Origin of the sequence: Chelatococcus reniformis (assembly GCF_014640075.1) — a bacterium.
Lineage (GTDB): Bacteria > Pseudomonadota > Alphaproteobacteria > Rhizobiales > Beijerinckiaceae > Camelimonas > Camelimonas reniformis.
Window position 1 is genome coordinate 445,836 of the sequence record NZ_BMGG01000006.1, and the last position, 57,141, is coordinate 502,976.

General features: G+C 69.3%; 48 protein-coding genes, 1 tRNA gene and 1 pseudogene (2 of these 50 running past the window's edge). 32 read left to right on the forward strand and 18 right to left on the reverse strand.

What is annotated here, in order from left to right:
• Window positions 1-542: the 5' end (the start) of an FAD-binding oxidoreductase gene (locus IEW34_RS18405; RefSeq protein ID WP_188610669.1), read on the reverse strand. Its footprint begins 1,192 nt before the window's first position; 542 of the gene's 1,734 nt are visible here — the first part of the coding sequence; it begins with the start codon at window positions 540-542; the stop codon falls past the left edge of the window.
• Window positions 543-934: 392 nt separating this feature from the next.
• Window positions 935-2,011 (reverse strand): selenide, water dikinase SelD, encoded by a 1,077-nt coding sequence (gene selD, locus IEW34_RS18410; protein WP_188610670.1) that lies wholly within the window; start codon window positions 2,009-2,011, stop codon window positions 935-937.
• Window positions 2,012-2,284: 273 nt separating this feature from the next.
• Between selD and fdnG the strand changes: the two genes are divergently transcribed.
• The 9 genes and pseudogenes from fdnG (at window position 2,285) to glgX (ending at window position 14,529) form a co-directional block, all read left to right on the forward strand.
• Window positions 2,285-5,374, forward strand: coding sequence for a formate dehydrogenase-N subunit alpha (gene fdnG / locus IEW34_RS18415; RefSeq protein ID WP_188610671.1), 3,090 nt, complete (start codon window positions 2,285-2,287; stop codon window positions 5,372-5,374).
• A 16-nt stretch (window positions 5,375-5,390) separates the two neighbouring features.
• Window positions 5,391-6,332: a formate dehydrogenase subunit beta gene (gene fdxH / locus IEW34_RS18420; RefSeq protein ID WP_188610672.1), complete on the forward strand. Its 942-nt coding sequence runs from the start codon at window positions 5,391-5,393 to the stop codon at window positions 6,330-6,332.
• Window positions 6,329-7,036, forward strand: a complete 708-nt coding sequence (locus IEW34_RS18425; protein WP_188610673.1) for a formate dehydrogenase subunit gamma — start codon at window positions 6,329-6,331, stop codon at window positions 7,034-7,036. Before fdxH ends, IEW34_RS18425 begins: the two co-directional genes overlap by 4 nt.
• Window positions 7,037-7,089: 53 nt before the next feature.
• Window positions 7,090-8,004, forward strand: coding sequence for a formate dehydrogenase accessory protein FdhE (gene fdhE, locus IEW34_RS18430; protein ID WP_188610674.1), 915 nt, complete (start codon window positions 7,090-7,092; stop codon window positions 8,002-8,004).
• 1 nt (window position 8,005) lies between these two features.
• A complete protein-coding gene (selA, locus tag IEW34_RS18435; protein ID WP_188610675.1) occupies window positions 8,006-9,445 on the forward strand; it encodes an L-seryl-tRNA(Sec) selenium transferase in 1,440 nt (479 codons plus the stop codon).
• Window positions 9,432-10,265 carry a tetratricopeptide repeat protein gene (locus IEW34_RS18440; protein ID WP_188610676.1) on the forward strand — a complete coding sequence of 278 codons (834 nt, stop codon included), beginning with the start codon at window positions 9,432-9,434 and terminating at the stop codon, window positions 10,263-10,265. Before selA ends, IEW34_RS18440 begins: the two co-directional genes overlap by 14 nt.
• Window positions 10,262-12,094: pseudogene (gene selB / locus IEW34_RS18445) on the forward strand (selenocysteine-specific translation elongation factor); the annotation flags it as partial. The gene IEW34_RS18440 and the pseudogene selB, both read left to right, overlap by 4 nt.
• A gap of 120 nt (window positions 12,095-12,214) precedes the next feature.
• Window positions 12,215-12,310: transfer RNA gene (locus tag IEW34_RS18450), tRNA-Sec, on the forward strand.
• Between the two features lie 134 nt (window positions 12,311-12,444).
• Window positions 12,445-14,529, forward strand: a complete 2,085-nt coding sequence (gene glgX, locus IEW34_RS18455) for a glycogen debranching protein GlgX (protein ID WP_188610677.1) — start codon at window positions 12,445-12,447, stop codon at window positions 14,527-14,529.
• Here the strand turns inward: glgX and IEW34_RS18460 are convergent.
• The 3 genes from IEW34_RS18460 to IEW34_RS18470 form a co-directional block, all read right to left on the reverse strand.
• Window positions 14,512-15,393: an SDR family NAD(P)-dependent oxidoreductase gene (locus IEW34_RS18460; protein WP_188610678.1), complete on the reverse strand. Its 882-nt coding sequence runs from the start codon at window positions 15,391-15,393 to the stop codon at window positions 14,512-14,514. The genes glgX and IEW34_RS18460 overlap by 18 nt on opposite strands.
• A 126-nt stretch (window positions 15,394-15,519) precedes the next feature.
• A complete protein-coding gene (locus IEW34_RS18465; RefSeq protein WP_188610679.1) occupies window positions 15,520-17,256 on the reverse strand; it encodes a redoxin domain-containing protein in 1,737 nt (578 codons plus the stop codon).
• Between the two features lie 143 nt (window positions 17,257-17,399).
• Window positions 17,400-17,816 (reverse strand): organic hydroperoxide resistance protein, encoded by a 417-nt coding sequence (locus IEW34_RS18470; protein ID WP_188610680.1) that lies wholly within the window; start codon window positions 17,814-17,816, stop codon window positions 17,400-17,402.
• A gap of 140 nt (window positions 17,817-17,956) precedes the next feature.
• On the opposite strand from IEW34_RS18470, the gene IEW34_RS18475 reads away from it, so the two are divergent.
• Complete coding sequence (locus IEW34_RS18475; RefSeq protein ID WP_188610681.1) at window positions 17,957-18,409, forward strand: MarR family winged helix-turn-helix transcriptional regulator; 453 nt, start codon at window positions 17,957-17,959, stop codon at window positions 18,407-18,409.
• Window positions 18,410-18,428: 19 nt separating this feature from the next.
• On the opposite strand, the gene IEW34_RS18480 is transcribed toward IEW34_RS18475, so the two are convergent.
• Both IEW34_RS18480 and IEW34_RS18485 read right to left on the reverse strand, forming a co-directional pair.
• A complete protein-coding gene (locus IEW34_RS18480; RefSeq protein WP_188610682.1) occupies window positions 18,429-19,634 on the reverse strand; it encodes an NAD(P)/FAD-dependent oxidoreductase in 1,206 nt (401 codons plus the stop codon).
• An 85-nt stretch (window positions 19,635-19,719) separates the two neighbouring features.
• On the reverse strand, window positions 19,720-20,181 hold the full coding sequence (locus IEW34_RS18485) for a carboxymuconolactone decarboxylase family protein (RefSeq protein ID WP_188610683.1): 462 nt from the start codon (window positions 20,179-20,181) through the stop codon (window positions 19,720-19,722).
• 519 nt (window positions 20,182-20,700) lie between these two features.
• Between IEW34_RS18485 and IEW34_RS18490 the strand changes: the two genes are divergently transcribed.
• From IEW34_RS18490 to IEW34_RS18530, 9 genes are all read left to right on the forward strand, one after another.
• Window positions 20,701-21,909 (forward strand): ABC transporter substrate-binding protein, encoded by a 1,209-nt coding sequence (locus IEW34_RS18490; RefSeq protein WP_188610684.1) that lies wholly within the window; start codon window positions 20,701-20,703, stop codon window positions 21,907-21,909.
• A gap of 68 nt (window positions 21,910-21,977) precedes the next feature.
• The gene (locus tag IEW34_RS18495; RefSeq protein ID WP_188610685.1) at window positions 21,978-22,439 is read left to right on the forward strand and encodes an AAC(3)-I family aminoglycoside N-acetyltransferase; all 462 of its coding nucleotides are present in this window, start codon (window positions 21,978-21,980) and stop codon (window positions 22,437-22,439) included.
• Window positions 22,440-22,752: 313 nt separating this feature from the next.
• A complete protein-coding gene (locus tag IEW34_RS18500; protein WP_188610686.1) occupies window positions 22,753-24,108 on the forward strand; it encodes an LLM class flavin-dependent oxidoreductase in 1,356 nt (451 codons plus the stop codon).
• A 50-nt stretch (window positions 24,109-24,158) separates the two neighbouring features.
• Window positions 24,159-25,373 (forward strand): acyl-CoA dehydrogenase family protein, encoded by a 1,215-nt coding sequence (locus tag IEW34_RS18505; RefSeq protein WP_244642073.1) that lies wholly within the window; start codon window positions 24,159-24,161, stop codon window positions 25,371-25,373.
• A 140-nt stretch (window positions 25,374-25,513) separates the two neighbouring features.
• Window positions 25,514-27,154 (forward strand): ABC transporter substrate-binding protein, encoded by a 1,641-nt coding sequence (locus IEW34_RS18510; protein ID WP_188610688.1) that lies wholly within the window; start codon window positions 25,514-25,516, stop codon window positions 27,152-27,154.
• Window positions 27,151-28,083: an ABC transporter permease gene (locus tag IEW34_RS18515; RefSeq protein ID WP_210324527.1), complete on the forward strand. Its 933-nt coding sequence runs from the start codon at window positions 27,151-27,153 to the stop codon at window positions 28,081-28,083. The genes IEW34_RS18510 and IEW34_RS18515 overlap by 4 nt, the downstream gene beginning before the upstream one ends.
• Window positions 28,080-28,952, forward strand: coding sequence for an ABC transporter permease (locus IEW34_RS18520; RefSeq protein ID WP_188610689.1), 873 nt, complete (start codon window positions 28,080-28,082; stop codon window positions 28,950-28,952). The genes IEW34_RS18515 and IEW34_RS18520 overlap by 4 nt, the downstream gene beginning before the upstream one ends.
• Window positions 28,949-30,649, forward strand: a complete 1,701-nt coding sequence (gene nikE, locus IEW34_RS18525; protein WP_188610690.1) for a nickel ABC transporter ATP-binding protein NikE — start codon at window positions 28,949-28,951, stop codon at window positions 30,647-30,649. The genes IEW34_RS18520 and nikE overlap by 4 nt, the downstream gene beginning before the upstream one ends.
• A complete protein-coding gene (locus tag IEW34_RS18530; RefSeq protein ID WP_188610691.1) occupies window positions 30,646-31,980 on the forward strand; it encodes an LLM class flavin-dependent oxidoreductase in 1,335 nt (444 codons plus the stop codon). Before nikE ends, IEW34_RS18530 begins: the two co-directional genes overlap by 4 nt.
• 184 nt (window positions 31,981-32,164) lie before the next feature.
• Here IEW34_RS18530 and IEW34_RS18535 read toward each other — a convergent pair whose 3' ends face one another.
• Window positions 32,165-33,973, reverse strand: coding sequence for a chloride channel protein (locus IEW34_RS18535; protein WP_244642074.1), 1,809 nt, complete (start codon window positions 33,971-33,973; stop codon window positions 32,165-32,167).
• A 135-nt stretch (window positions 33,974-34,108) separates the two neighbouring features.
• Between IEW34_RS18535 and IEW34_RS18540 the strand changes: the two genes are divergently transcribed.
• The 4 genes from IEW34_RS18540 (at window position 34,109) to IEW34_RS18555 (ending at window position 37,154) form a co-directional block, all read left to right on the forward strand.
• Window positions 34,109-34,534, forward strand: coding sequence for a MarR family winged helix-turn-helix transcriptional regulator (locus IEW34_RS18540; protein WP_188610692.1), 426 nt, complete (start codon window positions 34,109-34,111; stop codon window positions 34,532-34,534).
• Window positions 34,535-34,764: 230 nt separating this feature from the next.
• Window positions 34,765-35,214, forward strand: a complete 450-nt coding sequence (locus IEW34_RS18545; RefSeq protein ID WP_188610693.1) for a DoxX family protein — start codon at window positions 34,765-34,767, stop codon at window positions 35,212-35,214.
• Window positions 35,207-36,091 carry a VOC family protein gene (locus IEW34_RS18550; RefSeq protein ID WP_188610694.1) on the forward strand — a complete coding sequence of 295 codons (885 nt, stop codon included), beginning with the start codon at window positions 35,207-35,209 and terminating at the stop codon, window positions 36,089-36,091. The genes IEW34_RS18545 and IEW34_RS18550 overlap by 8 nt, the downstream gene beginning before the upstream one ends.
• A gap of 148 nt (window positions 36,092-36,239) precedes the next feature.
• The gene (locus IEW34_RS18555) at window positions 36,240-37,154 is read left to right on the forward strand and encodes a LysR family transcriptional regulator (protein WP_188610695.1); all 915 of its coding nucleotides are present in this window, start codon (window positions 36,240-36,242) and stop codon (window positions 37,152-37,154) included.
• A 110-nt stretch (window positions 37,155-37,264) separates the two neighbouring features.
• Here the strand turns inward: IEW34_RS18555 and IEW34_RS18560 are convergent, their stop codons facing one another.
• Both IEW34_RS18560 and IEW34_RS18565 read right to left on the reverse strand, forming a co-directional pair.
• Window positions 37,265-38,323 carry an adenylate/guanylate cyclase domain-containing protein gene (locus IEW34_RS18560; RefSeq protein WP_188610696.1) on the reverse strand — a complete coding sequence of 353 codons (1,059 nt, stop codon included), beginning with the start codon at window positions 38,321-38,323 and terminating at the stop codon, window positions 37,265-37,267.
• A 125-nt stretch (window positions 38,324-38,448) separates the two neighbouring features.
• A complete protein-coding gene (locus IEW34_RS18565; protein ID WP_188610697.1) occupies window positions 38,449-38,904 on the reverse strand; it encodes an SRPBCC family protein in 456 nt (151 codons plus the stop codon).
• A 106-nt stretch (window positions 38,905-39,010) separates the two neighbouring features.
• Here IEW34_RS18565 and IEW34_RS18570 point away from each other — a divergent pair, with 106 nt between their 5' ends.
• Both IEW34_RS18570 and IEW34_RS18575 read left to right on the forward strand, forming a co-directional pair.
• Entirely contained in the window at window positions 39,011-40,231 is a 1,221-nt protein-coding gene (locus IEW34_RS18570) for a helix-turn-helix domain-containing protein (RefSeq protein ID WP_188610698.1), read from the forward strand.
• Window positions 40,232-40,240: 9 nt separating this feature from the next.
• Window positions 40,241-40,882 (forward strand): Vgb family protein, encoded by a 642-nt coding sequence (locus IEW34_RS18575; RefSeq protein ID WP_188610699.1) that lies wholly within the window; start codon window positions 40,241-40,243, stop codon window positions 40,880-40,882.
• A gap of 78 nt (window positions 40,883-40,960) precedes the next feature.
• On the opposite strand, the gene IEW34_RS18580 is transcribed toward IEW34_RS18575, so the two are convergent.
• From IEW34_RS18580 to IEW34_RS18590, 3 genes are all read right to left on the reverse strand, one after another.
• Window positions 40,961-41,449, reverse strand: a complete 489-nt coding sequence (locus tag IEW34_RS18580; protein ID WP_188610700.1) for a carboxymuconolactone decarboxylase family protein — start codon at window positions 41,447-41,449, stop codon at window positions 40,961-40,963.
• Between the two features lie 99 nt (window positions 41,450-41,548).
• A complete protein-coding gene (locus IEW34_RS18585; RefSeq protein WP_188610701.1) occupies window positions 41,549-42,517 on the reverse strand; it encodes a quinone oxidoreductase family protein in 969 nt (322 codons plus the stop codon).
• A 60-nt stretch (window positions 42,518-42,577) separates the two neighbouring features.
• Entirely contained in the window at window positions 42,578-43,144 is a 567-nt protein-coding gene (locus IEW34_RS18590) for a TetR/AcrR family transcriptional regulator (protein WP_188610702.1), read from the reverse strand.
• 271 nt (window positions 43,145-43,415) lie between these two features.
• Here IEW34_RS18590 and IEW34_RS18595 point away from each other — a divergent pair, with 271 nt between their 5' ends.
• On the forward strand, window positions 43,416-44,270 hold the full coding sequence (locus IEW34_RS18595; protein ID WP_188610703.1) for a DUF4118 domain-containing protein: 855 nt from the start codon (window positions 43,416-43,418) through the stop codon (window positions 44,268-44,270).
• Window positions 44,271-44,321: 51 nt separating this feature from the next.
• On the opposite strand, the gene IEW34_RS18600 is transcribed toward IEW34_RS18595, so the two are convergent.
• Entirely contained in the window at window positions 44,322-45,023 is a 702-nt protein-coding gene (locus IEW34_RS18600; protein WP_188610704.1) for a class I SAM-dependent methyltransferase, read from the reverse strand.
• Between the two features lie 402 nt (window positions 45,024-45,425).
• On the opposite strand from IEW34_RS18600, the gene IEW34_RS18605 reads away from it, so the two are divergent.
• Window positions 45,426-46,193: an alpha/beta fold hydrolase gene (locus tag IEW34_RS18605; protein ID WP_188610705.1), complete on the forward strand. Its 768-nt coding sequence runs from the start codon at window positions 45,426-45,428 to the stop codon at window positions 46,191-46,193.
• 57 nt (window positions 46,194-46,250) lie between these two features.
• Here the strand turns inward: IEW34_RS18605 and IEW34_RS18610 are convergent, their stop codons facing one another.
• The gene (locus tag IEW34_RS18610; protein ID WP_188610706.1) at window positions 46,251-47,141 is read right to left on the reverse strand and encodes a LysR family transcriptional regulator; all 891 of its coding nucleotides are present in this window, start codon (window positions 47,139-47,141) and stop codon (window positions 46,251-46,253) included.
• 120 nt (window positions 47,142-47,261) lie between these two features.
• Here IEW34_RS18610 and IEW34_RS18615 point away from each other — a divergent pair, with 120 nt between their 5' ends.
• A complete protein-coding gene (locus tag IEW34_RS18615; protein ID WP_188610707.1) occupies window positions 47,262-47,987 on the forward strand; it encodes an SDR family oxidoreductase in 726 nt (241 codons plus the stop codon).
• Window positions 47,988-48,060: 73 nt separating this feature from the next.
• Here the strand turns inward: IEW34_RS18615 and IEW34_RS18620 are convergent, their stop codons facing one another.
• Complete coding sequence (locus IEW34_RS18620; protein WP_188610708.1) at window positions 48,061-48,801, reverse strand: SDR family oxidoreductase; 741 nt, start codon at window positions 48,799-48,801, stop codon at window positions 48,061-48,063.
• Between the two features lie 124 nt (window positions 48,802-48,925).
• Here IEW34_RS18620 and IEW34_RS18625 point away from each other — a divergent pair, with 124 nt between their 5' ends.
• Together IEW34_RS18625 and denD are read left to right on the forward strand one after the other, a co-directional pair.
• Window positions 48,926-49,852, forward strand: a complete 927-nt coding sequence (locus IEW34_RS18625; RefSeq protein ID WP_188610709.1) for a LysR family transcriptional regulator — start codon at window positions 48,926-48,928, stop codon at window positions 49,850-49,852.
• 73 nt (window positions 49,853-49,925) lie between these two features.
• The gene (gene denD / locus IEW34_RS18630) at window positions 49,926-50,915 is read left to right on the forward strand and encodes a D-erythronate dehydrogenase (RefSeq protein WP_188610710.1); all 990 of its coding nucleotides are present in this window, start codon (window positions 49,926-49,928) and stop codon (window positions 50,913-50,915) included.
• Between the two features lie 59 nt (window positions 50,916-50,974).
• On the opposite strand, the gene IEW34_RS18635 is transcribed toward denD, so the two are convergent.
• Both IEW34_RS18635 and IEW34_RS18640 read right to left on the reverse strand, forming a co-directional pair.
• The gene (locus IEW34_RS18635) at window positions 50,975-51,568 is read right to left on the reverse strand and encodes a YdeI/OmpD-associated family protein (RefSeq protein ID WP_188610711.1); all 594 of its coding nucleotides are present in this window, start codon (window positions 51,566-51,568) and stop codon (window positions 50,975-50,977) included.
• Window positions 51,569-51,604: 36 nt separating this feature from the next.
• The gene (locus IEW34_RS18640) at window positions 51,605-52,219 is read right to left on the reverse strand and encodes a LysE family translocator (protein ID WP_188610712.1); all 615 of its coding nucleotides are present in this window, start codon (window positions 52,217-52,219) and stop codon (window positions 51,605-51,607) included.
• Window positions 52,220-52,778: 559 nt separating this feature from the next.
• Here IEW34_RS18640 and IEW34_RS18645 point away from each other — a divergent pair.
• Window positions 52,779-56,633, forward strand: coding sequence for a hypothetical protein (locus IEW34_RS18645; protein ID WP_188610713.1), 3,855 nt, complete (start codon window positions 52,779-52,781; stop codon window positions 56,631-56,633).
• A gap of 38 nt (window positions 56,634-56,671) precedes the next feature.
• Window positions 56,672-57,141, forward strand: partial view of a hypothetical protein gene (locus tag IEW34_RS18650; RefSeq protein ID WP_188610714.1) — the 5' end (the start) only. 988 nt of this gene lie beyond the right edge of the window; 470 of the gene's 1,458 nt are visible here — the first part of the coding sequence; the start codon lies at window positions 56,672-56,674; the stop codon falls past the right edge of the window.

Genomic DNA, 57,141 nt, shown 5'->3' on the forward strand with positions numbered 1-57,141 from the left:
GCGCCGGCGCCGACCGAGACCGCGGGCCGCGCCGTGGCGGGCGGCGCGCCCTCGGCCACGAAGGCCTCATGAGGCTCGATGGCGTTCATCGCCCGCGTCCACACCAGCAGCGCCCCTTCGGCATTGGAGTTGCCGAAATAGCTGTGGCCGCCACCCTTCACCACCAGGCGCACCCCGGCCCTCCGGGCGAAGAGGACGGCCGCGGCGACATCGGCCGTCGAACGCGCCGCGACGGCGTAGGGGCTCGCCCGCGAGGTCCAGGCGCCGGTCCACCCCAGCGTCTGGGTGAGCGCCGGCTCGTCACCCAGGTAGAACGGGTTCTTCAGCCGCGCAAACAGGGCGTCCGCCCCGGCCCCACCGGCGGCGGCGCAGCGTGCCAGGGGCGAGTCGACCCGGATCAGCCGCTCGCCCACCGCCGCCCGCAGCAGCTCCCAGTCCGGCTCGCCCGCGGGCGCCGCGCCGGCCACCGCCAACGGCGCAGCCGCCGCGAACGCCGCGCCGGTTGCCGAGTGAAGGAAGCCGCGCCGGTCGACCTCGGTCATGTCGCCTCCCTCGGGCTCACGTCGTCGTGGCCGTTGCGCAATCATCGCCGGAGTGGATGGCGCCGACAACCGCGCCAGGAGGGGTTGTCACCTCGGATCGGCGCGAGCGGTCCTGAGCGGGAGGCGCGCGCGGCAACCTCACCTTGCTGCTCCGCGTGGCTACCCCGGTGCGCACCGTGTCATTCTCGCGTCGGCACGGTGCGGTAGAGCCGGCGCGCGGCGGCGGCCGGCAGCACGAGGACGATGGAAAGGAGACTGCACCCCGTGAGGATCCGAGCACTCTCCTTCGTCGACGATGTCTGACGCCGTGGACCTGGATCGGCCGCTCATCGCGAGATGCCGTGCGCCCCGTGAGCCAAACCCGCTCGCCACCGAGCCAGGATCGGCCCGTCTCAGCTTTCGATGCGGACCCGGGCGGCTCCGGCCTCGACGACACCGACGCGGCGGGCAGCCGGGTAGCCGGCGGCGACGATGCGGGCGAGCAGCGCGTCGCCCTCTGCGGCGGCGCAGGCGATGAGCAGGCCCCCCGAGGTCTGCGGATCGGTCAGGACGTGACGGCGCCACACCGGCAACTCGGGCGGCAGAACGACGTCCGCGCCGTAGCTGTCCCAGTTGCGATGGGACGCACCGGTCACGAAGCCTTCCCGCGCCAGCCGCTCCGCCTCGGCGAAGAGGGCCGGCGCCCCGTCGCGAATGACGAGCGTGACGCCCGAGCCCCGCGCCATCTCGAGCGCATGGCCGAGCAGGCCGAAGCCGGTCACATCGGTGACCGCATGCACCGCCTCCTCCCGGCCGAGCTCGGCGCCGATGCGATTGAGCAAGGTGGTGCTGGCGATCAGCTCGGCGTAGGCCGCGGGCGCGAGCTCCTCCTTCTTGAAGGCGGCGGAATAGATGCCGACACCGAGCGCCTTGGTCAGGATCAGAGCATCGCCGGACTGCGCGCCGGCGTTGCGACGCACCTCGCCGGGCCGACAGGTACCGATGACGGCGAGGCCGTAGATCGGCTCGGGCGCATCGATCGAGTGGCCGCCGGCCACCGGGATGCCCGCCTCGGCGCAGGCGGCCGCGCCGCCGGCGAGGATGTCGCGGACCGCGTCCGTCGACAATCGGCCTAGCGGCATGCCGAGAATGGCCAGCGCGAAGATCGGGCGCCCGCCCATGGCGTAGACGTCCGAAATCGCGTTGGTGGCGGCGATGCGCCCGAAGTCACGCGCGTCGTCGACCACCGGCATGAAGAAATCCGTGGTCGCGATAACGCAATGCTCGTCGTCGAGCTGCCAGACGGCCGCATCGTCGCCCGTCTCGGTGCCGACCAGCAACTGGCGGAACGGCGCCGCCGCAGGCTGCCCGGCAAGCAGCTGCTGCAGCACGGCGGGCGCCAGCTTGCAGCCGCAGCCGCCCCCGTGGGCAAGGCTCGTCAGGCGGATTGCAGGTGTGTCGACGTCGCCCGTGGGGGATGACTGAGCCATGGCGCAGAATCTCCTCATGCGGCGATCGCGCAGTCGTGCGCCCAGGATCACGCGCGCTCCCAATGTGAAGTCCACGACGGCCGGCGACAAGGGCGCCGGGAGCCCCCCGCGGCGGCGTCGACTTTCGGGTAAGTCATTTTTAAAACACACGTATTTGCAGTTTGCGCGACGCTTTCAGTTTGACATTAGAGGATTTCCAAAATAGCATATCGGTTGTTATAGCTGCGCTTTGCAGCGCTGCGTTGCGGAGTATGGATTTCTGGGAGACGCCAGATGAACATGGAACTCTCGCGCCGCGCGTTCTTGCTTACCGCTGGCGCGGGTGTCGCCGGCACGGCTCTTGGAGCGTTCGGCTTCGGCGACGTCGAGGCCGCCTATGCAGCGGCGATCAGGCCCTTCAAGCTCGTCAACACGACGGAAACCCGCAACACCTGCACCTATTGCTCGGTGGCGTGCGGCATCATCCTGTACTCGAAGGGTGATCTGAGGAAGGGCGAGACGGCCGAGATCACCTATATCGAGGGCGATTCCGACCATCCGACCAACCGCGGCACGCTTTGTCCCAAGGGCGCCGCCCTGCTCTCCATCGTGAAGTCAAAGACGCGCCTGACATATCCGATGGTGCGCCGGCCGGGTTCGGACCGCTTCGAACGCATCTCGTGGGACGAAGCGCTCGACAAGATCGTCCGGGTGCTGAAGGACGACCGCGACAAGAACTTCATCGCCCTGAACGAGGCCGGCGTCACCGTCAACCGATGGGTCACGAGCGGCATCCTCGCCGCCTCGGCGACCACCAACGAGACCGCCTTCGCCACCTACAAAGTGATGCGAAGTACCGGGATGCTGGCCTTCGACAACCAGGCGAGGGTCTGACACGGCCCAACGGTGGCGAGTCTCGCCCCAACATTCGGCCGTGGCGCAATGACCAATTCGTGGACCGACATTCGGAACACGGATCTCGTCGTCATCATGGGCGGCAACGCCGCCGAAGCCCATCCGTGCGGCTTCAAGTGGGTCACGGAGGCCAAGGCCAACCGCGGCGCCAAGCTCATCGTCGTCGATCCGCGTTTCAACCGCTCGGCGTCGGTCGCGGACTTCTATGCGCCGATCCGGCAGGGCACCGACATCGCCTTCCTGCTCGGCCTCATCAACTACTGCATGCTCAACGACAAGGTGCAGTGGGACTATGTGAAGACCTTCACCAACGCGAGCTTCCTCGTGAAGGAGGGCTTCACGTACCGGGATGGGCTGTTCACCGGCTACGACGAGCAGAAGCGCGACTACGACCGCGCGACCTGGGAGTACGAGATCGGGCCTGACGGCTATGCGGCGGTCGACGAAACGCTCCAGCACCCGCGCAGCGTCTGGACCCTGCTGAAGCAGCATGTGGCGATGTACACGCCCGAACTGGTCGAGCGCATCTGCGGCACGCCGAGGGACAAGTTCCTGGCGGTGGCGCAGATGGTGAGCGAGTGCTCGTCGCCCACCAAGACGATGACCTCCATGTATGCGCTCGGCTGGACCCAGCATTCCAAGGGCTCGCAGAACATTCGCACCATGGCGATGCTGCAGCTCATCCTGGGCAACATCGGCGTGCGCGGCGGCGGCATGAACGCGCTGCGCGGCCACTCCAACATCCAGGGGCTGACCGATGTCGGCCTGCTGTCCAACTCGCTGCCCGGCTATATGAACCTGGCGACCGACCGCGAGCCGGACCTGGCGGCCTACATGTCGACGCGGGGCTTCAGACCGCTGCGGCCGAACCAGACCAGCTACTGGCAGAACTACCGCAAGTTCCTTGTCAGCTTCCTCAAATCCATGTGGGGGCCGGCGGCGACGGCGCAGAACGACTTCGGCTTCGACTGGCTGCCGAAGCTGGACGTGCCGAACTACGACATCCTGCGGGCCTTCGAGCTCATGAAGCAGGGCAAGATGACGGCCTATCTCTGCCAGGGCTTCAACCCGCTGCAGGCCTTCCCCAACAAGGCAAAGCTGGTCGAAGGACTGTCCAAGCTCAAGCTGCTCGTCGTCATGGACCCGCTCGAGACGGAGACGGCGCGCTTCTGGGAGAACCATGGCATCTACAACGACGTCGACACCGCCGCGATCCAGACCGAGGTGATCCAGCTTCCCACCACCTGCTTTGCGGAGGACGAAGGGGCGCTGGTGAATTCGGGGCGCTGGCTCCAATGGCACTGGCCGGGCGGCACGCCGCCGGGCGAAGCCCAGCCCGACACCTGGATCATGGCGCAGATCCATCTGCGCCTGAAGGCGCTGTACCGCACGGAAGGGGGCGCCTTTCCCGATCCGATCCTGAACCTGCACTGGCCCTACAAGGATCCGGGCCTGCCGACGCCAGAAGAGCTGACCAAGGAGATGAACGGCTACATCGTGGCGGATGTGCCTGATCCCGCAGATCCGGCCAAGAAGCTGCTCGAAGCGGGCAAGCAGGTCGCCAACTTCGGCCAGCTGCGGGACGACGGCTCGACCGCCTGCGGCTGCTGGATCTTCGCCGGTTCCTTCACCGAGGCGGGCAATATGATGGCGCGGCGGGACAACGCCGATCCCGACGACACCGGTGCCTACCCCAACTGGTCGTTCTCCTGGCCGGCGAACCGCCGCATCCTCTACAACCGGGCCTCCGCCGACATCAACGGCAAGCCGTGGGACCCCTCGCGCAAGCTGCTGGAGTGGGACGGGCAGAGGTGGACGGGATATGACGTGCCCGACATCGCCCCCAACGCCAAGCCGCGGGACGTCGGCCCCTTCATCATGAACGCCGAAGGGGTGGGCCGCCTCTTCGCCCGCGGCATGATGCGGGACGGGCCCTTCCCGGTGCATTACGAGCCCTTCGAGAGCCCGGTCGCCAACGTGATCGCGCCCAAGGTCCGCGGCAATCCGGTGGCGCGCGTCTTCGCCGACGATTTCGCGCAGTTCGCCGACGTCGCCTCGCCGGAGTTCCCCTACGCTGCGACCAGCTACCGGCTGACCGAGCACTTCCACTACTGGACCAAGAACAACCACGTGAACGCGGTGCTGCAGCCCGAATTCTTCGTCGAGATCTCCGAGGAGCTGGCGAAGGAGAAAGGCGTCGCCAAGGGAGGCTGGGTGCGCGTGTGGTCGAAGCGCGGCTCGGTGTTTGCCAAGGCGGTGGTGACCAAGCGCATCAAGCCGATGATCTGCGACGGCAAGACCATCCACATCGTCGGCATCCCGATCCACTGGGGCTTCGTGGGCGCGGCCAAGAAGGGCTTCCCCGCCAACGTGCTCACCCCGTTCGTCGGCGATGCCAACATCGAGACACCCGAGTTCAAGGCGTTCCTCGTCAATCTGGAAGCCTCGACCGGGCCGGCGTCGGTGTGAGGGAGGACAAGGCCCGATGTTTCCCCCGATCCCGAACCCGCCCGTCGCGCCCACCTCGCCCGGGTTCAGCGACAAGGATCTGATCCGACGCTCGGCGTCGAGCGTGCCAGCGCCGGCCACACGGCAGACGGAGGTCGCCAAGCTCATCGACGTCTCCAAGTGCATCGGCTGCAAGGCGTGCCAGGCGGCGTGCATCGAATGGAACGACACGCACCAGGCCATCGGCGTGAACGTCGGCGTCTACGACAACCCGGCGGATCTCACGCCGGAGATGTTCACGCTGATGCGCTTCAGCGAATGGGAGAACCCACAGACCAACAACCTCGAATGGCTGATCCGCAAGGACGGCTGCATGCATTGCGAGGACCCGGGCTGCCTCAAGGCCTGCCCGGCGCCCGGCGCCATCGTGCAATACGCGAACGGCATCGTCGATTTCGTGCACGACAACTGCATCGGCTGCGGCTATTGCGTGAAGGGCTGCCCCTTCGACATCCCGCGCATCTCCAAGGTCGACCACAAGGCCTACAAATGCACGCTGTGCTCCGACCGCGTCGCCGTCGGCCAGGGCCCTGCCTGCCAGAAGGCCTGCCCCACCCAGGCCATCGTGTTCGGCACCAAGGACGAGATGAAGGAGTGGGCCGACTTTCGCATCAAGGACCTGAAGTCTCGCGGCTTCGAGAACGCCGGCCTCTATGATCCGCCGGGCGTCGGCGGCACCCACGTCATGTACGTGCTGCACCACGCGGACAAGCCCGAGATCTACGCCAACCTGCCCCGCAATCCGACGATCAGCCCTCTGGTCGAACTCTGGAAGGGCGTGGGCAAATACGTGGGCCTCGGGGTGATGGGGCTGGCGGCCGCCGCCGCCGTCGTCCATCACCTCGTCGCCGGCGCCAACCGCGTCTCGCCGGAGGATGAGGCGAACGCCGAGAAGCTGACGGAGGGCCGGCACTCATGACCTCCGATGACGGGGACAGGCCCTACGACGTCCAGCCCGGCGACGACGTCCATCCCGGCAAGCCGGTGACGGTCGACCGCTACACCGTGGGTGCGCGCATCAACCACTGGATCACCGCCGTCTCGCTGGTGTTGCTCGCGCTGTCGGGGCTGTCAATGTTCCATCCGAGCCTGTTCTTCCTGACGGTGCTGTTCGGCGGCGGCCAGTGGACGCGCGCCATCCACCCGTGGATCGGCGTCGTCCTGTTCTTTTCCTTCGCCGGCCTGTTCATCCGCTTCTGGAAGGCGAATCTCTGGAGGAGCGAAGACAACACGTGGCTGCGCCGCATCCGCGATGTGCTGGCGGGAGACGAGGAGAAGCTGCCCGAGCTCGGCAAGTACAACGCCGGCCAGAAGTTCGTCTTCTGGGGCATGTCGGCGCTGATCATCATCCTGATCGGCAGCGGCATCGTGGTCTGGGACGAGTATTTCTATCCCTTCACCAGCATCGAGCAGAAGCGCATCGCCATCCTCGTTCACGCGGCGGCGGCGGTGGTGATCATCTGCGTCTGGATCGTGCACGTCTATGCAGCGATCTGGGTGCGCGGCACCATCGGCGCCATGACCAAGGGCCGGGTGACGGGCGGCTGGGCCTGGCGCCACCACCGCAAATGGCTGCGCGAGCTGGTCGGCAAGCGGGTGGTCGGCAAGACCTCCGCTTCCTAGGTTATGCAGAGGCGTGTGCATCACGTGGCCCGGCGGGTTCGTGAAAGGTCGAGATGAGCGAAGATGAGGTCCGCCCCGACTCGACGGTGATCGGCGACGTCGCATCCCCGCCGTTCGTGCGCCTCCCCGATCCGGCCCGGCTGTTCATCGACCGCACTCAGCGTCTGCGCGTCCTTGCCGCGCGCAGCGCGATCGCCCCTTATCTCCTCTTCCTCGCCGGGCTCACCGAATACCAGTACCGCATCCAGGATGGCCTGCCCGAGCCGGAGATGCCGGACGAGACGGTGCAGGCGCGCGCGCGCGCCCATGCCATGCCGCCGCTCGCCCGCGCCGGCTTCCGGCCGGACGCCGCCTTCCGGGCAACGCTCGCCGCGCTCGTCGACACAGCCGGCGACATCCCACAGATGCCGGCCGCGCGCGCGGCGCTGGAGCGAGTCCGCGCTGCCGATGGGCGGACGCACGAGGCGATGGTCGGCGCCGTGCTCGCCACCGCGATCCCGGCCGAGACGCTGGCCGAGCACGTCTATGTCGCCGCCGCCTTGCAGGTCCACTTCGCGCGCTGCGCCGCGCGCCTCGACGGCGAGGCACTGGTGCCGGTCGGCGACGGCGCCTGCCCCAGCTGCGGCGGGCCGCCGGCGAGCTCGCTCGTGGTCGGCTGGCGCGGGGCTCACGGCACCCGCTTCTGCGCCTGCGCGCTCTGCGGCACGTTCTGGCACACGGTGCGGATCAAATGCACGCTCTGCGGCTCCACCAAGGGTGTCGGCTACCAGGAGGTCGAGGGCGAAGGCGGTACCATCAAGGCCGAGACCTGCGACGCCTGCCGGTCCTACGTGAAGGTGCTCTATCAGGTGAAGGACGCGGATCTGGAGCCTGTCGCCGACGACGCGGCGAGCCTCGGCCTCGACCTGCTGATGCAGGGAGGCCCATACCGACGGGGCGGCTTCAACCCCTTCCTGCTGGGCTACTGACATGACCGGCGATGCCGCCCGACCCGCTGCGCCGACCGATCGCCTGCGCGAGCTGCCCTCCGTCGACCGCGTGCTCGGCACGGCGGCCGCCGCGGCCGCCCTCGCCGTGCACGGCCACCCACGCACCGCCGCCGCCGTGCGCGCGGCGCTCCATGGGGCACGCGAGAGCGTCCGCACCGGGGGCGCGCTGCCCGGACCGGACGCCGTCGCCACGCTCGCCGCCGCCCGGCTGGCGGACGAGGCGCGCTCTACCCTGAGGCCGGTGTTCAACCTCACGGGCACGGTGCTGCACACCAACCTCGGCCGGGCCCTGCTCGCCGAGGCGGCCATCGAAGCGGCGGTCGAGGCCATGCGCCACGCCGTGTCGCTCGAGTTCGACCTCGCCACCGGCAAACGCGGCGAGCGCGACGACCACCTGCGCGCGCTGCTGTGCGAGCTCACCGGGGCCGAAGACGCCACCGTCGTCAACAACAACGCCGCCGCCGTGCTGCTGGTGCTCAACAGCCTGGGCCAGGGCCGCCGCTCCATCGTGTCGCGCGGCGAACTGATCGAGATCGGCGGCGCCTTCCGCCTGCCCGACATCATGGCCCGGGCGGGGACGGTGCTCGACGAGGTCGGCACCACCAACCGCACACACCTGAAGGACTACGGAGCGGCCCTCGCGCCCGAGACCGGGCTGATCCTCAAGGTACACACCTCCAACTACCGCATCAGCGGCTTCACGGCCGCGGTCGCCGCGCGCGACCTCGCGCCGCTGGCGCGCGAGCACCGGGTGCCGCTGGTGCACGACCTCGGCTCGGGTACGCTGGCCGATCTGGCCGGCATCGGCCTCGCGCACGAGCCCACCGTGCGCGAGGCCGTGGCGGACGGCGCCGGCCTCGTCACCTTCTCCGGCGACAAGCTGCTCGGCGGCCCGCAGGCCGGCTTCATCGTCGGGCGCCGCGACCTCCTCGCCGCGATCAACCGCAACCCGATGAAGCGCGCGCTCCGCGTCGACAAGATCCGGCTCGCGGCGCTCACCGCGACGCTGCGCCTTTACCGCGATCCGGCGCGGCTGGCGGAGCGCCTGCCGACCCTGCGCCTGCTGGCGCGCAGGCCTGACGACATCGAGGCGCAAGCGCGGCGCCTCGAGCCCGCGGTGGCCGCCGCCTGCGGCGGCGCCGTCACCGTCGAGGTCAGGCCATGCTCCAGCGAGATCGGTTCCGGCGCCCTGCCGCTCGAGACCTTGCCGAGCGCCGCGCTGGCGCTGCGGCCCCTCGCCGGCGGGGGTGGCGGAGCGCTGGCGAGCCTCGCCGCCGCTCTGCGGCGCCTGGCCGTGCCGGTGATCGGGCGTATCGGCGATGGCGCGTTGCTGCTCGACCTGCGCTGCTTGGAAGACGAGGCCGGGTTCCTGGGCGTGCTCGGCGCGCTCGATCCGGGAGCAGGCGATGCGATGGCTTGACCGCCTGATACGCTCGGTCCGCCCGGGAGTGGAGCATCCGTCGGCGCCGACGCCGGCGCCAGAGCCGAGCCCCTCGATCGCAGAGCAGATGGCGGCGGCCTTGGCCGCGGCGCAGGCGGGGGACCATGCGGCCGCCCTTGCAATCTGGGGACCGCTGGCGCAGGCGGGGGTGGCACGTGCGCAAAGCAACGTCGGCGCCTGCTTCGCCGAAGGTCTGGGCGTCGACCGCGACCCGGCGCTCGCCGCGCGCTGGCTCGGTCTTGCCGCCGATGCCTGTGACCCCGTCGGCCAGCGCAACCTCGCCGCGCTCTACTTCCGTGGCGACGGTGTGGAACGCGACGACCGCCGGGCGGCCGCCCTCTACCGCGCCGCAGCCGAACAAGGCGACGCCGCCGCCCAGGACATGCTGAGCTGGATGCTCGTCGAGGACGGCGGCATCACCTTCGATCCCGTCGAGGCATTGCGCTGGGCACATCTGGCGGCAGACCAGGGCGTCGCCCAAGCGATGACGCGGCTCGGCATGCTCTATCACGACGCGCTCGGGGCGGACCGCGACCCCGTGGAAGCGGCCCGGTGGTGGCACAGGGCGGCCGACCGCGGCGAGCCCGACGCACAATCCATGCTCGGCGCGGCCTATCACCTGGGCGCCGGCGTCGCGCGCGATCCCGTCGTTGCGCTGGCGTGGCTGCTGCGCGGCTCGGCGGGCGGCAGCGCGCTCGCCGGCCGCTTCCTCGGGCCGGCCCGGGCCGCGCTCGACCCGACCGGCATCGCCGAAGCCGAGCGGCTCGCGCGCGTCCCCTTGCCGGAGGCCCCGCCATGATCATCGGCACGGCCGGGCATATCGACCACGGCAAGACCGCGCTGGTCAGGGCGCTCACCGGCGTCAATACCGACCGGCTGAAGGAGGAGAAGGCCCGCGGTATCTCCATCGACCTCGGCTTCGCCTACCAGCCGACGCCGGACGGCGATGTACTGGGCTTCGTCGACGTGCCCGGTCACGAGCGCTTCGTGCGCACCATGCTCGCCGGCGCCGCCGGCATCGACTACGTGCTCCTCGTCGTGGCCGCCGACGACGGCGTCATGCCGCAGACCCGCGAACATCTCGCCATCCTCGAGCTGCTCGGCGTCACGCGCGGGGTGGTGGCGCTGACCAAGGCCGACCTCGCCGCCCCGCGGCAGCGCGAGACGGTGACCGCCGAGGTCCGCGCTGCTCTCGTCGGCGGCGCGCTGGCAACCGCCGACATCGTACCGGTCTCGACCGTCACCGGCGAGGGCATCGCGGCGCTCGGCGATCGGCTGGCCCGGGAGGCGGCCGCCTTCACCGCACGGGACACGGCCGGGCGCTTCCGACTGGCCATCGACCGCTCCTTCACCCTGCGCGGCGCCGGCACCGTCGTCACCGGCACCGTGCTCTCGGGCTCCGTCACGGTCGGCGACCACCTGATCGTCAGCCCGTCCGGCCTGCCCGTGCGCGTGCGCTCCATCCATGCGCAGAACCGCCCGGCTGAGCGCGGTCGCGCTGGCGAGCGCTGCGCCCTCAATCTCGCCGGCGAGCGCGTCACGCGTGAGGCCTTCGCCCGCGGCGACGTGGTGCTCGACCCGCTCCTGCACGCGCCCGCGGCACGCATCGATGCGACGCTCGCCGTACTGGCGAGCGAGCCGAGGCCGATCGGTCAGTGGTCGCCGGTCCGCCTGCACACGGCCGCCGTCGAGGTCGGCGCGCGCGTCGTGCTGCTGGGCGATGGGGCGATCCTGCCGGGCGAGGAGGCCTTCGTGCAGCTGGTGCTGGAGCGGCCCGTGGCCGCCGCCGTCGGCGACCGCTACGTCCTGCGCGACACCTCGGCGCGGCGGACAATCGGCGGCGGCCGGCTGGTCGACCTGCGGGCCCCGGCCCGCAGGCGCCGCACGCCGCAGCGCTTCGCCCAGCTCGCGGCCCAGGCCACCGGCGCGCCGGACGCCGCCCTCGCCGCTTTGCTGGCGGTGGCGCCCCGCGTGGTCGAGCTCGACGGCTTCGGGCGCGACCGGGCGCTGAGCGACGCCCAGCTCGAGGCTGCGCTCGCCCGTCCCGGGATCATCCGTATCGCCACCGGCGGCGTGCGCTTCGCCCTCGCCGGCGCCGACTGGGAAGCGCTGACCAGCGGGCTGCGCGGCACGCTCGCTGCCTTCCATCGCGACAATCCCGATCTCCCCGGCATCGGGCTGGAGCGGCTGCGCCTGCAATCGGAGCCGCGGCTGCCCGCGCCGGCCTTCGCCGCCGTGCTGCGCGGCCTGGCCCGGACGGGCGACGTCGCGCTCGACGGCGCCTGGGTGCGCCTCGCCGGCCACGAAGTGCACCTGACGCCGGCGGACGAGGCGGTGTGGCGCGAGATCCGCCCTCGGCTCGGCGGCACCGCCCGCTTCCGGCCGCCCCGCGTGCGCGACATCGCCGGGCTCATCGGCGCGAGCGAGGCCGAGGTGCGCCGGCTGCTGAAGCGAGTGGGGCGGATGGGTGAGGCGGACGAGGTGGCGCACGACCACTTCTTCCTGCGCGCGACTGTCGCCGAGTTGATCGACATCCTCGGCCGGCTCGCCGCTGCTGCCGGGCGCAGCGGCTTCACTGCTGCCCAGTTTCGCGACCAGGTGGACAGCGGTCGCAAGGTGGCAATCCAGATCCTGGAATTTTTCGATCGCCACGGGGTGACCCTGCGGCGCGGCGATCTGCGCCACATCGACGTGCACCGGCTGGACCTCTTCCGCCCGGCGGGCGAGACCGAGGCGCCCGCCATTGCTGGAGGAGAAGCGTCCCCGGTGGGGCGTCCGGACTTCAAATCCGGGAGGGGCCGCGCGCCGGTCTCTGGTGGGTTCGACTCCCATTCTCCTCCGCCAGCTCTTTCGGATAGGGCAAGATAGAACGTCACCGGCGCCCGCGGCCGAACATCCCTGCCATAAAATTCGTGCGCTGCCGGCAACCTAAGTCGGGTCTGCAAGTTCATGTTGGCGCAGCGCAGCAGGGATACGCCATGACTCACGAGAGCCGTAGCAAGGGCCGGATCGAGAACGGAGATGCGACCGTCCTGGGCGCAAACTTCAATGGAGAGGGGACGAACTTTGCCCTCTTCTCCGCCTATGCCGAGCGTGTCGAGCTTTGCCTGTTCGATCCGGCCACCGGCGCGGAAATGGAACGCCTGGCGTTACCCGAATACACCAATGAAGTCTGGCATGGTTTCGTGCCCGGAGCGGGACCGGGTACGCTCTACGGCTACAGGGTCCATGGTCCCTATGCGCCCGAGGCCGGGCACCGCTTCAATCCCAACAAGCTGCTGATCGATCCCTATGCCCGGGCGTTGCACGGCGAGGTGGAATGGTCGCCCGCGCACTTCGGTTACGTGATCGGGGCCGAGGACAAGGACCTCTCCTTCAACGAGCAGGACAGCGCTCAGGGAACGCCCAAGTGCGTCGTCATCGATCCCAAGGAGTCCGATTGGTCCGGCGACGCCGGCCCACGCATTCCATGGGCTGAGACCATCTTCTACGAAACACATGTCCGGGGTTTCACGCAGCGGCATCACGCCATCCCCGAACACCTGCGTGGAACCTTCGAGGGCCTCGGCCATCACGCGATCGTCGACTACGTCAAGTCGCTCGGCATCACCGCGATCGAGCTGCTACCCGTCCACGCCTTCCCTGATGACGAGCATCTCAAATCGAAGGGACTGAGCAACTTCTGGGGCTACAATACGCTGGCCTTCTTCGCGCCCGAACAACGCTATCTGGGGCCCGCCGGGCTCGCCGGTTTCCGTGCGATGGTGCGCGCCTTCCATGACGCGGGCATCGAGGTCATCCTCGATGTGGTCTACAATCACACGGCGGAAGGCAACGAACTCGGCCCGACCCTTTCGTTCAAAGGGATCGACAACTTCAGTTACTATCGAACACTGCCCGATCAGCCGCGCTACTACATCAACGACACGGGCACCGGCAATACGGTCAATACGTCCCATCCGCGCGTGCTGCAGCTGGTGCTGGATTCGCTGCGCTATTGGGCCGGTGAGATGCATGTCGACGGGTTCCGCTTCGACCTGGGGACGATCCTCGGGCGCGAGCCGAACGGGTTCGATCAACGCGGCGGCTTCTTCGACGCGATCGGGCAGGATCCGCAGCTGTCCAAAGTGAAGCTGATCGGCGAACCTTGGGACATCGGCCCCGGCGGCTACCAGGTGGGCGGATTTCCGCCGGGCTGGGCGGAATGGAACGACAAATATCGGGACACCGTTCGCGACTATTGGAAGGGGACACCGGGCGTCCTGAGGGATTTCGCGGCGCGTGTGACAGGATCGGGAGACATCTACGACCTGCGCGGCCGCAGGCCGTGGGCCGGCGTGAACTTCATTACGGCGCACGACGGTTTTACATTGAACGACTTGGTCTCATACAACGATAAGCACAACGATGCCAACGGCGAGGACAACAACGACGGGCATTCCGACAACCGAAGCTTCAATTACGGAGCGGAAGGGCCGACGGACGACGCCGGCATCAGGGCCGTGCGCGAGCGGCAGAAGCGCAACTTTCTCGCGACACTCATGGTCTCGAGCGGCACGCCGATGCTGCTTGCCGGTGACGAGTTCGGTCGCACGCAAGGCGGCAACAACAACGGCTATTGCCAGGATAGTGAGATCTCATGGGTCGATTGGGACGGCGCCGATGAGGATGGACAGCGTCTCACCGCCTTCGTCCAGCGGCTCACCGCCTTGCGGCGAGCTCAGCCGCTCCTGCGCCGTGCCAGCTTCCGCGACGGGCTGCAGGTGACATGGCTGAACCCCGGCGGAGGCGAGCAGACGCAGGAGCAATGGGACGACGCCGGTGCCAACTCGGTCGCCTTGCGCCTTCAGCGCGACGGTCTCGACGCGGAGGGCGAATGGAGCGACATCATCATCGCCTTCAATCCCCATGACGGCGTTGTGCCGTTCAAATTGCCGGCTCGCGAGGAGCGCCGCTGGACCTTGGTGCTCGACACCAACGATCCCGACCGCCCCGAACAGGAATGCCCGGAGGGCGAGCCGAGCTTGAACGTCGAGGCGCGCTCGCTAGCCGTGTTCGTCTGAAGGCACGGGCTGCGCCTGTCCAGCCAGCCCCAATCGTCGCGCGAAGAAGGTATCGGCCAAGCGCCGGGGCAGTGCGCTGACCAGCCAGTGTTGCAACGGCGTCGGACTCAGCGCGTAGCGCGTGCGGGGCTTGGCAGCGGTGAGCGCGGTCTTGACCGCCTCGCCGATCCGCTCCGGGGGCAGGCCGTTCCGGCCTTGCGCGATCATGTAGCCGCGCATCTTGGCGATGGCCGCGGCATAGGGCGTGCCGTCGAAGGTCCCCACGTCGGCCGCCGTGTCGGCCTTGTCCCAGATCGGCGTCGCCACGGCGCCCGGGCCGATGATCACCACGTCGATGCCAAACAGCATCAGTTCGCGGCGCAGCGCTTCCGACAGGCCTTCGATCGCGAACTTGGAGGCGCTGTAGGCGCCGACGAAGGGCGCGGCGCTCTTACCGCTCACCGACGAGATCATCACGATCCGCCCAGGCGCTCCCCGCCGCGCCCGATCGCTGCCGAGCAGCGGCACGAAGTGCTGCGTCACGATCAACTGGCCAGTGACGTTGACGGCGAGCTGCTGCTTGAAGTCGTCGATGGCAAGATAGATGAGCGGTCCCGGCACGGCGATGCCGGCGTTGTTGACGAGCCCGGCCAGCGTCTCGCCGCCAAGGGCTGCGTCCACCAGCGCCGCGCCGGCGGCCACCGCCGTCTCGTCGGTCACGTCGAAGACGAGCGGCGTGAAGCTCGCACCGAACTCCCGGGACAGCCTGTCGGCATCCTCGGCCTTGCGCACGCTGCCGAACACGCGAAAGCCTGAAGCGGTCAGCACCTCCACGCAGGCCCAGCCGATGCCGCTGGAGGCGCCGGTGACGACGACGGACTGCATGGGTCGCTCCCTCGCGGCGGCGCGGCCATCGGCTGCCAAGCGTGCACGGGAGCACTCCTGGTGCCTGGCGGCAAGTGCCCGCAGCGCGTCTCCCCGATCGCGTTATCCGTCCGATTGGGACGGGCTTTAGCCGAACGTGAAGGCGTAGGCGCGGACCCCGGCATCGAGGAATTCGATCTCGAAGGTACGGTCCGCCACCCGTTCCGCCTGCCGCACGAGCTGGTAGAGACGGGGGCTGTCGACGCGCCCCCAGCCGTCGGCGTCGACGTCGGTGCCGTGATCAGCGCCGGGCGCGGCCCCGTCGAGCCTGACGCGGAAGCGGACCGGACGGCCGGGCGCGGACGGCGCCAGCACCAGGTGCAGGTCGCGAGCGTGGAAGCGGTAGGCGATGCGGCCGGACGGATCATCCAGCGTCGCGAACTCGCGGCCGACGGTCCACGTGCCGGTCAGGCTCCACCGGTCGAGCGGCAGCGCCGCCAGCGGCCGATAGCGGTTGGGCGCGTCCTCCCAGATGCCGCCGGGCGAGGCGAAGTTGCTGGCCTGGGCGTAGCCGACGTAGGTCTCGCCCGAGTGCAGATCGCGCGCGTCCGCCGCCGCCTGCGTGCCCTCCCCCACCACAGGGCCGGCGGCGGCCGCGGGCGGCGCGGCACCGGCATCGGCCAGCAACTGGCGGAGGACCTCGTCGGAGCGCTCATAGCCACCCTCGCCGAGCACGCGGTGGCGGAGACGGCCGTCGGCGCCGAAGATGTAGATGGCCGGCCACGCTTGGTTACCAAAGCCCCGCCAGACCGCGAAATCGTTGTCGATGGCGACGGGATAGCCCACCCCGAGCGTCGCTGCGGCGCGGCTGACGTTGCCCACGTCCTTCTCGAAGGCGAACTCCGGCGTGTGCACGCCGACGACGACGAGGCCCTGGTGGCGGTACCGCTCGGCCCAGGTGCGCACGTGGGGCAGAACCCGCAGGCAATTGATGCACGAATAGGTCCAGAAGTTCACGAGCACGACCTTGCCGCGCAGATCTTCGGCCCGGAGCGGCTGCGCATTCAGCCAGGGGCCGGCGCCCAGGAGCGCGCCGAACGGGCCGGCCTCCATCGGGTCCGCGGCAGCCTGTGCCGGGCTGCCCGGGCCGGCGAGGTCGCGCCCACTGCCGAGGCCATCGACGAGCCCCTGTTCGATCCGGATCGTTCCGGCCGCGGACCAGCGGGTCAGGAGGCTGGCATCCAGACCCAGCCAGATGGTCGCCACCGCCGCCAGCACGGCGCCGCCGAGGGCCGGCCGCAGCCGCTCGCCCCACCGGACCCAGCCGCCGACCGCCGCGAGCAGGCGCCGGCCCAGCAGCAGGCCCGCGGCCAGCGAGGTCGCCGCCCCCAGCCCGTAGGTCAGCAGCAGCAGCGAGGTCTCGATGCGCGGGCCACCAAGCGCCGCGCCGGTCAGGATCAAGCCCAGCACCGGCCCGGCGCACGGCGCCCAGAGCAAGCCGGTGGCAACGCCCAAGGCCAGCGAAGCCGGCGTGCCAGACGGCCACCGGGTGCCGGACCAGTCCGCCAGGCGTGAGCCGGCCGCCACGACCGGCGCCGTCAGGCGCGCCGCCAGGCCGGGCCACAGGAGCGACAGCCCGACCAGCGTCATCAGCAGCAGTGCGCCGGCCCGGCCGTAGCGGCTGGCCTCGACCGCCCAGCCGCCGGCGATCGCCGCCAGGCTGGCGGCGGCGCCGAAGGCCAGGGCGAGGCCGAGCAGCATGGGCAGCGCCGTGCGCCGGAACGGCCCGTCGGCGCGCGCCAGCGCGAAGGGCAGGATCGGCCAGATGCAAGGCGACGCGATCGTCAGCACGCCGGCGAGGTAGGCAAGGACGAAAAGCGCCATCGACGCCACCATTCGATTGCGGAGCAATGTCGGACGCGAAGGTCACTGCGCCCATCACGGCCGGGCGGGCGACGGCGCCCAGCCGCGTCAGCGAGGTGTCGGCCGGCCGGCCCTGCCGCCGGGGCGGCAGGGCCGGCCGGGTCTCACACCACGTTGACCACGACGGCGATGTTGCCGCGCGTCGCCCTGGAATACGGGCAGGTCTCGTGGGCCGCATCGACGACGGCCTGGGCAGTGGTGCGATCCAGGCCCGGCAGGCTGACGTTGAGCCGTGCCTGAAGGGCGTAGGCGGCGCCGGCCGTGCCCAGGTCCACCTCGGCGTCGACCGCAAGGTCGGCCGGTAGCGTCACCTTCAGGCGCCCGGCCGCATGGCGCATGGCGCCGATGAAGCAGGCCGACCACCCGGCGGCGAACAATTGCTCGGGATTGGTGCCGGCGCCGGGCGCGCCGGGCGGGGTCAGCTTGACCTCCAGGCGGCCGTCCGAGCTGCGGGACGCGCCGTCGCGGCCACCGGTGGTGTGGGTCTGGGCGGTGTACAGCACCTTGTCGATCTGGGTCATGGCATCACCTTAAGTTCGTGTGCGATTAAATCGTACGCGACTCATATCACTGGCTCGCTCGCGGATGTCAACCCTTCCGATTTCATCGCATGCGATCTATATCGATCACGAGATCTCGATCACACGCCCGGAGGCCGCGCATGAGCCAAGCCCGCCCCTCAAGCCCCAAGCTCGCCGACTTTCTCTGCTTCGCGATCTATTCGGCCAACCTGGCCTACGGCCGGGCCTACAAGCCGATCCTCGAGAAGCTCGGCCTCACCTACACGCAATACATCACGATCGTGGCGTTGTGGGAGAACGACAACCAGACCGTCGGCGGCCTTGGCGAGAAGCTGTTCCTGGAATCGAACACGCTGACGCCGATCCTCAAGAAGCTCGAAGCTCTCGGCTATCTGCACCGCCGGCGCGATCCAGCCGACGAGCGGCAGGTGATCGTCAGCCTGACCGACGCAGGCCGGAGCCTGCGGGAGAAGGGCCTGGAGCTGAACCTGGTCAAGGCGACCGGCCTCAGCGTGGAGGAATTCCCCAAGATGCAGAAGGCGGTGACCACGCTGCGCGACAACCTCGCCAAGGCGGCGCGGGGGGTGGGCTGACGCCGTCCGCTCAGCCCCGTCACGCACCGCCGGACGTGTCGGCGGGGTCCGCCGCCGCTAGCGCCTCGCGGCGGTCTGCCCGCGGCGGGGCGATCACCACCCGGTTGATCTGCCGCTTGATCGCCTTGGCCTCCGGGCCGGCGAGCCTGACCTTGCGGTCCCAGCCCTCGGTCAGCACGGCACCCCACGGCCCAAGATCCAGGCAGGTGACGTAGCGCGGCTGGCTGTAGGGCAGCGCGGCGATACCCAGCAGATCGGCCGCCGCGTTGTTGCCCGCCGAGCGCCCCAGTCGCAGAGCGTGCTGGCACGACATCATCGCATGATGCCCGGCCTCGTCCGTGGCGGCGCAGGCGGCGTCGCCGGCCGCGAACACCTGCGGGGCCGTCGGCACGCGCAGCTCGCGGTCGACGTGCAGACGGCCGAGGCGATCGCGCGCGCCCGGAATCTGCTGGGTGAGGGCCGTGGCCTGCTGGCCCGCCGTCCACAGCACGGACCGTGCTGCGATGCGTTCGCCGGTAGACGTCACCGCCCCATGGGCGTCGATCGCGGCGACACGCACCCCCAGGCGGCACTCCACACCGAGCTCCGCCAGCGCCTCGCGGATCACCGGCCGCGGACCCGCCCCCAGATCTGGCCCGATCTCACCCGCTTGCTCGACGATGACGACACGCACGGGCGCCTCCGCGCCCAGTATGGCCCGCAGGCGAGCCGGCAGCTCGGCGGCAATTTCGATCCCGGTGAAGCCGCCTCCGACCACGACGACGCTGCCGCGGCCCGGCGTCGCCGGCGACGCAACGAGCCCGTGTAGGTGCGCCTCGAACGCGGCCGCCTCGTCCAGCCGGTCGATGCTGAACGCATGGGCTGCCAGGCCAGGAATGTCGGGCCGCACTGCCCGGCTGCCGGCCGCCAGGACCAGCCGGTCGTAAGCCAGGCTGAACCGCGTGCCGGCCGCGTCGACGACGTCGATCTCACCGTCAGCGGTGCGGATCGCCTCGACCACACCCTGCACGAAGCCGATGCCGGTCGCCCGGAAGAGCTCCTCCAAGGGCGCGCTCATCGTCGCGGCCTCAGCCTCGTAGAGCCGCGGGCGCAGAGTCAGCGCCGGTTCGGGTGCAACAACGGCGACCTCGACGTCCGCCCCGTGCAGATCGATCAGCCGCATTGCCGCGAGCGCCCCCCACAGGCCGGCGAAGCCGGCGCCGATCACGAGAATTCTGCGACGCATGAGGAATCCTTACCGATTGTGAATGGGGTGTCGGCGCCGGCGCCGACGCCAAGGCCGCGTCCTGCCACGATCCCTCTGACGGCGCTCAGGCGGCGGCCGCGCGTGCCGCCTGCGGCACGCGGCGGAAGGCGATCCCCATGCGGTTGAGGGCATTCATCAGGCTTATGGCGATCGTCAGATCCACCAATTCCTTCTTGCCGAACACGGCGGAGACGGCTTGGAAGGCCGCATCCGGAATGGCGGTCTCCGCCACGCGCGTGACCGTCTCGGCCCAGGCCAGAGCCGCGCGCTCGTGGGCATCGAACAGATCGCCCGCCTCCCGCCACGCCTGGAGCAGCGCCAGCTTTTCAGGCTTGACGCCGCTCCTGATGAGGTCGCGCGCATGAAGATCGAGGCAGTAGGCGCACCCGTTGATCTGGCTGATGCGCAGGTAGACCGTCACGACAAGGACTTCGTCCAGGCCGGACTGCTGGACGTAGCCGTAGACACCGCCCAGCGCCTTCACACCAGACGGAGCGATGTTCGTGTAGTCAAGACGAGCGTTCATCGAACAATCCGTTGATCAAATTGCAGAAATATTTCGCACCCATACGTACGTTTTGCTATTTTGAATAATTCATATCACGGGAAGTTCACTGTTTATATTTAGAACTATCATAAATATATTTATTCAATCACGACGAAGTAATACTTTTTACTATCACGCTCACTCAGCCAGCTGGGACGATCAGGATGCATGCGCCATGCACCAAGATAAAGAACCAAGAACGATTCATTTGGATGTACCACGAACCATGCAGCCCACGCCGTTGGACCTGAAGCCGGCGCCGCTGTCCCCCCGGCACGTCACGCCGGAGGCGGCGCGGCTGGCCCCCTGCTTGAGGGTAGCGACCGTTATGGGGAGCGCCCCGTCAGCCCGCGACCGGCTGCGCTGCCTGATCGAAATGCACGCATAACGCGCCGCGCTGGCCTCGCGCGCCAGGCTCGTTGTAGCGTGCCCGCGGCGCCTCTGGCGCCCGGCGGACCGGGAATCGGCCGCTGCTGAAATACACATGGGAGGAATTGAATGAGGACGCTCAAGTTCGCGCTGCTGTGCGCGGCAGGCCTCGGCGCGACACTCGGTCCAGCGTGGGCGCAGAAGCAGTATGACACCGGCGCCACCGACACCGCGGTGACGATCGGCAACACGGTTCCCTATAGCGGCCCGCTGTCGGCGCACGGCATGCAAGGGCGCACCGAAGCCGCCTTCTTCCGCATGCTCAACGAGGAGCGCGGCGGCATCAACGGCCGCAAGATCAATTTCATCTCGCTGGACGATGCGTTCTCGCCCCCCAAGACCGTCGAACAGACGCGCAAGCTGGTGGAGCAGGACGGCGTCCTCGCCACGTTTGCCTCGGTAGGCACGGCCGCCCAGACGGCGGTGCAGAAATACCTGAACGGCAAGGGCGTGCCGCAGCTTCTCGTCAGCACCGGCGCGACCAAATGGAACCAGCCCTCGGTCTTCAAATGGACGACGCCGGCCTCCAGCACCTACGGCGTCGAGGCCGAGAGCTACGCCAAGTATCTCCTCAAGGAGAAGCCCGACGCCAAGGTGGTGATCTTCTACCAGAACGACGACTATGGAAAGGACTACGTCACCGGCTTCAAGAAGGGCCTCGGCGACAAGGCCTCCACCATGATCATCAAGGAGATCACCTACGAGCTGACCGACCCGACGGTCGATTCCCAGGTGCTCGCCGCCAAGAACAGCGGCGCCGACACGCTGCTCAACGTGACCCTCGGCAAGGCGACATCGCAGACCTTCAAGAAGCTGACGGAGATCGGCTGGAAGCCGCTTCAGTTCGTCAGCAGCCCGTCGACCGGCCGCGTCTTCCTCGACGCCGCCGGCATCGAGAACATCCAGGGCATCATGACGGCGAGCGCCTACAAGCAGGTGACCAGCCCGCGCTGGGCCGACGATCCGGACGTCAAGACCTATCTCGCCTTCATGAAGAAATACCTGCCCAACGACGACATCACCAACGAGATCGGCTTCGTTTCTTATTCGTTCGCTCACGTCATGGCGCACATCATCGAGAAGGCCGGTGACAACCTCACGCGCGAAAACCTGCTGAAGCAGGCGACGACGCTGAAGGACGTCAAGGTGCCGGCGCTCATCCCCGGCGTCAGCTACAGCAACTCCCCCACCGACTACACGCCGGTGAAGGCCTTGCAGCTCTACCGTTTCGAAGGCAACGACTGGGCGCCCGTCGGCGAGGTGATCCACATCAATTGACAAGGTCCGCCGCGCCGGCCTGCCGCCGGCGCGGCGGCCCGACCTTCGTCTCCGACCGGGACCGCACCATGACCGCATCGCCCTTCCAGATCCGCACGCTCGGCCCCGACGACACCGGACTGTTCGACGACATGTTGAACGTCTTCGGCGAAGCCTTCGACGATATCGAGGCGTATGGCCGGGCCCGGCCGAGCGCCGGCTACCTGAAGCGCCTGCTCGGCGGGGATCAGTTCATCGCCGTCGTCGCGGTGAAGGAGGGCCGCGTGGTCGGCGGCCTCGCCGCCTACGAGCTCCTCAAGTTCGAGCAGGAGCGCAGCGAGATCTATATCTACGACCTCGCCGTTGCGGCCCCGCAGCGGCGCCAGGGCATCGCCACGGCCCTGATCGAGGAGCTGAAGCACATCGCCGCGGCGCGCGGCGCCTACGTCATCTTCGTGCAGGCCGACCACGGCGACGACCCCGCCATCGCCCTCTACACCAAGCTCGGCACCCGCGAGGATGTGCTGCACTTCGATATATCGCCGGCGTGAATGCTGCCGTTTCCGTCCAGTCCGCCGCGAAAGTCGTTCTCCGGCACGCTTCAGGCTCGCTCGGAGCAACGGCCGCTTGCCCGGACGCCCGCCGCGGCGGCGGCTATGCGCCAGAGCATCCTGCGGAAAATTTACTCCATCAACGTAAATCGGAAGAATGAATTTTCCATCATCCAATCTATAAACGAAAACAAATTCCGGCTTTCCGCCGATATATAATAAATCAAGGATCAATGATTGGAAGGACACGGCGCGGCGTCTACGCGACAGCATGCCGCTGTACGGTGCCCGTTCAATTTCGGGGACAGCACCCATGGCTAAACGCCAAGGCCAGATCAAACTTGGGGCCTTCCACTATATTTCCGGGCATCACATCGCCGCGTGGCGCCATCCCGGCGCTTCCGCCGACACCTCGCTCGCCGACTATGTGAACTTCGCCAAGACCGCCGAGGCCGCCAAGTTCGATGCCGTGTTCCTGGCCGACAGCGTCGACGTGCGCCTGCTGCATCCGGAGGGGGCGGCCCGCAAGGCCCACACCGGCATCACCCTCTTCGAGCCGCTGACGCTGCTCGCCGCGCTCGCCACGGCCACGAGCCGCATCGGCCTCATCGCGACCGCCTCCACCAGCTTCAACGAGCCGTTCAACCTCGCGCGCAAGTTCGCCTCGCTCGACCATATCAGCGGCGGCCGCGCGGGCTGGAACCTGGTGACCACCAACGACCCCGAGGCCGCGCTCAACTTCAACCATATGGCGCCCGTTCCGCCGGCCCAGCGCTATGCGCGCGCCGAGGAGTTCGTCGACGTCGTGCGCGGGCTGTGGGACAGCTTCGAGGACGACGCTTTTCTGCGCGACCGCGACAGCGGCCTCTACGTCGACCTGGCCAAGCTGCACGTCCTCGATCACCAGGGCCCCCACTTCCAGGTCAAGGGGCCACTGAACAGCCCCCGGTCGCCCCAGGGGCACCCGGTCGTGGTGCAGGCCGGCTCGTCCGAGCCCGGCAGGGAGCTCGCGGCCCGCACGGCCGAGGTCATCTTCACCGCCCAGCAGACCCTGGCCGAAGCCACCCGCTTCTACGCGGACGTGAAAGGCCGCCTGGCGAAATACGGCCGCGCGCCGGACGAACTGAAGATCATGCCCGGCGCCTTCATCGTAGTCGGGCGGAGCGAAGCCGAGGCGCAGGACAAGTTCGAGGCGTTGCAGCAACTGATCCAGCCCGAAGTCGGACTCGAGCTCCTGCGCGTGATGCTCGGGGTCGACCTGCGCGGCTACGACCTCGACCAGCCGATTCCGCCGCTGACCGATACCTTGGGCAGCAAGAGTCGCCAGACCCTCGTCGCCGAACTGGCGCGTCGGGAGGGCCTCTCCATTCGCCAGCTCTACCAGCGCATCGCCGGCGCCCGCGGCCATTGGCAGCTCGTCGGCACCGGTGCGCAGATCGCCGATGAACTGGAAGAGCGCTTCGTCCACTACGGCGCGGACGGCTTCAACCTGATGTCGCCGCTGCTGCCCCAGGGGCTCACGGACTTCGTCGAGCTGGTGCTGCCCGAGCTGCGCCGCCGCGGCCTGTTCCGCACCGAATACGAGGGCCGGACGCTGCGCGAGAACCTCGGCCTCGCACGTCCCGCCCATCGCAGCGCCCGTGCCGGCGCCTCCGTCGCGGCGGAGTGAGCGGGTCCGCCCCGCCCCGTCGCCCCACGTCTCCCGCCAAGGCCAGAATGATGTCCAGCACCGCCTCCAGTGCCCGCAGCCTCAGCGAGGCTCCGCCTGATTTTCAGCTGCTGTTCGACACCATCGCCGCCGGCGCGGCCGAGCGCGACCGCGACCGCGTCCTGCCCTTCGACATCATGGACCGGCTGCGGGAAAGCCGGATCGGCGCGCTGCGGCTGGCCAAGGCCGACGGCGGTGCGGGCCTCAGCCACCGCGAGCAGTTCCGCGTCGTCATCGCCCTGGCCGCCGCCGATCCCAACGTCGCTCATATCCTGCGCAACCATTTCAGCTTCGTCGAGCGCTTCGCTCGGCCCAAGAACGTGCCGCACCGGGACAAATGGGCAAAGCTCATCGCCAGCGGTGCCATCGTCGGGCTCGCCAATACCGAGCTCAACAGTCCGAAGGTCGGCGCCGTCCCCTACGAGACGCGGCTTACGACCGATGGCGACGGTTATCGGCTCGATGGGGTGAAATACTACAGCACCGGCACGCTGTTTTCCGACGTGGTCCAGGTCCGGGCGACCGCGCCTGACGATCGCCCTGTGTCGGTGATCATCCCCACTCGGCGCGAGGGCGTCGAGCTCGTCGACGACTGGGACGGCGCCGGCCAGCGGTTGACGGGATCGGGCACCACCCGCCTCCACGACGTGCGCGTCGAGGCGGACGAGGTGGTGTTCGACGTGCCCGGCCTGACCTACAGCCTCACCTACAACAACACCCTCGCCCAGCTCCTGGTCACCGCCATCGTCGCCGGCATCCTGCGCAGCGTGCTCCAGGACGCCAAGGCGCTGGTCATCTCGCGCAAGGACCGCAACTTCTACTATGCCAACGCGGCCCGCGCCGCCGACGACCCGCTGCTCCAGCAGGTGATCGGCGAGATCGCCAGCAACGCCTTCGCCGCCGAGGCGTTGATTCTGACTGCGGCCGATGCCCAGGACGAACTGGCGCTGGTGCGCGAGCGCGGTCTGCCCGACGAGGCGCTGGCGCATACCGCCGCCGAGATTGCGGCCAAGACCAAGATCGTCGTCGACGAGCTGACCCTGCGCAGTGCCAACCGCCTGTTCGACGCGGGCGGCGCCTCGGCCCTGCAGCGCACCAAGAACCTCGATCGCCATTGGCGCAACGCCCGCACCCTCGCCAACCACAACCCGTCCGTCCTCAAGGCGCAGGCCCTCGGCGCCTACGAGCTCAGCGGCGAGCCGCTCCCGGGCCAAGGCTTCTTCTAGAGCGTTTTCGAGCGAAGTGGACGCCGGTTCGCGTGAAGAAAACGCGATAAATCAAATAGATAGAGCATTTCGGCGATTCGAAGAAACGCGGAAATGCTCTAGGCCCTCCTCCTCTTCCTTCCATGAGCACGAGCCTTCCGATGACCGCTGCGGCCCCCCTCGCCCTCCGCCGACGTTCCGCTCTCGCCTGGCCGCTGCTGGCTGCCGCGGCCGTGTGCGCCGGCCCCGCCCTGGCGGCGGCGCAGCCGCAGCCCGGCGGGTCGATCACCTTCGGGGTGACGACGGAGCCCGTGTGCTTCAATCCGCAGCGCTCGACCCAGCAGAACTCGTTCATCGTCATCCGCAACTTCGTGGATTCGCTGATCGCCAAGGGAGCGGGCGGCCGCTTCCTCCCGTGGCTCGCAACCAGCTGGACGATCTCGCCGGACGGCAAGGTCTACGACCTCAAGCTGCGGCCGGACGTGACCTTTCACGACGGCGAGAAGCTCGATGCGGCCGCCGTCAAGTTCAACCTCGATTTCGTCAAGGACCTGAAGAACGCCAACGCGGCGAGCGAGTTGGTGCGGTCGCTGGCGCAGGTCGACGCCGTCGGTCCCCACGAGGTGCGGCTCACGCTGTCGCAGCCCGACTCGACCTTCCTGGAATCGCTGTCGAGCATCCGCCTCGGCATCCTGTCGCCCAAGGCACTGCAATCGGGCGACCAGCTCTGCTCCGGTGGCCCGGCCCTCGCCGGCACGGGGCCATTCCTGTTCGAATCCTACACCCGCGGCCAGTCGGTCGCGCTGGTGCGCAACAAGGACTACGCCTGGGCGCCCGGCTATGCCGCCCACACCGGGCCCGCGTATCTCGACCGCGCCACCATCCGCTTCCTGCCGGAATATTCCGTGCGTGCCGGCGCGCTCTCCTCGGGGCAGGTGGACGTGATCGAGGGCGTGCAGCCGACCGACGCCGCCCTGTTCAAGGACCAGCCCGGCTTCCAATTCATCACCGGGCCGTCCGGCGCGCAGACGGCCTTCACGCTCAACATCAACTACACCATCCCGCCCGCCACCGACGTGCGCGTGCGCCAGGCGCTGCGCGACGGCGCCGACATCGGCGCGCTGGTTAAGAGCGTCTACCTCGGCACGGTCCGTCCCGCCTGGTCCAACATCGGCCCCGAGAACCCCTTCTACGACAAGACGCTGGAGGGCACGTGGGGCAACGATCCGGCCAAGGCCAACAAGCTGCTCGACGAAGCGGGCTGGACCGGACGCGATGCTGAAGGCTTCCGCACCAAGGACGGCCAGCGCCTCACCATCGAGGTCGGCTATCCCCAGCCTTACGTGCGCGACAATCGCGACGTGCTGATCCAGGGCGTGCAGGCCCAGTTGCGCAAGAAGCTCGGCTTCGACCTCAAGCTGCGCATCACCACCGGCGGCGAGTGGGCCCAGCAGCTCGCCAAGGGCACCTGGACCATCTACCCCAACACCTATCTGCCGGCCGACGCGGCGCGCGAGCTCGACGCCAACATCGGCCGCAACGGCTTCATCAGCGCCGTCGCCGACAAGGCCGATCAGCCGTTGTTCGATCTCATCGAGAAGGCGCAGCGGGCGACCGATATCGAGGCCAAGCGGGAGTTCACCGCGGCGGCCCAGAAGCGGGCCGTGGAGCAGGCGTTCATCGTGCCCCTCTTCGCGGCGAACTATCAGCTCGCGGCCAAGGACACCATCCGCGGCCTGTCGTTCGAGACCCAGCTCGATTCGCCCTCCAACCTCTACGACGTCTGGGTGGCGCAGCCGTGATCATCCATCCGGTCGCGCGCCGCATCCTGGCCCGGCTGGCGACGAGCCTCGTCGTCGTCTGGGGCAGCATCACGGCCGCGTTCCTGGCGCTGCACGCCCTGCCCGGGCGGATCGAGGACATCCTCGCCGGCGACCTCATCTATCCCGGCCTGCGCGAGGCGATCATCGCCGAGTGGGGGCTCGACCGGAGCCTCTTTGCCCAATACGTCGACTTCGTCGGGCGCATCGCCGCCGGCGACTTCGGCCTCTCCTACGTGCTGCGCCAGCCGGTCGCGCAGATCGTCGGCTCGCAGATCTGGCCGACGGTCCACCTCGCCTCGGCGGCGGGCGTGCTGGCGCTGATTCTGGCTGGTGTGGCGGCCACGCTCACCGCCGGCCGCGGGCGGCTGGCACGCGGCCTCGCCGCCGCCGTCGAGCTCACCTGCGCCTCCGCGCCGGTGTTCTGGATCGGCATCCTCCTGCTGATGCTCTTCTCCTTCACGCTGCGCTGGTTCCCCGTCTCGGGCGCGCAGTCGTGGCAGGCGCTGGTGCTGCCGGCGGTGGCGCTGGCGCTGCCCACCGCGGGCCTGCTCGCCCAGGTGCTGCGGGAGGCCATGGAGCGGGCGCTGGAGCAGCCCTTCGTCGTCACCGTCCGTGCCCGCGGCCTCGGCGAAGGCCTGATCCGCCTGCGCCACGTGCTGCGCCACGCCGCCCTGCCCGCTGTGACGCTGGGCGGCTGGCTCATCGGTGGCCTCCTCGGCGGCGCCGTCATCACCGAGAAGGTCTTCGGCCGGCCGGGGCTCGGCACGGTCACACTGAACGCGGTGCTGTCCCACGACGTGCCGGTGGTGCTCGCCGTGGTGCTGCTGGCCGCCTTCATCCACGTCGCCGCCTCGACGCTGCTCGACATCGTCTACGTCGTCATCGACCCCAGGCTCAGGCAGCAATGACCGACTCCTCCCTTGCGGGCACGGCACCCGTCGACGACGCCGCCGTCCGCTCCCGGGCGTTGCCGCGGCCCTCGGCCGGCGTGGCGCTGGCCGCGGCCTTCGTGCTGCTGCTGGCGGTCGCAGCCCTCGCCCCGCAGCTGTTCACCCACTACGATCCGCTCGAAGGCGACGCGCTGGCGTCGCTGCAGCCGCCCGGGGCCGAGCACCTCTTCGGCACCGACCGGCTCGGCCGCGACATCTTCGCCCGCACGCTCTACGGGGCCCGCTATTCGCTGGCCATCGGCCTGGGCGCGGCGGCCATCAGTGCCGTCTTCGGCATCGCGCTGGGGCTCCTCGCCGGCCAGCGCAGCCGGCTACTCGACGAGACGGTGTCGCGGCTGTTCGACATCATCTCGTCGTTCCCCGGGGTGCTGCTGGCCCTGCTCGTGGTGACCTTCCTCGGCGCCGGCCTGACCAACATCGCCATCGCCGTCGGCATCTCCGCGATCCCGAAGTTCGGGCGGGTGGTGCGGGCGCAGACCCAGCTGGTGCGTGACGCGGACTATGTCACGCACGCCTACATCTACGGGCGCAGCCGCCTCGGCGTGTTTTTCGGCCACTTGCTGCCCAACGTGCTGACCGCCGTTCCGGTGGTCGCGACGGTCTCGATCGGCACCACCATCCTGGCCGTCTCGGGCCTCAGCTTCCTCGGTCTCGGCCCGCAGCCGCCGACGCCCGAATGGGGCGTGATGCTGGCGGAAAGTCGCGACGTGCTGCGCATCGCCTGGTGGCCCGGCGTGTTCCCGGGGGCCGCGATCACGCTCACGGTGATCGCCTTCACCGTGCTGGGCAACGCCTTGCAGCGCCGTTTCGAGGGCCGCGCCCCATGACCGCCGGCACGCCCCTCGTCGATATCGAAGGGCTGTCCGTGCGCTTCGGCGCGGACGGACCGGCCGTCGTGCACGACGTCGACCTGGTCGTGCATCCGGGCGAATGCGTGGCGCTGGTGGGCGAATCCGGTTCCGGCAAGAGCGTCACGGCGCGCAGCCTGATCAACCTCGCCGGCCCCGGCGCGCGGACGACGAGCCGACGCCTCCTGATCGGCGGCGAGGACGCCAGCCGCTTCGACGCAGCGCGCTGGCGCCGCCTGCGCGGCACCTTCGCCGGGCTGGTGATGCAGGATGCGCTGACCTCGCTGGACCCCTTGCGGACCATCGGGCAGGAGGTGGCGGAAGTGGTCGTGCACCACCGTCTGCCAGTCGGGCGCCGGCGCATCGGCGAACTCGTCGCCGACACCCTGGCGCGTGTCGGCGTCCCCGAACCGGAGGTGCGCGCCCGGCAATATGCGCATCAGCTGTCGGGTGGCCTGCGCCAGCGGGCCCTCATCGCCTCGGCCATCGCCGGTCAGCCGCGTTTGATCATCGCCGACGAGCCGACGACGGCGCTCGACGCCACGGTGCAGGCGCAGGTCATCGCCGTGCTGAAGGACCGCGTGCGCGAGGGCGCAGGCCTCCTGCTCATCAGCCACGATCTCGCCGTCGTGGCCGGCATCGCCGACCGCGTCCACGTCATGCGCGCCGGACGGGTGGTGGACGCCGGCCCGACGGCCGAGGTGCTGGCACGCCCGCGCCACCCCTACACGCGCCAGCTCATCGCCGCCGTGCCGTCGCCGCAGGCGCGCGGCAGCCGCCTCGCCTCGGCCCGCATCGCACCGGATGACGCAGGCGGCCCCATCCGCATCCTGCGCGAGCCCTTGCCGGCCCGTCCGGCGGTCTCCGACGAGGTGGTGCTCGAGGCGCGCGGCCTGACCAAGACCTATCGCCATCGCGGCGGCCGCAACGCCACCTTCACGGCGCTCGAGGATGTCTCGTTCTCAATCCGGGCCGGCGAGGTGGTCGGCCTGGTCGGCGAGTCCGGATCGGGCAAGTCGACCTGCGCCAAGATCGTCCTCGGCCTCCTTGAGCCGGACCGGGGCAGCGTGCGGCTGCTCGGCGAGCCCTGGTCGGGCCTTTCCGAGCGGGCGCGGCGGCCACGCCGGGCCAAGCTGCAATACATCCCGCAGGACGCGCTGAGCAGCTTCGATCCGCGCTACCGGGTCAAGGACATCGTCGGCGAGAACCTGCCGGGTCTCGATGCCGCAGCCGGCGCGCGCCGGATCGGCACGCTGCTCGAACAAGTGGGCCTCGCCCCAGCGTTGGCCGAGCGTCATCCCCGCTCGCTCTCGGGCGGCCAGCGCCAGCGGGTCGCCATCGCCCGGGCGCTCGCGGCCGAGCCGGCGCTGGTCGTCTGCGACGAGCCTGTCTCGGCGCTCGACGTCAGCATCCAGGCGCAGGTGGTCGACCTGATCGCCGAGCTGCAGGCGAAACTCGGCACGGCGCTGCTGTTCATCTCCCACGACCTGGGACTGGTGCGGCACATGGCCGACCGGCTGATCGTGCTGAAGGACGGCCGCATCGTCGAGGCGGGCGATGCCATCGGCGTGTTCGACGCCCCCGCCCACACCTACACGCGCAGCCTCATCGCCTCCCTGCCGGCGCCCTTGCTCGCCGGCCCGGCCTCTCCTCACCCGATCGGGACCCGGCTATGACCGACCGCCAGCTGCACCTCAACGTCAACATGCTCAGCGCCGGCTTCTACGGCTCGGCGTGGCGTGCCTCGGCCGGCGACCCGGCCGCGTTCACCGACATCAACCACTACGTCAAGCTGGCCAAGATCGCCGAGCGCGGCACCTTCGACGCGGTGTTCCTGGCCGACTCGCCGGCGCTCGTCGACCGACCGGAGTTCCGGCCCTTCTATACGCTCGAGCCGACGATCATCCTCACCGCGATCGCCGCGGCGACCGAGTTCATCGGCCTGATCGCCACCGCCTCGACCACCTACAACGAGCCCTACAACATCGCCCGCCGCTTCGCGAGCGTCGACCTGGCGAGCGGCGGTCGCGCCGGCTGGAACGTGGTGACGACGGCCGATGCCGTGGCCGCCCGCAACTTCGGCTTCGACAACGCGGTCGCCCACACGACCCGTTACGAGCGGGCCGCGGAGTTCACCGAGGTGGTCACCGGCCTGTGGGACAGCTGGGAGGACGACGCGCTCGTCGGCGACAAGGCGACGGGGCGCTTCATGGATACCTCCCGCCTGCACGCCCTCAACCATGTCGGCCGCTTCTTCTCGGTCCGAGGGCCGCTCAACGTACCGCGCTCGCCACAGGGCCACCCGGTGATCGTGCAGGCCGGCGGCTCGGACGACGGCCGGGCGCTCGCCGCCCGCTACGCCGAGGCGATCTTCTCGGTCGCCAACTCGATCGACGAGGGCAAAGCCTTCGCCGATGACATTCGCCGCCGGGCGGCCGCCTACGGCCGGCCCGGCAGCGCCATCGTCACGCTACCGGGGCTGGCGACGGTGATCGGATCGACCGAGGAGGAGGCGCGCCGGCGCGACGACTACCTGTGGTCGCTGATCCCCGCCGACTACAGCCTGGTCCGCGTCGCCGGCATCCTGAACGTCGATCCGCACTCCCTCGACCTGGACGAGCCCCTGCCCGACACGATCCAGATGCCGATCGACGGCTCGCAGACTTTCTTCCGCGCCCTGGTCGAGGTGGCGCGGCGCGACCGGCTGACCGTGCGCCAGCTGCTGCGGCGGCTCGGCGGCGGCACCGGCCACCGGGTCATCGTCGGCACGCCGGAGCAGATCGCCGACGACATCGAGGCCTGGTTCCGCGCCGGCGCGGCGGACGGCTTCAACCTGATGCCCGACCTGTTGCCGGAGGGGCTGGAGCTGTTCGTGGATCACGTCGTGCCGCTGCTGCGCCAGCGCGGCATCTTCCGCTCCGCCTACGCCGGCACGACGCTGCGCAGCCACCTCGGCCTCGAGCGGCCCGCCAACCGGCACACGATAAAGGAGCGTCTGGCCGGCTAGATGATCGCTCTTGCCGGAGGGCCGTGCTCGCGACCGACGGCCTGCTCGCCTCACCCGAGCGCTGCGAGGCGATCGATAAGCTCGCGCTTCGTCCCGTGGCGGCCGCAGATCAACGTCAGGTAACGCGCGAGCGCGCCAAGAGCTCGTTCGATGAGCGCCTTTGGACAGCAAGGTCGACGTCGCATCAGGCCGCCGTGGGGGCCCGCCCATTGGGGTTCACAGCGGCACGCCGCGCCTTGAAGGTGGCGGTCCGCCTCTCCTCCGCGGCGCGGGCGGTGCGCCTGATCCGCAGGAGATCCTTGCGGGACACGAGCCCGACGAGGCGCATACTGCCCCGCTCGACGATCGGCACGCGGCCGATGTCGTCTGCCGCCATGCGATCGGCAAGGGCCGATACGGTCTCGTCGGCGTATCCCACCACGACGGAGGCGTCCGACCGACGCTCGAACAGGGTCTCGCCGTCCACACCACCCGCGGCCCGCCAACGCAAGACATCGCCGCGCCCCACCATGCCGATCACGCGGCTGGCCTCGTCCAGGATGGGATAGGACTTATGGCGAGGCTCGCCGTCGGAGAAGTAGGCGATCGCCGCGTCCACGCGCATGGCGCCGGGCAGCGTGTCGACGTCCCGCACCATGACCTCGCCGACGCGCAGCAATTCGAAGGGGTCGACGCTGTATTCGCGCACGATGTGCTGGCCCCGCCGCGCGATCTTCTCGGTGAGGATCGAGCGCTTGAGCAGCAGCACGGTGACGGCATAGGCCGCGCCGGTCGCCATCAGGAGTGGACCGAGAAGCGCGAAGTCGCCCGTCAGCTCCACTGCGAACAGCACGCCGGTCAAAGGCGCGCGCATCGTCCCGCCCATCATTGCGGCCATGCCGATCAGCGCCCAGGCGCCGGCGGGGCCGGGCAGCAGCTGGCCCTCCAGCCATCCCAGGCAGCCGCCGAAGATCAGCAGGGGCGCCAACACGCCGCCCGATGTCCCCGACGCCAGCGCAACGATCCAGATGGCGGACTTCACGACCAGGATGAGCGCGACCTGCGTGGCCGCGGGCTGGCCGCCCAGCAAGTCGGCGATAATGTCGTAGCCGACGCCGAGCGCCCGTGGCTCGATGAGGCCGCCGAGGCCGACGGCGAGGCCGCCGAGGGCCGGCCACCACATCCAGTGCAGCGGCAGCGCCTGGAACAGATCCTCCGCCTTGTAGAGCAGGCCCGTCAACAGGCCCGACTGCAGCCCGGCGACGACGCCGGCGCCGACGCACATCGCGAGCCCCCACCAGGGCAGATCCAGCGCGCCGGAGAACGGAAACAGCGGCCCGGCGCCGATCAGCAGCGGCCTCAGGGCGACGGCGACCGAGCAGGCGGTGATGACCGGGATCAGGCTACGCGGCTTCAACTCGAACAGCAGCAGCTCGACCGCCAGCAGCACCGCGGCGATCGGCGTGCCGAAAATCGCGGTCATGCCCGCTGTTGCGCCGGCAACGAGCAACGTCTTGCGTTCGGCGGCGCTGAGGCTGAAGCACTGCGCAAACAGCGAACCGATGGCGCCACCGGTCATGATGATGGGCCCCTCGGCCCCGAACGGGCCGCCGGTGCCGATCGAGATGGCCGAAGACAACGGCTTCAGCAGCGCGACCTTCGGCGACATGCGGCTCTCGCCGATGAGGATCGCCTCGATCGCTTCGGGGATGCCGTGGCCGCGGATCTTCTCGGATCCGAAGCGGGCCATCAGGCCGATCACGAGGCCGCCGAGCGCCGGCGCCGCCGCCATCCACCCATTGACCGCCGCGGTGGCGGGAGACGAGGCTGCGACGCTGAACGTCTGAAACCACACCAGGTTCGTGACGAGCGCGATCGCCCGCAGCAGCAGCCAGGCCGCTGCACCGCCGCCCGCACCGACGAGCACGGCCATGGCGACGAGAAGGAGAACGCGGGGACTGGTGGTAAAATCGCCGAGCCGAGGCAGCGCGCCGACGGAATGGGAACGATGCAAGATGGACCTCTCCCGGCGCCTTGTCCCCGTGCAGGTTCTTGCGCCGCAGCAAATTATATCGCACTGCGAATAACTCGTATGACGAACTAATTCAACAGGGTGTCGATGAGCGAGAGGCGGACACGGCGACGCGCCATGGGCGAAGGCCTGGATGATCGGGGCTATGCCGCCCTCGCCCAGTTTCGACGCACGTTGCGGATATTCCTGGCCTTCAGCGAGGACGCCGCCCGCCAGGCGGGCCTCACCCCGCAGCAGCATCAGGCGATCCTGGCAATCCGCGGCCTGGCGCCGATCACGGGAATGACGATCAACGAGCTGTCCGAGCAACTGCTGCTCAAGCCTCAGACGACGGTCGAGCTCGCCGATCGCCTGGCGGCGGCCGGGCTGGTGGAGCGCCAGCGCGACGAGGTCGACCGCCGCCGGGTCTTCCTGCAGCTCACGCCTAAAGCGCTGGAGATCCTAGAACAGCTCTCGGCGGCGCATCTCGCTCAGATCGGCCGGGATGCGCCGCATCTCATCGAACTGCTCGAGCAGGTGGCGAAACGCGGTCGTCGGCCCTGAGCGCTTCGCGGTTGGGCACCCGATCGCACAAAAGCGCTTCCAGTTCAAAACGTTGGAGCATATCGATCGCCGCGCCGCAACAGCCGCACGTTCTCGTCAGCGGCCCAATCGATGGGGACCACGCGGATATTCATTCCCGTTTGGAAGCAATCATCTGCGCCCCGGCCCGATAATCACGGCCGATCGGGACGCCTATGCTCATGGAGACCAACGCATTGCGAGACGTATTCATGATCGACAACCGCACCGCCCCCTACGCCGTTCTCGTCCTCCGCCTCGCGCTGGGGATCCTGTTTCTGGCGCACGCCGGGCTGAAAATCTTCGTTTTCACGCCCGCGGGCACCGCCGGCTTCTTCGGCTCCCTCGGCCTGCCGGGGTGGCTTGCGTATGTGACGATCCTCTGGGAGCTGGTGGGAGCGGCCGCGCTGATCCTCGGCGTCTGGCCGCGCCTTGCGGCGCTGGCGCTGATCCCGGTCCTGCTTGGCGCCATCTTCACGGTGCACGGGCCCGCCGGCTTCTTCTTCTCCAATCCGAAGGGCGGCTGGGAATTTCTCGCCCTCTGGATCGTAGTCCTCCTCGCCGTTGCCCTCGCCGGTGACGGCGCCTACGCCCTGAAGCCCACGCCGGCTGCCGGCGGCGAACAGGGCGGTGACCACTATGGGAAGGCCCGCCATGTCTGACGCGTCTCCGGCGGCCGCGCCTGCGGCCGGCCCCTCCTTCGCCCGGCGCCTGTCCGTGGACCGGGTCGCGCTGACGGTCAACGATCTGGACGGAGTCCGCGCATTCTACGAGCAGATCGTCGGCCTCCATCTCCTGCATCGGGACGGCGAAAGCGCTGCGCTGGGCGCCGGCGGCGAGGTGCTGCTGGAGTTGCGCCGGGATGGGGCGGCACGGCGCCGCTCGCCGCGCGAGGCGGGCCTATTCCATACGGCCTTCCTGCTGCCGACGCGCGCCGACCTCGCACGGTGGCTGCGGCGCACCCTCCAGGCGCGGGGTCTCCTGACCGGCGCGTCGGACCATGACGTCAGCGAAGCGATCTACCTCTCCGACCCGGAAGGAAACGGCATCGAGGTCTATGCCGATCGGCCCGCATCGAGCCGGGTGTGGGCAGACGGGCAGGTGAAGATGGCGACGCGCCCGCTCGACATCGAACGTCTGATCGCAACTGCCGGCGAGGCGTCTTGGAGCGGCCTTCCCGACGGCTCGACCGTTGGCCACGTGCACTTGCAGGTGGGAGCGCTCGATCCGGCCGAAGCCTTCTACGCCGGCGTGCTGGGCCTCGACATCACCTGCCGCTATCCCGGCGGCACCTTTTTTGCCGCCGACGGCTACCACCATCATATTGCGACCAATATCTGGAACAGCCGCGGCGCCGGCCCGCGCAGCTTCCCGTCGACGGGGCTGGCGGAAGTGGCCATGCGGGTCGATGCCAGCCGGGCCGAAGCCATCAGGCACCGTGCCGGGCATGCGGACGGTGCATCCCTGTCGCTGCGCGATCCCTGGGGAACGGCGATCTTGGTCGCGCCCGTGACGGTCCCGGACGACGCGAGCGCCTGACGATGTTCGTCGGACCGTGGACCGGCCGCCGCGGCGCAGAGCGCGCCGGCCCCGACTGGCTACCGGCCGCTTGTCCCCGCGCGCGATCGCTCCCGATCGGATAATCCTGACAGCCCTGTCAGACGATGGCACCCAACGGACGCCCCGCATGGACCGCCTGGACTGCGATCGCATGTTTGTCGCCGTGCTCGATGCCGGCAGCTTCGCCGGGGCCGCGCAGCGGCTCGGCACCAGCAGCGGCCAGGCATCGAAGCTCGTCTCGCGGCTGGAAGCCGATCTCGGCGTTCAGCTGATCAAGCGCACCACGCGGGCGCTCTCGCCCACGGAGGTGGGCCAAGCCTACTACGAGCGGGTCAAGGCGCTGCTCGATGAATTCGACGCGCTCGATGCCGCCGTCCGTCATGCCTCCGGCACGCCCGCGGGCCGCCTGCGCCTGACGGCGCCGATGTCCTTCGGAACGATTCAGCTCACGCCAGCCCTCCTCGCATTCGTGCAAGCCTTCCCCGCCATCCAGCTCGAGGTGAGCTTTTCCGACAGCGTGGTCGACCTGGTGGACGAGGGCTTCGACATCGCCGTGAGGGTCGGCCGGACGGCGGACAGCAGCCTGATCGCGCGCAAGCTCGGCGAGGCGCGCGTGATCCTCGTCGCGGCCCAATCCTACCTCGAACGAAAGGGCACCCCGCAGGTGCCCGGGGACCTGGCGGGCCACGATTGCATCATCGACACCAATTTCCGTGATCCCACCAACTGGCGCTTCACCGGGGGCTCGTCCGGCGACATGCTGACGGTCGCCGTGACGGGACGCCTGCGCTTCTCCAACGGCGAGGCCTGCTTGGCGGCCGCCGCGGCGGGGCTCGGTATCGCCTACGTGCCGAGCTTCATCGCCGGCCCGTCGATCCGCGAAGGCCGGCTCAGGCGCCTGCTTCCCGGTGCGGAGAGTGCCCCGCTCGGCATCCACGCGCTCTGCCCCCCGGCGCGCCACCTCGCGCTCAAGGTGCGGGCGCTTGTCGATTTCCTCGCCGATCGCTTTCGTGGGCCGCCGGAGTGGGAATCCGGCTGGTGACCTTGCGGGTCACGCGGTTTACCGACCGAATATCCCGGCGCAGCAGCTCGGCCGTCCTCAGGCCGGGCTCCGCCAGTTCCATTTCCGCGGGTGCATGCTCGGGCCATCCCTCACGCATCCGGCAGGGTGAAGACGGCGCAAGGCGCCGCGATGCCACGCAGCCGGTGTTCGCCCAGCGGCAGCAGCGGTACGGTCGCCTCGGCGGCGAGCGCCCCGGAGATCAGCACCGCGCGCTCGAGCGGCCGGCATAGGCCCTCCAGCCGGCTGACCAGATTGACGGCAGGGCCGATGGCGGTGAAATCCAGCCGGTCGACGGCGCCGATGTTGCCCCACGCCATGTCGCCCAGATGCAGCGCGGCGCCGAAGGGCAGTGGCCACAGGCCCTGCGCCTGCCGCGCCGCGTCGAGATGGACCATGCCGGCCCGGGCGGCGACGACGGCGCGCAGCGCCGCCTCGCACGCCGCGCCCGGCGTGCCGTTTACCGGGAAGATCGCCAGCACGCCATCCCCGATGAACTTCAGCACCTCGCCGCCGAAGGCGTGCACCGCCCCCGCCACGCGGTCGAACCAGGCGTCGAGGGCGGCGATCACCGCCGCCGGGTCCCGAGCCTCGGACATGGCGGTGAAATCGCGCAGATCCGCATAGAGCAGCGCGGCCCGGATGGACTCGCCGGTGCCGCGGCGCAGTGCGCCGGCCGCCACCCGGGCAGCGCTGCGCCGGCCGAGATAAGCTTCGAGCAGCGCCGCCTGCGCGGCCCGTGTCGCCAGGACAGCCAGGGGGGCCGCAGCGAAGCGCGCAGCCTGGCGCAGCCGGCCGGCCTCGGCGCTGCCGAACGGCCGGGTTCCGGCCCAGCCTAACACCGGCGCATCCCGCGCGGCGCCGAGCACCTCCTCCTGCACGGGGCCGAGCGCGGCCAGCCAGGCGCGCCCGGCGTCGCTGGACGGAGCACCGGCAAAGCCGAGCGCCTCGATCACAGCACCGCTGTCGCCCCGCCACAGCCAGGTGCGGCGGGCGATAATGGGATGGGGCACCGCGAGCGTCAGGGCACCACCGGCCAGCGGCAGGCCATCCGCCGAAAGACGGCCGCCGAGCTCGGCCAGGAACCGGTCTGGGCCGGGCGAGGCGACGGCCTCGTCGAGCAGCCAGGCGAGAGGCGCGGGCAAGTCCATGCGGCGATCATGCCGCCAAGACCACCGCCCTGTCACCGCCGCCACTCGCCTCGTCACCGCCAGCTCCGCTCACCGCGGCGACGCGCGATCCGGCAAGCGCTCCTGTCACCGCAGGCGCCGCCCGGTCAATCGCGGCCGTCGTGGCCGTGCCGGGGGTCGGGTCCCGGGTCGCGTCCGGCCGCCGCTACGGCCAGCCGTCCCAGGTAGTGAGCCCAGCCGTCCGCGTGGCCGGCGCATTGCTCCGCGGTCGGCAGGCCCGTGTGGGTGAGCCGCAGCAACGTTCCATCCGGCTGCTCGATCAGATCGATCTCCACCAGGCTCGACCCCGGTGGCACGGCCTCACTGTCGTCCCATCCGAAGCTGTAGGCGAGGCGGTGAACCGGCACGACCTCACGAAAAGCGCCGCGGGCGAAGCGGCCCCCGGTGACGTTCACGAGGTAGAGCCCGCCGGGACGCGGCTCCACATCGGCCTCCGTTCCCATCCAGCGCAGGATCTTCTCCGGGTCGGTCAGGAGGGCAAACACGGCGGCGGGCGGCGCCGGGAGGTGCATCTCGCGGCGGACGACGAGGGGGTCCTGCATCGGTCGTCTCTCCTAGGGGTGCCTGCATCGCATTGGCGAATGATCGTGAGATAGACTTAGCGCGGGAAACGCGGAGGGAGAGAGTGACAAGTGTGACGGGCGCGCGATGGACTCGCTGATCACGGCCGCAGCCCGCGCGCTTGCCTCAGGCGACCCGCTCGGGGCGCTCAACCGGGTCGCGCTGCGCGATGACGCGCCGGCGCTCGCGCTGCGCGGCATCGCCATGGCGCAGCTCGGCGACCTCGATCGTGCCAGGGCGCTCGTGCGGCGAGCGGCACGCACGTTCGGCCAGCGCGAAGCGATAGCCCGCGCTCGCTGTATCGTCGCCGAGGCCGAGATCGCCCTCGCCTCGCGTGATCTGGGCTGGCCCACGAAGGCGCTCGATGCGGCATGCGCGACGCTCGAAGCCCACGGCGATCGGCCGAATGCCGCTTACGGGCGGCATCTTCAGGTGCGGCGCTTGCTGCTGCTCGGGCGCCTCGACGAGGCCGAGCAGGGGATCTCCGAACTCGACCCCGCGTCGCTCCCGCCGGCATCGCGGACGGTTTGTGAACTCGTCGTTGCGGGGATCGCGCTGCGGCGCCTGCGGACGAAGGCGGCGTGCGCGGCGCTGACGCGGGCCAAAGACGCCGCTCGCCAAGCCAGCATCCCGACGCTGACAGCGGAGGTCGAGCACGCATCGCTCGCCTTGAGCACGCCGGCGGCGCGCCTGATCGCACGGGGCGTCGAGCGCCCGCTGCTGCTCGAGGAGGTCGAGGCGCTGCAGGCGTCCCCGGCGCTCGTCGTCGACGCCTGCCGTCATGTCGTGCGCCGCTCGGGCGTGATGGTCTCGCTCGGGCGACGCCCCGTACTCTTCACGCTCGCCCGCGTCCTGGCCGAGGCCTGGCCGGTGGATGTGCCGAGGGCCGCTCTCATGGCGCGGGCCTTCCGCGCCAAGCGTGTCGATGAATCGCATCGCGCCCGGCTGCGGGTCGAGATCGGCCGGCTCCGTGCCCTGCTGCGGCCGCTGGCCGGCGTGACCGCGACCCCGCGCGGCTTTGTCCTCGTGGCGTGCGACGCTGGAGAGGTGCTTGTGCTGGCGCGGCCGGTCGAGGAACGGCACGCGGCGGTGCTCGCCCTGCTGGCCGACGGGGAAGCCTGGTCGAGCTCCGCGCTGGCCCTGGCGCTCGCCACCAGCCAACGCACGGTGCAGCGGGCACTCGACCAGCTTGCGGTCGCCGGCAAGGTCCAGTCGTTCGGGCGCGGGCGGGCGCGCCGCTGGCTGGCCCCGCCGGTGCCGGGTTTCACGACGAGCTTGTTACTCCCAGCTCTGCTGACAGGCGACTAGGGTGCCGGCATGACCAAAGCAAGCACCGCCGACATCCTCCGCGAGTATGGCCCCTTCCCGGGAATCGACAGCGTCCATGGCCTAACCTTCGATGGCCAGCACGTCTGGTTTGCCTCGGGCGACAAGCTGAACGCGCTCGACCCTGCGGACGGGCGGATCGTGCGCGCCATCGACGTCCCGGCGCACGCGGGAACGGCCTTCGACGGCCGGCACCTGTTTCAACTCGCCGAGGACCGTATCCAGAAGATCGACCCGAACGATGGCCGCGTGCTCGCCACCATTCCCGCGCCCGGCGGCGGAGGCGACTCGGGCCTCGCCTGGGCGGAAGGGACGCTCTGGGTGGGAGAATACCGGGCGCGCAAGATCCATCAGATCGATCCGCAGACCGGAGACGTCCTGCGCACGATCCAGTCCAACCGCTTCGTCACCGGCGTCACGTGGGTCGACGGCGAGCTCTGGCACGGCACCTGGGAAGGCGACGCGAGCGATCTTCGCCGCATCGATGCGCGCAGCGGCGAGGTCCTGGAGAAGCTCGAGCTGCCGCCCGAAACCGCCGTATCGGGACTTGAGTCGGACGGGGCCGATCGGTTCTTCTGTGGCGGCGGACCTAGCGGCAAGCTGCGCGCCGTCCGCCGACGGCGACGCCGCTAGAGCGGCGATCCAATCCGATCCCTGGCTCCGGGGCGCGGCCGAGCGGAGCTGCCGCGCACCGAAGCGCAGGCGTGCGCCTCAGGCCGCAGCCTTCTCCGCTACCGCCTTGGCCGCGGCCACCTTGGCCGCGGCCGGATCCAGCCACAGGCCGAAGCCCACGGCGAGGCGGTTCCAGCCGTTGATGACGTTGATCATCAACGTGAGCTTGACCTGCTCTTCCTCGGAGAATGCCTGGACAAGCGCGTCGCGGGCCGCCAGGTCCGGATGGCGCTCGGACAGGCGCGTCAGCTCCTCCGTCCAGCCCAGGGCGGCCCGCTCGCGCGCGCTGTAACAGGGTGCCTCGCGCCAGGCCGACAGCAGGTAGATCCGCTGCTCCGTCTCTCCTTGGGCGCGCGCCTCGGCCGTGTGCATGTTGATGCAGTTGGCGCAGCCGTTGATCTGCGAGGCGCGGATCTTGACCAGCTCGATGAGGCTGGACTCGAGGCTGGCCGCGGCGGCGATCGAAGTGCCCATCCAGCTCTTCATGAGCTGAGGGGCGGCGGCGAAGGGATCGAACTTGGTGGTCATGGTTCCGGTTCCTTTCGATGGTTCCAGTGACATGACGAGCCAGGATCGCCCCGCGTGACATGAACACCGAGAAAATCGACGCGGACCGGCCCGCCCGCCTCACGGCACCAGCAGGAGCTTGCCTGTCGTGGCGCGGCTTTCCATGTCGGCATGGGCGCGCGCCGCCTCGGCGAGCGCATAGACGCCGCCGATCCTGACCTTCAGACCGCCCGTCTCGATCCAGTCGAACAGCCGCCCCGCGCGGGCGCGCAGCAGCGCCGGCGTCGGCACGTGGTCGGCGAAGACGGCGTACCCCAGCTTGATGCTCCTCGGCAGGCTCATGATGTCGAGCGGCGCCTGGCCGCTGAGCACCGGGCCGTACCAGCAGAAGGTGCCGCAGCGCCGCAAGGAGTCGAGCGAACCCTGGAAGGTCTTGGGGCCGGAGCCATCGTAGACCACATGCACGCCCTCTCCGCCTGACAGATGAACGGCAGCCGCCGCGAACCGCCCCTCCACGTCGACGATCACGTGATCGGCGCCGGCGGCCTTGGCGGCCGCCACCTTGTCGGCCGACGAGACCCGCCCGATGACCTGGCCCCCTCTGAGCTTGATGATCTGGGTGAGCAGCAGGCCGACGCCGCCGGCAGCCGCATGGACGAGAGCCACGTCGCCGGGCTGGACCGGATAGAAATCCGTGGCGAAGTGGCTGGCGGTGAGCCCCTGCATCATCACCGCGGCGGCCGTGCGATCGTCGATCGTCCCCGGCACCGGCACCAGCGCCGCCGCCGGCACGACGAGGCGCTCGGCATAGCTGCCCGGCGCATACGCCCAGGCGACGCGCTGCCCCGGGCGCAGCCCCTCCACCCCGCTGCCGAAGCCGATCACGCGGCCGGCGCCCTCGACGCCGAGAACCGTCGCATCGGACGTCGCGGTCCAGAACATGCCGCGGCGGACGCCCGTATCCATGAAGTTCACGCCCGCCGCCGCGACCTCGACGAGCACCTCCCCCGGCCCTGGCGCGGGCTCGGGACGCTCCCGCAGCTCGAGCACCTCGGGGCCTCCGGGCCGGGTCATCGCAATCGCCTTCATGACAGCATCTCCATATATTGAACATTCGTTCCAAAATTGGCCACGATAAAGCGAGATGTCTCAGCGCAGAGCTCGCATCGCCATGTGGCCGAGGCTGTGGAGCTCGCGGGCATCGGCTCCGCCGCGGGCGGCGATGCGGATCGTCGCGAAGCTGGCGGCCACGAAGCCGGCCGCCGCCTCCGTATCGAGAACGGCCGCGACCTCGCCGTCGGCCTGGGCCTCCCGCACCCGCTTGGCGATGGCGATGTGGAGAGCACGGGCGCTGGCGTCTTGAATCTCCGACAGCTCCGGGCGGCTGCGTCCGAATTCGCAGATCGAGTTGACGCCCAGGCACGCCTGGGGCGCCTCCGCGACGACCCGCTCGATCATCGCTCGGATGCCGTCGAGGGCCCGCGGCGCGCCGCGCAGCGCCGTCACGTGCGCCTCGATCTCGCACGCCACGTAACGCTGCACCGCCGCGCAATAGAGCTGCCATTTGTCGCCGAACGTGTCGTAGAGGCTCTGCCGGCCGATGCCCATGGCGCGCACCAGCATCTCCGCCGAGGAGCCCTCGTAGCCGTGCTCGCGGAAGACGCGGATGGCCGCTTCCAGCACCTCGTCCCGGTCGAACTCCTTGGGCCTTGCCATCGTCGAACGCTAGCCATTTTGGAATGAACAGTCAATAATAACTGCGCGCGATGTCCATGGGCATGCGGCCATGTCGCTCGCAGCGGCCGGCGGGGTCCCAGCCTTCACGCGCCCCTTATCTCTTCGAGCCCGGCGACCAATGGATGCCTTATGGGCACAGGGCCATTTAGGAGTGCGGACGAGCCGACGTCCGTGCCCTCTGCCGGAGGCTGGAGAAGGCGCTCGCTCCCGGGCTCGGCACGGATCGTCCTCGCCGCGGAGGAGCTTTGCCATGACCATCCAGAGAACGACATCGCCGGACGCGATCCCGGAGCCCGACGCATCGGCCGGTCAGCCGTCGTGGGGCGTGCCGGCAGCGGTGCGCTACGGCGCGGCGCTCGCCATGACCGCTCTGGCGACGGCCCTGGCCGCCGGCGTCGACAGCACGGTGGCGATCCCGAACCTGTCGCTGGTCTACGTCATCCCCGTCGTCGTCGCCGCCGTCGCCTTCGGGCTAGGGCCGTCCCTCTGTGCCGCGGTGCTCGGTGCACTCGCCTACAACTACTTTCTGACCGCGCCGCGCTATTCGCTCGCGGTCGACGATCCCGCCAACATCTGGTCGATCGGGCTGCTCTTCCTCGTCGGCTGCGTCGCCAGCGCCGTCGCCTCGACGTCCAGGCACAAGGCCGTCGAGGCGGCCCATCTGAAGCGGCAGGCCGCGCTGCTGCAGGCCTTCGGTCGTGACGTCATCGCGGCCGACCGGGAACGCGCAGTCGTGGCGGTCACCGCCAGCGCTCTCGAAGCCCTGTTCAACGTACCGGTCGTGGTGATGCGCGTCGTGGAGGCCACGGCTGAGGTCGTCGAGACGTGCGGCGGGATCGACCCCGTCGAGGCGGAGACGGAGGCTGCCCGCTACACGGCAACGGAGAACCGGCACGTGCACGCAGCCGTCTACCCGTATGACACCTCGCGCTTCGACTTCTGGCCCGTGCCGGCGGTCGCTGGGTCGCGGTTCGTGATCGGGCTCGCGTTCGACCCCGCCGATCGTCCGGCGGAGCCTGGCACCCCGGTCGGGATCGTCGTGAGCCTGCTTGCGCTCGCGCTGACGCGCCAGCAGACGGCGGCCGGGCCGCGGCCGGGCCGTTGATCGCGGCCGCCGAGCAACGCCACCACCCTCGCCGCGAGGCGTCCGCGAGGGTCAGGCATGCGCAAGCCAGCCGCGCCAGGTGAAGGCGGCAAAGAACAGGCTCACGTCCTTGAAGCCCGCCTCGCGCAGGATTGCCTCGTCCTCTTCGGGGCTCAGCATGCTCACGTTCGCGTCCACGGCCACGCGGGCCTTGCTCGCCTGTTCAGGCTCCACCCCCGCAGCGATCGCGAAGGCGGCGTAGCGCGACAGCCAGAGCGCCCGCGCGTCGTCCCCTTGCGGAAAGCTGCCATGGGCCGCCACGAACGGCGCGCCGGGCTCGAGGCGGGCTCGCACATCGCGGGCCGTCCGCCGCCGCGCGTCAGCCTCGAGGAAGTGGAGCGTCAGCAGGCAAGTCGCTGCATCGAATGGCCCCCGTGGCGCGTCCTCGATATAGCCCTGGACGAGCTCGACACGCGTGCCCAGCGCACCGAGCGTGCGCGCCGCCAGGCGCAGCATCTCGGCGGACGGATCGACGCCCACGAAGGTCCAGCCCGGATGGGCCTGTGCCAGCGCGGTAAGCTCGAGGCCGCCCCCTGCCCCGAGCACGAGAACCCGCGCGTTCTGCGGGGCCCGCTCCGCCAGCAGGACACCGGTCATGCGGTGGAGATCGGCGAAACCCGGCACGTAGCGGCGAGGGCCGTCCGTATAGCGGGCGACCGCCTGCGGATCGGAGAAGGCGTTCAGCACGTCATCCGCGCTCCACTTGGTCGACATGATCGAACTCCGTTCGCGAGGAGACCGAGCGCCGGGATCTGGCGGGGCCGTCACAATATCATGTAACTTTAATTAGTACGTGAAAAGGAGCCCGTCAACGCATGACCTCGTGCCGCGCACTTGGCCGCCGCGACCCCGTGGGCGGACCTTCCCAGGTCGACGCGGGCCGAAGTTCGGCCGGCGGCGGGCGGGCCCCTGGTCCGGCGGTAGCGCCGTTCGCCAGCGATCCACGGCTGTCTACTTGTCTGCGCGCCCATAGGACTTGCCGAAATTCGGCCGAAGACATCGGTGGCGCGCTAACACCTTCGTACAGGCAGGCAAAACGCACGTCGACGCGCATGCTCCGTCGGCATCGGGCGTCCATCCGGTGCCCCTCTCGCCACTTTCATGCGGAGAACAGCCATGATGAACCGGCGCACCTTTTCGACCGCCCTGCTGGCGGGCGCGGCGGCATCCCTCGCCGCGCGCAGCGGCCTCGCCGCCACACAGGCCCCAACCCGGGCACGCAACGTCGTCCTCGTCCATGGCCTCTTCGCCGACGGCTCGTGCTGGGCCGACGTGATTACCCGCCTCCAGACCCGGGGCCTCAACGTCACCTCGGTGCAAAACCCCCTCACCACGCTCCCCGACGCGGTGGCCGCAGCGGAGCGCGTTCTCGCCCGCCAGGACGGTCCGACGGTGCTGGTCGGCCACTCCTTCAGCGGGATGATCGTGAGCCAGGCCGGCGTGCATCCGAGCGTGTCGGCCGTCGTCTACGTGGCGGCGCGCGCGCCCGACGCGAACGAGGACTATACCGAGCTCGCCAAGGGCTACCCGACACCGCCGGCGACCGCCGGCATCGTGTTCGACGGCGATGAAGGCCGCCTCAGCGAGGCCGCCTTCCTGCGCGATTTCGCCGGCGACCTGCCGGAGGCCAAGGCCAAGGTGCTCTATGCGGTGCAGGAGCCATTCCACAAGACGCTGCTCGCCGGCAAGACCAGCGCGGCGGCCTGGCGGTCCAAGCCGAGCTTCTACGCCGTCTCGACGCAGGACCGCACCATCAACCCCGACCTCCAGCGCTTCATGGCCAAGCGCATGGGCGCCACGACGATCGAGCTCGCCTCGAGCCACCTGTCGCTGATCTCTCATCCAGACGCCATCGCAGAGCTCATCCTGCAGGCCGCCGCGTAACGGGCTGGCTCTCGGCTTTGGTGGGGCCGCCGCAAAACGTATCGGCGAGCCCGGGGGTCATCGGCTCCGTTGAAGGTGGTCGATCAAGGCGCGCAGCTTCGGCGCGACGTGACGCCGGCTCGGATAGAAGAGGTAGAAGCCGGCAAACGGCGGGCAGTAACGGCCGAGGAGAGGCACGAGCTCGCCCCGCGCGATCCAGGGGCGGAAGCTCTCCTCCATGCCGAACGTAATGCCTGCGCCGGCGACCGCCAGCTTGATCATCAGGGCCATGTCGTTCGTCGTGATCTCGGGCGCCACGGCGACGCTGAACTCGCGGCCGTGCTCTGCGAATTCCCAGCGATAGGGCGCAGCCTTCGGCGCCGGACGCCAGCCGATGCAGCGATGGGCGGCGAGCTCGCGGGGGTGCGATGGTGCGCCGAACCGCTCGCGATAGGCGGGCGCGCAGACCGCCGCCTGCCGCTGCTCGCCCGAGACCGGCACTGCGACCATGTCCTGCTCGATCACCTCGCCGAGCCTGACGCCGGCATCGTAGCCTTCGGCCACGATATCGAGTTCATCGTCCGTGACCGTGAGGTCGAGCTGCACGTCGGGATGAGCCTCCGCGAAGGTCGCAAGCAGATGACCCGACAGGAAGGTCTCCGCGATGGAGGAGACGGCCAGCCGCAGTTGCCCCCGCGGGCGGCCGCGCAGGTTCGCCGCCGCCTCCGCCGCCGCGCGCAGGTCGGCCATGGCCGGCGCCGCCACCTCGTGGAGCTGAAGGCCCGCCTCGGTCAGGCCGACGCTGCGCGTGGTGCGCTGCACCAACGCAACCCCCAGCGACGCTTCCAGCCGCGCGATGGCTTGGCTGACGGCGGACCGCGATACCCCCAGGCGGTCGGCCGCCGCCCGGAAGCTCTTCTCGTCGGCGACGAGGGTGAACACCGCCAGCCCATTGAGATCCAAAGCCATTGGTTAGCTCTTCTTCCCAAACTGATCAGGCGAAGCCCGCTTATCGCGACAATGATGCCGACCTACCTTGGCCGCAACCGGCGTCACCCGGCGCCGTGACCGGCAACGCAGGAGCGGACCATGACCGTCGACAAGATCGTGCTCGTCACCGGCGCCTCGAGCGGCATCGGCGCGGGCATCGCCCGTGAACTCGCGGCCGCCGGCGCCAGGGTGATGCTCGGCGCGCGCCGCACCGAGCGGCTCGAAGCGCTCGCCCGGGAGATCCGCGCGCAGGGGGGCGAGGCGCAGGTGCGCCGCCTCGACGTGACCGACCGTGACGATGTCGCCGCCTTTGCCGACACCGCCCGTCAGACCTGGGGGCCCGTCGACGTGATCGTCAACAATGCCGGCGTCATGCCGCTGTCGCTGATGGCCTCGCTCAAGGTGGACGAGTGGGACCGGATGGTCGACGTCAACATCAAGGGCGTGCTCTACGGCATCGCTGCGGTGCTGCCGGAGATGGTTGCGCGGAAGGCGGGCCATATCGTCAACATCGCCTCTATCGGCGCCCTCGCGGTGTCGCCCACCGCGGCCGTCTACTGCGCCACCAAGTTCGCCGTGCGGGCGATCTCCGACGGGCTGCGCCAGGAGCATAGGGACCTCCGCGTCACCTGCGTCCATCCGGGTGTGGTGGAGAGCGAGCTCGCCGACAGCATCACCGATCCCGCGGCCGCCGCGGCGATGAAGACCTACCGCGCCGTTGCGCTCCAGCCCGCCGCCATCGGCCGCGCGGTGCGCTTCGCCGTCGAGCAGCCGGACGACGTGGACGTGAGCGAAATCGTCGTCCGGCCGACCGCCGCCGCGTGATCGTCCTGGGCTTGCAGGATCACCGACGGGCTCGGCAGCCCTCGTTGCGAGGCGACAGGCGGGTCGGAGCAGCTCAGATGATGCCGCCGTTGGCGCGCAGCACCTGGCCGTTGATCCAGGCGCCGTCCGGCCCAGCGAGGAAGGCGACCGCGGCGGCGATATCCTCCGGCTCGCCCAGCCGCTCGAGCGGGGCGAGTTTGGCGAGGTGGTCGATCACCTGCTGCGGCTTGCCGTCGAGGAAGAGGGCGGTGGCGGTCGGGCCGGGTGCCACGGCGTTGACGGTGATGGCGCGCCCGCGCAGTTCCTTGGCGAGAACGTGAGTCATCGCCTCGACGGCGGCCTTGGTGGCGGCATAGATCCCATAGGTGGGCTGGTAGAGGCCGACGACGCTCGACGACAGGTTGATGATCCGCCCGCCGCTGCGCAGCCGCTTCGCCGCCTCGCGCAAGGTGTTGAAGCTGCCCTTCAGGTTGACGGCGACCTGGCTGTCGAACAGCGCATCGTCGCTGTCGGCGAGGTTCGCCAGCTTCATGATGCCGGCATTGTTGACCAGCACGTCGATGCCGCCGAAGGCGGTCTGCGCCGCATCGAACATGCGGGCCACAGCGGCCGCATCGCTCACGTCTGCCTGGGCGGGGATGGCGCGGCCACCGGCGGCCTCGATCCTCGTCACCAGCGCCTCGGCATCGGCTGCCCGGCCGGCATAGTTGACGACGACGGTGAACCCCTCCCCGGCCAGCCGCTCGGCGATAGCGGCGCCGATGCCGCGCGAGGCGCCGGTGACGATGGCAACCTTGTTCGAGTCGGTGCTCATGGCTGTCTCCTGTTCGCTGCCGCCCCCTGGAGCGGATGCTCGCGAAGATGCGCCCCGGAGATACCGGGATAATCGGGATAAAATTGGTAACACTGTTCGCTCTGTCGGAATTACGGAGCGTGGCATGGACCGGCTCGATGCAATGCGGCTGTTCACGCGGGTGGTCGACCGGCGTAGCTTCACGCAGGCCGCCCACGACCTCGACATTCCGCGCTCGACCGCGACCGAGGTGATCCGGAGGCTCGAGGCGCGGCTCGGTGTGCGCCTGCTTCAGCGCACCACGCGCACGGTGCGGCCGACGCTCGACGGCGAGGCTTACTACCGCCGCTGTCTGGCGATTCTCGACGACGTGGAGGATGCGGAGGGCGCCTTCCGCGGCGCTGCCCCCAAGGGCCTGCTCCGCGTCGAGGTGCAAGGCACGCTGGCGCGCCATTTCCTGATGCCGGGCCTGCCCGACTTCCTGGCTCACCATCCCGCGATCGAGATCGCCATGAGCGAGAGCGAGCGCTGGGTCGACGTGGTGCGGGAGGGTGTCGACTGTGTGCTGCGCTGGGGAACGCTGCCCGACAGCGACCTGGTGGCGCGCCCCGTCGCCCTGCTGCCGCGCATCACCTGCGCTGCCCCTGCCTACGTCGAGCGCTATGGCGCGCCGCGGACGATCGCCGAACTGGCCGGGCACCGCACCGTCGGCCTGCGCTCGATCACGACGGGCGCGGTGCGGCCCCTCGAGTTCCAGGCCGCGAACGGCTCCAAGCGGGTAGTGGCGGTGGCGACGCCGCTTTCGGTGACCGGCACCGAGACCTTCCTCTCCGGCATCCGCCTCGGCCTGGGGCTCGCCCAGATGCCGACGTTCCACGTCGCGCAGGATCTCGCCTCCGGACGGTTGCTGCGCCTGCTGCCCGATCATCCGGTGCCGCCAGGTCCGGTCTCGGTGCTCTATCCCCGCAACCGTCAGCTTTCGCCGCGCGTGCGCCTGTTCATCGATTGGGTCGTGCAGCGCTTTGCGGCGGCAAGCGGAGGCGGCACGGCGATCGCTCCGCCCGAGGTTTGACTTGCGGTGCGCATTGCGCCGTGATGAGCGGCCGCAGACGGCCTCCATCGGGCTCGGCAGGCACGAGGGTCAAATGAAGGTTCTGATCGCTGGCGCGGCCGGCATGCTCGGGCGCAAGCTTGCGGAGCGCCTGTCGTCGGCCGGCCGGATCGGCAACAGGGAGCTGACGGGTCTGACCCTCGCTGATGTCGTTGCCCCGCAACGACCACCGGACCATGCCGGCGACGTCGAGCTGCTGGCGCTGGACGTTTCGAACGCGGACGACGTGGGCCGGTTGATCGCCCGCAGGCCGGACCTCGTCTATCATCTCGCCGCCATCGTCTCCGGCGAAGCCGAGGCCGACTTCGACAAAGGCTATCGCATCAATCTCGACGGCACGCGCCACCTATTCGAGGCCATCCGCCGGGAGGGGCTGCGCGAGCCCTACAAGCCCCGGGTCGTCTTCACCTCGTCGATCGCCGTCTTCGGCGCGCCTTTTCCGGAGGTCATTCCGGACGAGTTCGGCACCATGCCGCTCACCAGCTATGGCACGCAGAAGGCAGTCAGTGAATTGCTGCTCGCCGACTACACCCGCCGCGGGATCTTCGACGGCATCGGCATCCGCCTGCCCACGATCTGCGTCCGCCCGGGCAAGCCCAACAAGGCGGCATCCGGCTTCTTCTCCAATATCCTGCGGGAGCCGCTTGTCGGCCTGGAGGCGGTCCTGCCGGTCTCGCCGGATGTGCGCCACTGGTTCGCAAGTCCGCGTTCGGCAGTGGACTTCCTGATGCACGCCGCGGCGCTCGATCTCGCCCAGGTGGGACCGCGGCGCAATCTCAGCATGCCGGGGCTCTCTGCCACGGTCGGCGAGGAGATCGAGGCGTTGCGTCGGGTCGCCGGCGAGCGGGCGGTCAAGCTGATCCGCCACGAGCCGGACGAGGCCATCATGCGCATGGTGGCCGGTTGGCCGCCGCGCTTCGACGCCGAGCGCGCCCGCGCGCTCGGCTTCGCGGCGGAGGCGCGCTTCGACGACATCATCCGCATCCATGTGGACGACGAACTCGGTGGGCGCATCGGCGGCTAGCGTTTTCGAGCGAAGTGGACGCCGGTTCGCGTAAAGACGTCGGGCTCACCCCGGCATGGCTACGGGGCTCGGCGGCGCGGATGGATGATCTCACCGCGGGCGAGCTTCGCCACCAGCTCGGCGATCTTGGCGGCCCGTGTCTCCGGCGTCCGGGCCTGATGCACACGATACAGGATCGCGTAACGGTTGGCCGCGTCCAGCACCTCGAACAGGGCGGCCGCCGCCGGCTCGCCGTCGAGCGCGGCGCGCAGATCGGCGTCCATCGTCGCCCGGCTCTGCGACGGATAGGCAGCGTCCCAGCGACCGTCGGCCTGGGCCCGATCCACCTCCGCCTGCCCGCGCGCCACCATGCGCCCGGCGGCAATCAGGTGCTCGGCACGCTCGCGACTCTTCTGTGACCAGGAGCTGCCCGCGCGTCTGGGCGTGAATCGCACCTTGAAGAAATCGGCGTCCACCCGCCCGAGCCGCCCGTCGATCCAGCCATGCGCCAGCGCGCAGTCGATGGCGGCGGATTTGCTGAGCGTGCGCACCGACGCGCCTTTCTTTGCGAAGGCGAGCCAGACTCCCGGCGCATCGGCTGGCTGACGAGCAAGCCAGGACTCCAAGGCCGCGTCATCGCAGAAGGTGAGGAGAGGAAGAGGGTCTGCGGTCATGGAGCCGGCCCGGAGTTCGATCGTGGCCGCGGGCCGTCAGGCGGGGCGCCGCGTCAGCGACAGCCAGACCCCGCCGCCGATCAGCGTCAGCCCGGAGATGCGGGCGAGCATCCGCGCCCGGTTGCCTTTCAGGAACCAGGCCCGGCCGAGGCCCGATGCGATGGCCCACCCGCTGTCGGTCGCGGCCGCCATCCCCACCGAGACGGCGCACATGACGGCGAGCTGATAATCGCTCGGCAACGCGGGATCGACGAACTGCGGCAGGAAAGCGGTAAAGAACGCCAACGTCTTGGGATTTGAGAGAGCCACGACGAAGCCGCGCCAAAAATGCACGTGGTGCGGCGGCGCCGGCAGCTCGGTGACCTTGCCGGCATTCCGCCATGCCTGCACGCCCAGCCAGACGAGATAGGCGGCGCCCGCCCAGCGGATCACCTCGAAGAGGATGGCCGAGCTCTTCAGCAGCCAGGCCAGGCCGAAGGCGATGGCGCCGACCAGGAGGCCGTTGCCGACGATGGTGCCGGCAACGGTCACCAGGGCCGGGCGGATGCCCTGGGTGGCGCCCGTGGCGATCACCAGGGTGACGATCGGGCCCGGCGTGATGATCAGCACCATCGTGATCAGCAGAAAGGCGAAAAAGAGTTCCGGATTCACGTCCAACCTCCGCGTCCGACCATGCTACGCGATGGCGACATCGATCACCACCGCGTCGCGCCGAAGTCGCGCGGCGCCCTGTCCTCAGGCGAGCGCGAGAAGCTCACGTACTACATACTTTGCGCCGGCCGCCGAGCTGGCCGAGACCCGTGAGATCAGCCAAACCCATACGTAGATCCGTCCGGACTGCGTTGACCCTGTGACCGTGACCACCCTCGAGCCATTGGGATGGGGCCGCCGACCGAACGGGCGCCTCCGACGCGCTCCGCTGATCCCAGCATGCCGCAAGGGAAGGACTCCGCACTCGCGTGTTGAACAGGCTGCGCCGAGATCTGCGTCCCCCAGCGTCGATGAAACATTCGACACCGGCGGCAGCTTTCAAGTCTCGGCCGGGCAAAGCTCAATCTTAATGCTTTAAATCGACGCGATGCGGATGTACCTTGCTCGAATACATGCAGCAAAAGTGTCAGCGGAGCCGGTCACAAGTCTCAATCTGATATTCCGCAAGCATTGACGTGGTCGGCCGCAGCTCTCGCAGCATGGTTGGAAGGGGGATTCCATGGCCGATGCACGTCCGCCAGCCAGCGGCAAAGGCAAGCCGCTGGACGAAGCCCCTAACGGCTCTACCATGATCGTCACCGGTCGGATTTTCCAGGAAGCGGGTGGAGGCGTCGGCGGCCTGCTCGTCGAAGCCGTCGACGTGCGCCAGCAGGGCGAGGTCGTCCGCCTCGGGTCAGCGGCGGTCGACATGGGGAGCTTCTCGATGGCCATCTCGATCGAGGGCGGCCAGGCGAAGAACCGCGTCAATCTGCAGCTGCGGGTCTTCGCGCCGGAACGTCCCGGAGCCGACCGCAAGCGGCGTACGTTGTTCGAGACCGAGCTCCGGGCGGGCGCGGCGGCACACGAGCACTTCGAGATCGAGCTGCCCCGCCGCTCGATCGAGCGGGCCGGCCTTGTCCGCAACGGCGCCGCCACGTCGCGTGCGGCGCTTGCAGCTGCCGACGTCGAACGCGAGCGCCGCGCCGCCATCCGCAAGGCCGGGGATCGGGCCTTCTCCGAGTCTCTCGCCGAGGTGAAGGAGCGTCGCGATCTGTTCCGCGGCAGTATCCGCGATACGCTGGCAGCGTCGCTCGCCACGGTAACCCCCGAGGAGCGAAAGCGCGGCCGATACGTCGCGACGCCGGAGGATATCCGTGCCGTCGGCGAGAGCGCGCTCAAGGCGGACTTCAAGACCCTGACCGGCACGCAGGACCCGGACACCGACGAGGAGCGAGGCCGCATCCGACGCACCGGCCGCATCCGCCTCACCAAGACCCAGTTGCAAGAGCTGACCGGCGGCAGCACCGGCCCGGTCGAGATCACCGAGGGGGATCTCGAAAAGGTCGTCGGCACCTCCCTCGACAAGCCGGCCCAGATCTACCGCCGTTCACCGGCCGAGGACCCCTGCCGTCCGCGCACCCAGGCCGAGGCCTGCCTCGACGGCGACGACGACCATCACCACGGGCCGGCCCAGCCCGAGGAGCCCGGGCCACTCACGCACGCAGGCGAGGCACCCGTCTATGTCAGCAAGAAGGCGATCAACGAATTGATGGAGCGTCAGGCTTCGCCCGAGGACCTGCTCGTCTTCGGCCCACAGGAGGGAGCGCGCGAGCAGCTGCTCGAACCCAGCCTCAACGCCGCCGGCGTCTCCAGCGCGATCGCCAAGGTCACCTTCGCTCCCGGTCCGGCCGACGTGCCGGCCCTTCATTTCTTCAACGACCTCCAGATCGCATTCGAGCCGATCTGGCAGGAAGCACTCGACGACCGCTTCCTCGACAACGTCGAGGCCGCCTACGACAAGTTCGTCGAGCGCGGCGGCGCGCCGGCCGTGAAGCGTGTCAAGGATCTCCTCGCCGGCGTCTTCAACGCCAATCTGTTCCTCAACGAGTTGCTCGACATCGGCACCTCGACCGACACGGCCTATGAAGGCGTCGCCAGCGTCGTCATCATCACCCGCGAGGAGTGGACTGCGCTGCCGTCGCTCGCGCGCAACCATCTCTCCCAACTTGCAACGCAGATCGCCAACATCCGGCAGGCCCTCCTCGACAAGGTCGACGACGGCGAGATGTCGCTGTTCGATCTCCTCGCCGCGAAAGGGACGACGCGCGCACTGATCCAGGCCGGCCTGGGGCCTCTGATGTCCAAGAGCGCCATCCAGCTACGCACCAAGCTGCGTCTGCTCAAGTCCGATGCCGACGGGATCGTCGCCCTGGCCCGCCGGCTGGTGCTGGAGAACGAGGCGGCACGTCCGTTCCGTCCGACGCACACCATCATCGAAGACTTGAAGCGGCAGCACAGCCGCGCCTATCCGTTCCGCCATTTCGCCGCGAGCCCGCGCTATCGCAGCGTCAACTTCGGCCTCCTCGTCACCTATAAGCAGATCTGGACGCTGAAGGCCTACCAGGTCGGCGAACTGGTCAGCACCCTTCCGTTGGCCCCCCGGGAATCACGCAAATACAGCCGCCGGACGCTCCGCAAGACCAAACGCTCGGTCCAGGAGGTCGAATCCCGCTTCGAGCGGCGCGCCGGCGAGCAGGAGCAGCGTTCGCGGATCGAGTCCGAGATCGTCCACCGCGCCACCTCGAAGACCAACTTCTCGATGTCCGCGACAGGCAGCGTGAACTTCACGGCGGGCGGTGGCGGCGGCGGTGGCGGCGAGCAGAACAGCGGCGGCGGCATGGGCGTCAGCGGCTCCAGCACCACCACCTTCACGCGCGACGTCGAGCAGCATTCGAGCTCGGTCAAGAAGGAGTTCAACGAGGCCGTCCGCAAAGCCAGCGAGGAGGTCAAGAACGAGCGCAAGACAGAGATCACGACCGAGGAGAGCTTCGAGGAGGAGGAGACCCAGTCCGGCGAGATCATCAATCCGAACGATGAGATCCCCTGCACCTTCCTCTTCTACGAGCTCCAACGCCGCATCGGCATCGAAGAGAAGATCCATGCCCTCCAGTCGGTCGTCTTCGTCGCTCAGGAGGTGCCGGCACCGAGCGAGCTCACCCATGCCTGGCTGATCCGCCACGATTGGATCCTGAGCCGCGTGCTGCTCGACCCGTCCTATGCGCCGGCGCTCGGCTACGTCTCCACCAGCCTGATCAGCGACGACGTCGCTCTTCGGGAGATGCGCGAGGCTCTGTTCCGTCAGCGCAAGCTGGTCGAGGATCTGAAGCAGGATCTCGCCGATCGCCGGGCGCTCGCCGGGCTGCGGTACGCCGCCCTGCAGAAGCAGATCGAAAAGACGGCCGAATCCGCCGAAGGCGGCGGCGGGCTGTTCGGCGACATCCTCGGCGGGATCGGCGACATCGCCGGCGGCATTCCGATCGTCGGCGGCATCGTCGAGGGAGCGCTCGACATGGTCACCGGCGAGGGCGAGGTGAGCCAGGCCGACCAGTTGCGCGAAGGTGCGGCGCGCGACGCCTATGAGCGCGAGCAGCGCGAGGAGCAGGACCTTGCGTCACGGCTGATGAGCGCGCTCTCGACGCTGGAGTCGATGCAGAGCGACTATACTGATCGCTTGTCCCGCCATCTCTCGCAGCTTGGCCAGGTGCATCGGCTGATCGACCATATCTGGCAGAACATCCTCTATTACATGCAGGCGATCTGGGCCCACGAACCAGACGACCAGCGCTTCCTGCGCCTGAAGGACGTGCCGATCCCTGTCTTCACCAAGGACAAGACACGCCCTATCACCATCAATCCGGCTGTGCTCGCCGCTGCCACCGACATCGCGGCGATCGATACCAAATGGGTGCATGCCACAAGCGGCCTCGGCATCCGGCGCCCGCCCCTGAGCGAGGCGGACAGGATCAAGACCGTGCCTCTGTCGCGGGCGGCCAACATCTACAAGCCGGCCGGCGTCGTCGCGAACTACCTCGTCTTCCCCATGTACGAGGCCAACCCCATCACGGATTTCATGATGGAGCCGTACGTCGCCCTCGCCGAGGGCGAATACGGCCTCTCCGACCCCGACCCGATCGGCAACATGACGCTCGACGAGTTCGCCGACTATGTCTGCTGCCTGCGCAAGCATTACGAAGAGAAAAACCGCGCCGACGAGTTCGAGAAGCTGAAACCGGAGCTGCGCGACGCGCTGAAGAAGCTGCTCCAGCGCTCGCGCCGCGACGAGGACATCGTCATCCCTTGCGAGGACGGCCTCTATATCGAGGCGCTGCCCGGCGCGCATTCGGTTATGGAGCAGTTCAAGCATCTGCATCGGATCATCGACGTCAAGAGCGCCCAGGCCGACGTCCGCGGCAAGGAGCTCGATAACATCCGCCGCGCCGAGCGGATTCTCACGAACGAGCTCGGCGATCCGGACGTCGAGCGCCAGATCAATATTTCGGGGACGGCCGGCGTCGTGGTGCCGCCCGAGGTGTGATGTGACGAGGCGAGCCGCATCGATCGAAGGAGCCGGCCATGGCGCCTGAACCCGTTTCCTTCAGGCTCAGCCAGATGATTGCCGAGGCCGATCGCGCGATCAAGGAGACTGACGATGCGCTCGCGCCCCATCGCGCCAGCAACAAACCGATCCCGAAGGCCCTGCTGAGCCAGTATTATCGTCTGCACCAGCATCGCCACGCGCTCGAGCTGCAGCGCACCTACCCCCAGGCGGTGATCCTCACGGATGTCCACTTCACGTCGATCATGGGAGCCGACGGGCAGCAAATCGCGCTCAACGTGAAAAAGGGCGCGGGACGCATCGCCGATGCCGCGATCGTCTACGGAGACCGGGTGTGGCTGATCGAGGAGAAGGTGCTCGACGAGGTGTTGAGGGCTTTCCCGAAGAAGGCGAACGCGAGGCTGCAGGCCGAGAAGATCGTGCCGAGCTCCAAGGCGGGAACCCAGCTCGCCAACGAGCTCAAGATCCTGAAGCAGGCTGGCCGAAA

Bases quoted from the DNA above. Each gene is read 5' to 3' on its own strand.
- selD (WP_188610670.1), bottom strand. From the start codon at position 2,011: ATGGCTCAGTCATCCCCCACGGGCGACGTCGACACACCTGCAATCCGC.
- fdxH (WP_188610672.1), top strand. From the start codon at position 5,391: ATGTTTCCCCCGATCCCGAACCCGCCCGTCGCGCCCACCTCGCCCGGG.
- IEW34_RS18425 (WP_188610673.1), top strand. From the start codon at position 6,329: ATGACCTCCGATGACGGGGACAGGCCCTACGACGTCCAGCCCGGCGAC.
- fdhE (WP_188610674.1), top strand. From the start codon at position 7,090: ATGAGCGAAGATGAGGTCCGCCCCGACTCGACGGTGATCGGCGACGTC.
- selA (WP_188610675.1), top strand. From the start codon at position 8,006: ATGACCGGCGATGCCGCCCGACCCGCTGCGCCGACCGATCGCCTGCGC.
- IEW34_RS18440 (WP_188610676.1), top strand. From the start codon at position 9,432: ATGCGATGGCTTGACCGCCTGATACGCTCGGTCCGCCCGGGAGTGGAG.
- glgX (WP_188610677.1), top strand. From the start codon at position 12,445: ATGACTCACGAGAGCCGTAGCAAGGGCCGGATCGAGAACGGAGATGCG.
- IEW34_RS18460 (WP_188610678.1), bottom strand. From the start codon at position 15,393: ATGCAGTCCGTCGTCGTCACCGGCGCCTCCAGCGGCATCGGCTGGGCC.
- IEW34_RS18465 (WP_188610679.1), bottom strand. From the start codon at position 17,256: ATGGCGCTTTTCGTCCTTGCCTACCTCGCCGGCGTGCTGACGATCGCG.
- IEW34_RS18470 (WP_188610680.1), bottom strand. From the start codon at position 17,816: ATGACCCAGATCGACAAGGTGCTGTACACCGCCCAGACCCACACCACC.
- IEW34_RS18475 (WP_188610681.1), top strand. From the start codon at position 17,957: ATGAGCCAAGCCCGCCCCTCAAGCCCCAAGCTCGCCGACTTTCTCTGC.
- IEW34_RS18480 (WP_188610682.1), bottom strand. From the start codon at position 19,634: ATGCGTCGCAGAATTCTCGTGATCGGCGCCGGCTTCGCCGGCCTGTGG.
- IEW34_RS18485 (WP_188610683.1), bottom strand. From the start codon at position 20,181: ATGAACGCTCGTCTTGACTACACGAACATCGCTCCGTCTGGTGTGAAG.
- IEW34_RS18490 (WP_188610684.1), top strand. From the start codon at position 20,701: ATGAGGACGCTCAAGTTCGCGCTGCTGTGCGCGGCAGGCCTCGGCGCG.
- IEW34_RS18495 (WP_188610685.1), top strand. From the start codon at position 21,978: ATGACCGCATCGCCCTTCCAGATCCGCACGCTCGGCCCCGACGACACC.
- IEW34_RS18500 (WP_188610686.1), top strand. From the start codon at position 22,753: ATGGCTAAACGCCAAGGCCAGATCAAACTTGGGGCCTTCCACTATATT.
- IEW34_RS18505 (WP_244642073.1), top strand. From the start codon at position 24,159: ATGTCCAGCACCGCCTCCAGTGCCCGCAGCCTCAGCGAGGCTCCGCCT.
- IEW34_RS18510 (WP_188610688.1), top strand. From the start codon at position 25,514: ATGACCGCTGCGGCCCCCCTCGCCCTCCGCCGACGTTCCGCTCTCGCC.
- IEW34_RS18520 (WP_188610689.1), top strand. From the start codon at position 28,080: ATGACCGACTCCTCCCTTGCGGGCACGGCACCCGTCGACGACGCCGCC.
- nikE (WP_188610690.1), top strand. From the start codon at position 28,949: ATGACCGCCGGCACGCCCCTCGTCGATATCGAAGGGCTGTCCGTGCGC.
- IEW34_RS18530 (WP_188610691.1), top strand. From the start codon at position 30,646: ATGACCGACCGCCAGCTGCACCTCAACGTCAACATGCTCAGCGCCGGC.
- IEW34_RS18540 (WP_188610692.1), top strand. From the start codon at position 34,109: ATGGGCGAAGGCCTGGATGATCGGGGCTATGCCGCCCTCGCCCAGTTT.
- IEW34_RS18545 (WP_188610693.1), top strand. From the start codon at position 34,765: ATGATCGACAACCGCACCGCCCCCTACGCCGTTCTCGTCCTCCGCCTC.
- IEW34_RS18550 (WP_188610694.1), top strand. From the start codon at position 35,207: ATGTCTGACGCGTCTCCGGCGGCCGCGCCTGCGGCCGGCCCCTCCTTC.
- IEW34_RS18555 (WP_188610695.1), top strand. From the start codon at position 36,240: ATGGACCGCCTGGACTGCGATCGCATGTTTGTCGCCGTGCTCGATGCC.
- IEW34_RS18560 (WP_188610696.1), bottom strand. From the start codon at position 38,323: ATGGACTTGCCCGCGCCTCTCGCCTGGCTGCTCGACGAGGCCGTCGCC.
- IEW34_RS18565 (WP_188610697.1), bottom strand. From the start codon at position 38,904: ATGCAGGACCCCCTCGTCGTCCGCCGCGAGATGCACCTCCCGGCGCCG.
- IEW34_RS18570 (WP_188610698.1), top strand. From the start codon at position 39,011: ATGGACTCGCTGATCACGGCCGCAGCCCGCGCGCTTGCCTCAGGCGAC.
- IEW34_RS18575 (WP_188610699.1), top strand. From the start codon at position 40,241: ATGACCAAAGCAAGCACCGCCGACATCCTCCGCGAGTATGGCCCCTTC.
- IEW34_RS18580 (WP_188610700.1), bottom strand. From the start codon at position 41,449: ATGACCACCAAGTTCGATCCCTTCGCCGCCGCCCCTCAGCTCATGAAG.
- IEW34_RS18585 (WP_188610701.1), bottom strand. From the start codon at position 42,517: ATGAAGGCGATTGCGATGACCCGGCCCGGAGGCCCCGAGGTGCTCGAG.
- IEW34_RS18590 (WP_188610702.1), bottom strand. From the start codon at position 43,144: ATGGCAAGGCCCAAGGAGTTCGACCGGGACGAGGTGCTGGAAGCGGCC.
- IEW34_RS18595 (WP_188610703.1), top strand. From the start codon at position 43,416: ATGACCATCCAGAGAACGACATCGCCGGACGCGATCCCGGAGCCCGAC.
- IEW34_RS18600 (WP_188610704.1), bottom strand. From the start codon at position 45,023: ATGTCGACCAAGTGGAGCGCGGATGACGTGCTGAACGCCTTCTCCGAT.
- IEW34_RS18605 (WP_188610705.1), top strand. From the start codon at position 45,426: ATGATGAACCGGCGCACCTTTTCGACCGCCCTGCTGGCGGGCGCGGCG.
- IEW34_RS18610 (WP_188610706.1), bottom strand. From the start codon at position 47,141: ATGGCTTTGGATCTCAATGGGCTGGCGGTGTTCACCCTCGTCGCCGAC.
- IEW34_RS18615 (WP_188610707.1), top strand. From the start codon at position 47,262: ATGACCGTCGACAAGATCGTGCTCGTCACCGGCGCCTCGAGCGGCATC.
- IEW34_RS18620 (WP_188610708.1), bottom strand. From the start codon at position 48,801: ATGAGCACCGACTCGAACAAGGTTGCCATCGTCACCGGCGCCTCGCGC.
- IEW34_RS18625 (WP_188610709.1), top strand. From the start codon at position 48,926: ATGGACCGGCTCGATGCAATGCGGCTGTTCACGCGGGTGGTCGACCGG.
- denD (WP_188610710.1), top strand. From the start codon at position 49,926: ATGAAGGTTCTGATCGCTGGCGCGGCCGGCATGCTCGGGCGCAAGCTT.
- IEW34_RS18635 (WP_188610711.1), bottom strand. From the start codon at position 51,568: ATGACCGCAGACCCTCTTCCTCTCCTCACCTTCTGCGATGACGCGGCC.
- IEW34_RS18645 (WP_188610713.1), top strand. From the start codon at position 52,779: ATGGCCGATGCACGTCCGCCAGCCAGCGGCAAAGGCAAGCCGCTGGAC.